Source organism: Sphingomonas adhaesiva (assembly GCF_036946125.1).
Classification (GTDB): domain Bacteria; phylum Pseudomonadota; class Alphaproteobacteria; order Sphingomonadales; family Sphingomonadaceae; genus Sphingomonas; species Sphingomonas adhaesiva_A.
On sequence record NZ_JAQIJT010000002.1, the window covers coordinates 54,063 to 109,889 of the forward strand.

Here is a 55,827-nt window from a genome sequence, read left to right on the forward strand (position 1 = left end):
AATGGCATCTCCATGGCGGGGCGTCGACCGATCCGCAGGTGGTCGCTTGCTGGTAGCCGCCTTCCTTGCGCTCCTCAGCGGCCTGCTCCGGCGCCTCGTCGCCGTCGGCTACCTCATCCTGAGGCAGGGCATCGTCCTCCAGCGAGTCCTCGGGTCCCTGGTTGCCCTCCGGCAGCTCATTGACGTCGGCCTCGAAGCCGGGCTCTTCCTCGCGCGATGTGTCGGTCATCGTCCTTCTCCTTGTCCGACCACAACGTACGGCGCGGCAGGAGGGGCCCATCTTAACTTGGATCACTACGCTCATCGGCAATAACGCGCGGGCGCATAACGGACCGGCCACATACGGGCATTTCTGGTGGAGAGCGGAATGGCCGCTTTCGAGCAGTAATTTCGGAGAAGCGGACGTTCGTTCAGCCGGCGGGGCAGGGGCCTCTGACGCCCGTCGGTGGTGGGAAGCGGCCTGGCCGCCTTCAGGCGCCAATCATGAGGAGTGGACGCTAGTTCGGGCAGGGGGGCAGGGCTCAGACGCCCGTGCATGGTGGAGAGCTGCTCATCCGCTTTTGGCCGTCTGGTTGCAATAAGCGAAGATCCGTTCCCGCAGCTTTTGCAAGGGTTTGAACCGCCGCCGGCGGGTGATCGGAACATTTTCAACGATTGTCATACAAGGAGTCGCGTTGCCGCCAGCTGCTCCCGTTAAACCGACCGTGGCACAAGGGTAGCTCCATATAGCGTTCTTGCACAACTCGTCCGCGTTATGTGACCGCATGCCATAGGAGAGAAACTTAACTTGTGTCTTCAGTTCAATGGTATATTTCTGCACGCCGCTTCGCTACAAACTGTGTCGAATCGGGATGCAGCTGGAGCGCGGACATGGCTTGGAAGAGGGACAGGGCGGAGGAGCGGATCAGGGGCTTCGTGCGCAACACGCCAAGAATCCGGGTTGAGCGGTTGGAGGAGGAGTACCTGCCGCGTCGCGCTAAGGAGAGGCAGTTCCGCGAGACCATGGGGGTGCGAGCTGCGGAGAGCCCGGCGCTATATGACCTGCCCGACGGCGCAGCGGTCGTCGTGCCCGATGCTGTCCACGTCTACGTGCGCGCGATAAGCTACGACGACGTGCGCGTTGAGAACGGTCAGGAGACCGAGGCCAGCCACAAGCGCGCGCTAGCGTTCCTCAACCTACTCTATGTATCCGGCGACCGTGCGGTGCAGGCGATCGGCGCGCAGCGCGTCGACTTCCACGGCGCGCGGATGCACGCGGTGGTCACCGAACCCACCGGCCAGGCGTCGCTCGGCGCGCGCCTATCACGCGCGCTGGCGATCGCGCGCGACATGACCGACCTTGCGCGCGCGATCGATCGCACCCTGCCCGACGGATCGCGCTTCCCGCTGCGGTTCAGGATCGGTGTCGACGCAGGGACCTGCATCGCGATCAACAGCGGTCGCAGCGATGACCGCGAGCCGGTCTTTATCGGCCCCGCGGCCAACCACGCCGCCAAGCTGGCGGACGGCGACCGCGAGGGGATCTACCTCTCCGACCGCCTGCGGCGGATGCTCGGCCTCCAAACCGCCGGATCGCTCGACCTTGAGCGCGCGCAGGAGGTGCCCGCTTACTTGGTCGCCGCGGCGGCCGAGCGCTTCCGCGCGTCGGGATCGGCCGCACGCCTCGAAGAGTTCCTGCGCGACCAGCGGGGAGGCGAGGTCACGCCGCTCTCCCCATCGGCGTTCACCTTTCACCGCCACACGCCGCCGCTGTCCGGGATCGACTACGCCGCCCTCTCACCCAGCCGCAGCGTCCGCATGCCGCTGGCCTCGGTGTTCGCGGACCTCGACCGCTACACCGCATACGTCGACCACTGCATGGCGACGGGCTGCCTGCCCGACGCGGTGAGGCTGCTCCATGTCCTGCGCTCCGAGTTTAACGCCGTGCTCCAGCGCGACTTCGGCGGCCGAAAGGTCCGGTTCATCGGCGACTGCATCCACGGGCTGCTCGCCGTGGGTACGTCCTTCGAAACCGACGAGCAGGCGACCATCGAGCTCGCCACCCAGTGCGCGGGGGCGTTGCGGTCGTCGTTTGAACTCTGCCAGCGCATCGTTGAGCACGCTGACCGCCTCGGGTTGGCAATCGGCTTCGAGTACGGATGGACGCCGGTCACGCGCATCGGCATCCGCGGCGAGCGCTCGGTCCGCACCGCCTCGAGCCTCGCCTCGCGCGGCTCCGAGCGTTGCCAGCGGCAGTGCGGCGGCGACGAGACGATGATCGGAGAGGCGGCCTACGACCGAGCCCCGGTCCCCGTCCGGAAACTGTTCGGTCCCTCGCGGATCGCGTCGGGCCTGACCTACGACGACGTCGCCACGGCAGGCACGCCTGTTGCGCCGAAGGTCGCCGCGGCGGCCGCGCCCGCCATCCTCTCCTCGCCTGCCGCTGCCGCGCCGCTGTCCCGCGCCTACGGCTGCTGAGCGTGGTCGGGGCGGTGACACCTCCCTGGGTCCAGACGGTCGGCGACGACGGGGCCGCGCTCCGCGTCATCGCGACCGCGCCGCTGCCGTCGGGCGACCTCGACGCGCCGATCGATCTGACGATCCGCCGCGTCCCGGGGGGCGTCACCGTCGGCGAGACGGTCGTCGGCACGCGGCTCCCTGAACGCTGCCCCGAGCTGCACGTCGTTGATGGCGGCACGTTCTGCCTCGGCATCGAGGAGGACACGCTCGACGATCCGAACGAGGCGGAGCGGTTCTGGAACCGGCTCGGCGACTACCTGCGCAACCAGCGGTACGCCGAGCGCCACCGGCGCTGGCCCGCCGGGCGCTGGCTGTCGCACGGCGCCGCGGCGGCCGGGTCGCAGCTCGAGGCCGAGCGGATCGCCGCGGAGTGCGGGTGGGCGGAAGAGTATGCGGACGCGATCGAGAACGGCCGGGGCTGGCTCGCGGAGGAACTGCCCCGGCCGGCGAAGCACGGCGGCCTGGTCAACGCGCGCACGCCCTGCCCGCGCGGCTGCCGGCGCCGTGACGGCGCGCCGGTCCTGCGCCGCAGCTGCTCGCAGCGCGCCGCGCTGGAGAGGCTGGTGCTGGCCGAACGCGAGCGGCGCGCCGCGGGCGACCGCTTCATCGAGTCGCTGAGGCGGGACGGCCTGGCGTGCTGCGGACGAGTCGACGGCTGCCCGCTGGCGGCCTGAGGAGAGGGAAATGGAAGAATCGGACATTGTCAAGCGTTTCGAGGACAGGGGCGACCTGGTGTCGGCGATCCTGCGACAGCGGGTGGTACAGAACGACGAGGCGGTCGCCCAGGCGCTCGCGGACGTCGGCAGGCTGCGCGGCTTCGAAGCGGGCGACACGATCATCGCCCAGCAGCGATACGACAGGACCGCCTACCTGCTCCTGGCGGGCAAGGTCGGCATCACCGTCAACGGCTGCCCGTTCCCATATGGCCGCGAGGCGAACGACATGATCGGCGAGATGTCGGCGATCAACCCCGAGCTGCCGCGCACCGCGACGATCCACGCGACCGAGCCGGTCGCTGCGCTAGAGGTCGGGCACCGCGACCTGCTCCGCATCGGCTCGGAGAGCCGCGAGATGTGGCGGCTGATGGCGGTCGAGCTCACCCGCAAGATCGAGCAGCGCAACCAGTTCGTCGACGCGACGAACAAGGAGCCCAGGATCTTCATGATTTCGTCGACCGAGGGGCTGCCGATCGCGGAAGCGATCAGGGACGGCCTGGCCGCCGCCGGGCTCACCGACGCGGTCCTCTGGAGCGACGAGGAGATCTTCCCGCCGGGGGCCTATCCGCTGGAGAACCTCAAGCGCGAGGTCGCGCTTGCCGACTACGGCATCGCGCTTGCCCATCCGGACGACCTGCGGCGGTCGCGCGGGCGCGACGCGGTGGTGCCGCGAGACAACGTCGTGTTCGAGCTCGGCTGGTTCATGTCCATCCTCGACCGGCACCGCACGATCCTGCTAGTGCCGGAGGATGCCGAGGTGGAGATGCCGTCGGACTTCAAGGGCCTGACGCCGATCGGATATCGGCAGGCGCGGGGCCGCAAGGGTCTGGAGACCGCCGTCGCGCCCGTCGTCGAGCGGCTGCGCCGGCACATCGCGCGACGCGGCGTGCGCTCGAAGCTGCAACCGGGTTCCTGAGATCGAAATCGGCGCTGGACGGCACGCGAACTCAAGGACTAGGTTAAGCCCGAGGTGAGGCGATGGGCGCGCACATACCCCTGACGGGATTCTCGGCCGCGCGCTTCTCCGGCCCCTGCTGGGTCGTGGTCATGGACGACGACCTGTGGGACCGGTTCCGCACGTTGGTACCCGCCGCCGCCAACGAGCGCCTAACCGTCAAGCTGGAGCATCTGGCCCAACGTGGCGAGGCCGACATGCCGCGGCCGAGGCTCCGGTGGGACCAGGCCAGCGTCGAGCCCGGCGGGGCGGTGGCCTCGCTCGAGGCGCGCGGCACCGTGATCCGGGGCACCGTATCGACGATCGAGGGACGGCGGCACCTGTTCGTGCGTTCGATCGCGGTCGACCCGGCCGAGGAGCGACCGGCCACGCCCCGGCGCCGCGGGAAGCCGCCCGACGAGCGGCAGGGAAGACTGAAGCTACGTGACGAGGACTAAGAAACTGACAAAGAGAACGGAGAGCGACATGGCGGAGAACATTTCCGACCCGGCCCGCGAGGAGCGGCTCGCCGAGGAGCGGCTGCTATACATGGCGCAGACCACGATCCAGCGGCAGCTCAACCGGCAGGGCCTGAAATACCGGGACCTCGCCCGCAAGCTCGAGGTCAGCGAGGCGCGGGTGAGCCAGCTGCTGGGCGACGACGCGCTGAACCTGACGATCAGGACGCTCGCGCGAGTCTTTCACAGGCTGGGCGAGGAGGTCGTTCTGATGCCCCGCCGCGAGCTCGACGAGATGCTCGACCAGGTGGTGGTCGACACGGAGCAGCCCGCTTGGACCTTCGCCGCACGTGGCGAGGAGATATACGCGGGCCAAGAGGCCACCGAGATCGTGGTCGAGCCCGGCGTGAGACGCGGCCGGACGCAGGACTGGATAGACTGGGCCGCCGCCGAGGACGCCGCGGACAGGCTGAGGAACGCGGCTTGATGCCACGCGACGCCAACGCGGTCGACGCCGCCACCTACAACGCGCTGGTCGGCCGAGCCACGCTGACCAACATCAGGCTGACCGACGCGAAGTTCGACATCAAGCCGGAGGCGCTGACGACCCAGCCCGACGCATGGCGCAAAGACGTGAGAGCGGAGCCGGTGGAGGTGTTCGCGGATGCCGAGACCGGCCGACTCTACGGGTCGTTCCTCTTCGAGCTCACATGCCGGCATCGCCGCAAGCGCGTGATGTCCTGCAGCGCGCGCTACTTGGTCAGCTACCGCGTGCACGGCGGGTGCGAGCCCGAGATCGGCGAACTGTTCGTAGAGCGGGTCGGCAAGGTGGTCGTCTATCCCTACTTTCGGGCGACCGTCGCGCAGCTCGCCGCGCAGTCCGCGGTGCAGATGCCGCCGCTGCCCATCATCAGCCTCGCGCCGCGAAGCGTGAAGTCAGCCGCCGAGCTGTCGGACACGCACCTGGTGAAGGGGATGAAGGAGACCTAGCCCTCGACGCGCGCACCAAAGCGCGTCGGCCGGTTCGGCAGTCATGGCGCATCGATCAGACCGAGGGCCAGCGGAAAAGCCGTCATGCATCCGGATCGACGTCCCAGTGCATCGGCCCGCAGCAGGCCGATGGACGTACGACGGGCTTTCCGGTAGCCAATAGGCACGGGGGCAGGCGCATTGGACGGTTCGGGCGAATCAGTCATCGGGTCGGGAGGCGGTTGGCGCCTTGATACCCCGGCTTCGCCCGCCAAGCCGCTTCCTGCGCAAGCGAGGGTCGCCGCCAAGGGCATCCTGCCGGGCGCCCCCGGGCGCGTCACGGTCCCGGACCCCGCCGAAAGTCCCTGGCGCGGCATCGGCCTGCTCAACCTCTTCAGCGGCGGCAACCTAGTCCGCATCGGGACTGGCTTCCTGTGCCAGCCCGACGTCCTCCTCACCGCGCGGCACAACCTGCTGCCAGCGAACTACGATGCCGCAGGGATCTGGCTCGGCTACGACCGCATCCTGAACCCCGACGTGCAGCCGAGGCTCATCCGCGCTTGGGCGACGCACAGCACGCTCGACCTTGCCGTGCTGATCCTGTCCTCGGCTTCCCCGGGCACCTTCAGGCTGGGCGGCGCCGTCCCGGGCGACGACGCGGTCGTCACCCTCGCCGGATATGCGATGCCCTATCCCGACAATGGCGCGCGCTGCACGTACTCCGACGGCAAGGTGGTGGCGTCGAGCGCGACAAGGCTCTCCTACGTCATCAGCACCCGCGAGGGCGACAGCGGCGGCCCCGTGTTCGTCGAGTCCGGATCGACCCCGCGCGCAATCTGCGTCCACACGACCTCGGCGGCAGCGGGGGATCCGGGAAACTCCGGCCAGCCGCTTACGCCACAGGTCGTAAGCGACATTGAGACGATGATAGAATGGGCGCGCGCCCAGATCGGAGCCCAGACGTGAAGCGGACCGCCCACCTGTCGGCACTCGCCGCGACCCTCCTGGGCGGATGCGCCTCCGGCCTGCCCGGACTGCGGCCGCTGAGCTACGCGACACCGGGCGAGGCGCACGTCTTCGCCACCGGCGACCGCTGCGCACACGAGCCATCTGGCAACGAGGCGGCAGGCCTGGTCGCCGCGGCGCTCACCGGCGCGGCGTCGCAGTTGCTCAAGAACTTCGGGACAGCGCTGAGCGAAGGGGCGAAGGGCGGAGCGCTACCCGCCAGCACCGCGGCCGCGAACCTTGAGCTCGCGCCCGGAACCGTCCCGCGCTGCCTCGTCGTGATCCGCGGCGCCTTCCAGCCCGGCGGGCTGGCGGTGCCGATCGACCTCGTGCGCTGGCTCGGCCTCGAGCCCGGGGGCGAGGCGGCGAAGCGGCTCAGCTCCCTCGGCATCCCCGCCGTCTACCGGATCGACCACTACGTCGAGATCAAGGTGATGTCGTCCGCGAGCAGCAAGGCGCTCACCTTCGCGCCGACCCACGTGCGTCTGGTCCGATCTATAGACGGCGCGTCCCGCGGCGAGCGCGACATGTCGATCGCAGTCAAGTTTGGCCGCGTCGGAGCCGACGCGACGGGGAGCGCCGTTGTCGTGGCGGATCGGCGGATCGGCGCTCCGGGCTTCACCTGGCAGGCGATCAACCGGCGCTACCTCATCGAGGCGCCCTGGTTCGCCTCCTTCCACGCCGCGCCCTCGCCGGCAGGCACCGCCGCCGCGGCAGCGCCCGCGCCGCAGCCGGCAAGGCAGGGCGCGGCCGGGCCTAGGCCCGGCGGCGTGGTCGGAGGTGGCGGCGCGGGCCCGGGCGGCCAGATCGCAGGTCCGCCCGTCGGCACGCCCGCGGGCGGGATCGTCAGCATGAGCGAGCAGGGTGCCGGTTCGGTCCCCACGACAGTGACGGTCACCATCGTCGAGACCCGGCCGACCAACGAGGCGCTGGCGTTCGTGGCGGCGGTGTTCGGCGGCCTCCAGCCCAAGATCGAGGAGAAGCTCAAGACCGTCATCGACGACGACGCCCGCCGCACCGCCGACGTCGCGGAGGCCACCGGCCAGCTCGACCTCGAGGCGGCCTACGCCGCGGCGCTCGGGACCGCGCAGGCGGCGGTGGTCTCCTACTGCGAAGCGGCAAGCGGCGACGCGACGCCGGCGGGACGGACCGACCGCATCACCAAGTCGCAGGCGGCGCGCTCCGCCCAGATCAAGGCCAACGCGGCCGCGATCAAGGCCGACTCGCCGCAGCCTTATCCGGCTCTCGCCAAAATCTCCGCAGGGCTCCCCGCGCAGGCGAACCCCGCCGCATGCGCTGCGAATTGAAGGCATCGGCCCCCCGGCCGGACCCGATGCCCGGCCCCGTCCGTTGCGGAGCGATGCAGCGTCGACGGGTTGTGAAATGCGGGTAGGGGTAACCGGACACCAGGACCGCGAGGGCGCAGACTGGGCCTGGACGGGCGAGGCCATCCGCCGGGCGCTTTCCCATCTCCCTTCACCGATCGAGGGCTGGTCGTCGCTCGCCGTCGGAGCCGACCAGCTGTTCGCCCGGACGGTGCTCGAGCTCGGGGGGACCATCGTGACGGTCGTGCCCGGCGCCTGGTACGACGGGTGCTTCGAGGGCGACGGCCTGCGCGCCTACCATGAGCTGCTCGCCCGCGGGACTTACCGCACGCTCGAGGGCCTGCACGGCGAGGACGCGTTCCTGCAGGCGGGTCTGAAGGTCGCCGGTGAGTCCGAGATGCTAATCGCCGTGTGGGACGGAGAGCCGGCCAGAGGCAAGGGTGGGACCGCGGACGTCGTCGCGCACGCGGTCAGAACCGGCAAGCGCGTGCTTCGGATCGACCCGGTGGCGCGGCGCGTCGAGAAGATCGGGCCAGGCGCCGGCTGACCGGGCCGGTCCCGCGCCCGCCGTCAGTCCAGCTTCCTGGCGCGTGCGCGCTCCCAGTAGAAGCGGCCGAGCGGCGTGAGCCCGCACGTCCTGCGCTCCATCGCAGCCCAGTACATGTGTTCGGTGCCGTGCGGCTCGACCAGCCGCGCGCCGCGGAAGCGCTGCAGGTCCGCGAACACCGCCTCCTTCGCCTCGTCGTTCGGCTCCGCCGTCGGCTCGTATTCGGGCCCGAGCTGGATGACATGGTCCGGCTCCGGGAAGTAATCGAGAAGGCGGCGCAGCTTGTCCGGCGACACCGCAGCCTCGGCGCGCCTGATAGTGACCAGTTTGGACACGTTCGCCATGAACTGGGGGCGCTGCTCGAACAGCGTGAACACCTGATCGACATAGGCGTAGATGGACGCGACCGTTACGGCGCCGAGCACGTCCGCGGCGCCGCCGTCCAGCGCATCGCAGACCCGCTTGGTGAAGACGCCTCGCCCGCCCGCCTCCGGGGACGGCTCCACGTCCCGAGACGACGCAAGCACCGACACGCCTTTGGCGAGCGGGAGCTGCAGGCCGGTCGCGAACAGGGCGTCCACGGCGCCGGCGTTGCAGCAGTCCAGGATTATGACCCGCTCGCGCGCCGTCGACCCGTTGGCCTTCGCGATGATCTCCGACATCGCGATGCCCTCGTCGCCGAAGTCACCCTCCTGGCTGACGAGGAAGGAGCCGTCCGCCGTCACCGCGCCGTGACCGGCAAAGTAGAAAAGCGCCACCTCGAGGTCGCGCATCTCGAACAGCTCGCGAACGATCTTCCGAAGCGCCGCGCGCGTAAGCCGTCCGTCGGAGGAGAGGTGCAGTCGGCTCGCGAAGTTGGCACTGCGGTCGGCGTGCTCAAGCAGCCGGTCGTGCATCGCGCTCGCGTCGTTCTCGCAGCCCGAAAGCCGCTTGACTCTCTCATAGGCGTCGATCCCGACGCAGGCGGCGGCCCTGGTCACGCGGCGGCTTCCGGGCCCGTCGCGTCGACCCGCGCCTCGATGCCCTCGGGGCGGTAGTCGGCCAGCGCGGCCATGCGGTCGCGGGCGGACTGGTCGACGACGGCCCCGGGCGGCACTCGCCGACGCTCGCCGAGCGGAAAGTACAGTCCCCAGCCCCGTTCGCCCATCTCGCGCCGACGCCTCGACTTGGGCACGACCTCCAACAGCCACCAGACGCCGCGCAGCGACCGGTGGATCGGTCCCGCGGGATCGGGCGCGACGTAACGGTAGCGGCCCTCGTCCTGATGCATGCCCCGGCCGAGGCGGTCGAGCAGGTGCCCATCGATGAGCAGGCCGTGAGCCCGCGCCTCCTCGGCCATCCAGAGCAACGGCCCCTTCGACAGGGCGCTTTCAGGCTCAGGGTAGCCGCCGCCGATGTCGGAATGGACCCCGGGGAACCACCGCTGCGCGACGTCCTGGGGAACGCCGTCCGCCCCGGACCCGAAGGGGTCCTCCACGTAGCGCTGCGGCTCGACCCAGCGGTTCAGCCGGAACATCCGCCGACGCTCGTCGATCGCCATTGCGTGGCGGAACGCGCGCACGCTCGGGTTGCGCCGCGTGTAGGGCAAGGTGCGCAGGCTTGGCAGGTACATGCGGTCGCGGCGCGGTACGATCATCGAGGCGACGGTGTCCCAGACGCCGACGAAGTGGATCCGGACGGGCCGTCCGCCGAGGATGCGACTAAAGTCCCAGGCGACGTGCAGGTCGTTCCTCTCAGCAGAATGCTTATAGGCGTTCAGCGCCTGCTCGGCGAGGCCGACCTGATCCGGCGGCAGCAGGCCGACCATGTGGATCAGCCCGGCGAGCGCGCGCACGGTGTAGGCGCCGCGGCTGAAGCCGAAGAGGAAGATCCTATCCCCGGGCTGGTAGGAGAGGCAGAGGAAGCGGTAGGCGTCGAGGATGTTGTCATCGAGTCCGGCGCCGGTGACCAAGCCGAACACGGCGGCCGACCGCTGCTTGAGCCGCGACCAGGCGCTGTCGCGGGCGATGGTGCCGACGCCGGGATCGTAGAACACTCGCTGCCGCTCGTCGCGCACCGTCACGCGGAACAGCTTCAGGACGTTCGAGAGGTCGCCCTCCACGTGGTTCCCCGTCCCGTCGCACATCGCGACTAGGTTCCTCGCCGCCGGTCCCTCGCCGTCAACCATCCCGTCACCCCCGATCTGCCACCACACTATTGCGCGCCGCGCGACTTGGCGAGCCGCGCGTCGCGCGGCCCCAACCGTTTCAGGCGACCGCCGCCCCGCCAAGTCGTGGCCACCGCGCCAACAGGTCTACGGCCGCACCCGCCGTCGCGCCTTCAGGACGACCCCGGTCCCCGGGCGGGTCGGCAGACCCGAATCAGTCGGCATCGCGTCTATCGGCCGCTAAGGTGGGGCGATGGCCACTAACAGAAAGTCGCCCACCGGCCCGATTCGCAAGCCCCGCTCGGTCGCCATCCTGATCGCCAACGCGCACTACGCGTACGAGACGGACCTCGAGTGCTGCCTGGAGGACCTCGCCGCGATGCGCGCGCTGGTCGCCGCGGCCGGTCGCCACGGCAAGGTGCACGCGATCAGCGACGCCGACGCTAACTCGATGCGGGACACGATCCGGAAGGCACTGCCGCCCGGCGTTCCCACCGACGAGATCCTCTTCTACTTCTCCGGGCACGGCGCCTCGATCGGGGATGAGTTCTACTTCGCCGGGACGACCTTCGACGCCGGAAGCCCGAATACCACGGGGCTGTCGCAAGGCGACCTGCACGACATGCTGCGAGCGGCGGAGCCCAACCTGCTCGTCAAGGTGATCGACGCCTGCGCGTCCGGCACGCAGCTCATAAAGGCCGAGCGGCAGCCGCCACCGCTACCGAAGGGGTTCCGCAACGTGGTGCAGCTGGCCTCCTGCCTGGAGGGCCAGAACTCGTTCGGCGGCGAACCGCTGAGCGCCTTCACCCAGGCGCTCTGCGAGGCGGCCCTCCACCGGACCGAGGGGCCCGTGTACTACAACGACGTCATCAACGCCCTGCGCGACGACTTCCTCGACGACGAGAGGCAGACGCCGTTCTTCATCGCCCAGGGCACGGCTCGGGAGCTTCTCGTCGACGACGCCGCGAGGCTGGCGCCGTTCCGCGCGCTGTTCGCCGACCGTTGGATGGCCGGGGACGTCGAGCCCGACGGCGACGGCGACGGCGAGGGCGACGACGTCGCCGATGCCGACCAGCCCGTGGCCGACCGGTCGCTGTCCGAGCTGCTGGCCGAGGCGGAGGCGCGCGTAGCGGGCCCGGCCGAGGCGAAGCAGGCGATCGACCGGCTGTTCGACGGGATGGCCGGGCGGCTTTCGGAAGACGACTTCGACGAAATGTTCGAGATCAAGAAGGCCGAGCACTCATACTACGCCGAAGGCACGATCCGGGAGTTCATGATCCGCTGCCTGTCGCGCGAGCCGCGGCCCGACAACTTCGTCATCGCGGACGTGACCAGGAAGCAGCGCAAGCCGACCGCGCTCGAGCGCGCGATGGGCTACGCAATGATGGCGATGGACACCGAATGGGTGGACCACTTCACGCTGGAGCTGAACTGCAAGCTGGAGCGCGCGCAGCTGCGCATCGACCTCGTGCCGAAGTTCCGGGCGCTCGAGCGGCTGACCCTGGTGCTGAGCATCGCCCCGAGCCTGGAGCGCCTGTACGCGTTCGCCATGGTCACCCGGCACCCCCGGAGCGACTGGAACAGCTTCGACGACGAAGGCACCGAGATCTTCCGGAAATGGTATCGGCTCGGCTGGAACGAGGAAAGCGCCTTCATCGTCGACGCGGCGACCGAGGCCTTGGAGGCCGCCGTCCAGGAGCACTTGGAGACGGTGACCAAGCGGCTGGAGAGGGAGTGACCCGACCTAGGGCAGCAGCGGCACGGTGACCGACCCGCCCTCGTCGGCGAACTCGCAGCTGAAGGGATGACCGGCCTCGGTCGCGGACCGTGTCTCCCAGGCGGTCGTCCTCGGCTTGCGGTAGTTGAACCACAGCCGGACGCCGTCCTTCCGGCTGGCGACGATCCTCGCGACCGCCACGTCGTCGGGGTGCCCGAACTTTGAGCCGTCGGTCGAGATCAGGAAGTCGCGGCAATCGACGGCGGCCAGGAGTGCCGAGGTGACGTTCGCCTGGCTGCCGTGGTGCGGAACCTTCATCAGGTCGAGCCTGACCCTGGCGCCACCGTCCAGCCGCTTCAGGCTGGCCGTCAGGAGGTCGGGATGCGCGTCGGCCCCGAGCAGGATGCGCTTTCCGCCGAATTCGGCGAGAAGCGCGATGCTCGTGCCGTTCGCCGGCGCCGTGTCGTCCTTCGTCCACGTGGCGGCGAGGGTCTCGACGTCCATCTCCCCGCCCATGTGCTCGAAGCCGACGGGCGTGGGCGCCTCGTCGCTACGTCCCTCGCCGGGCACGATGCCCGCCTTGCTGCACTCGCGTTCCCAGACCGGAATCATCTTCCTCAGCTTGGCCGCGTCGGGCGACAGGACCGTCATCTCCAGACCGCCCGCCAGCGGCGGCAGGCGCATGGGTGCGCCGTCCGGCGCCACCCGGATCGCGCCACCGTCCACGACGCGGTTCCACGACAGGAGCGCGATGAGCGCCGTCAAATCCTCGCCCTGCGCCGCGCCCAACTCCTCGACGTCGCTCAAGTGCCGGTAACCGTTGAACCAGACGTCGGCGATCTCGACCTTGGCCCTGACCGCCTTCAGGAAATCGAGCGTCCCCTCGATGTGGTCTGCATCGACGTGGGTCACGACCAGCGCCTCGATCCGGGCGATCCCCTGGCCGACCAAGTGCGCGGCGAGCGCCTTGCCGGTGGAGGAGCGACCCGCGTCGATGACGACGTGGCGCAGGTCGTGCTCGGATCCACCGTAGCTGAGCAGAAGTGCGTCGCCTTCCCGCGCTGGCATCGCCTCCAGACGGAACACGCTCATGCGCCGCCCTCGAGGTTGAACGTCGTGAACACCTCGGTCACGTCGACCGTCGCGGCGACGCGCGACACCAGCGGGTGCGCCGCCGCCAGCATACCGTCGTCCGGGAACTGGAGCATCGCCTGCAGCAGCCAGTCGAAACCTTGGCGGTAGAACGGGATGCCGCGGCAGAGCGCGTCCCGGACGATCGCGGCCACGGGCGCGACGTCCCCCTCGGTGCGGGCCGTCAGCAGCCTCAGACGGGCGTCGAGGATCGCGCCGTCGGGCACCATCGGGAACCAGCGACGGAGGTTGCCGACCCAGGGATGCCAGGGTGCCTCGCTCGCGGGGACGGCGACCCCCACGAGAGCGTAGGCCGCGGCGCAGGCGCCCAGCGGGCACGCGCGCTTGTCTTGGAGCATGCCCACGGCGTCGCCACCGCCATACGGTCTGAGCCCCTCGTCGGCCGAGACCAGTTCCGCCGCCGTCACCACGTCGCCGTGCGACAGGTAGGAGAGCAGTCCCGAGTAGGACGGTTCGGTCACGACAACGCGGCTTGCCGTACCCGGGGATCCAACGACCGAAAGCGCGGCTCCAGGCTCAAGTTCGTGCTCGCGCCACGGCACGGGCAGGACGTGGAGGCGGCGCCCTCCGGCGACCGTCGCGAGCGCGAACGTCCGGGCGCCGTCGACGCCCTTAACCGTCCAGAGGTGGCCGCCGTCGATGCCGGTCCCGGCCGGCGACGGTTGTGCGGCCTCGCCAGCCGACCACAGGGCGTCCGGCTCGCGGCGCGAACCGAGGGCGTCGGCCAGCGCGGCCCAAGACGCCAGGATGGCCTCGTCGCTTTCGACCGGACGCGCTGGAACGGTTCGGACCTGGACCTGCGCCACGGACTTGGTCTCCGGCGCCCGCGCGCGCACCCGTCCCATGATCCCGCCGCCGCCGAAGCGGGTTCCGCCGATGCCGCCGACAATGTCGCGGAAGACAGCCGAGCCCCGGCCGAGGACGGCCGGGAGGCCAATGCCCTTGGCGATGGGGTCGGGGGCGGCGGACCGCGAGGGGAAGTAGGCCGCCCGGTCGCCACTCGCGGTGCGCACGCCGATGTCGAAGTCGGCGGTGGCGACGACACCGTCGATCACCTCGATCTCGCGGGTGAGGACGCGCCCGGCTGGGGTGAGCACGCGCACCTCCCAGAGGCCGGGCGCCACGTCGTCGAGGCGCTTCGGCTCGCCCGCCGAGACGGACACGGTCCGGCGGTGCCGGTCCTCGCGCGACCCCATGGGCTCGATCTCGGCGACCATGCCGGGCGAAGCGCCCTCGGCACCGCCGGGCAGTGCTATTCCGATGCTAAGCGACGCCATCGCGCGGGAACTCCACTTGCCGATACGGCGGGTTGAGCGTCTTAGGACGGCTGGTCATCACGGTGCCGTCGTCGTAGGTCACCGACCAGCTATAGCTCATCCCTGCCTGCTGGTCGCTGCGAAACCTGCCGGCCTCCCAGCTGCAGACCGCGCTCTTCTCCCAGGGATGCGGCCACACGCTTGGAGGCCCGCCCTCGGGTTCCACGCTGACCTGCCGGATGCGCCCGGGCGGGACCCCGTCGTCGTCCTCGTCCGCCTGCCGCAGGAAGAAGGGCACCTTTGGCGCGTGCTTCGGCCAGTGGAAGCCGAAGGACGTCTGGTCTCCGCCGACGGGCGTCTGCAGCCCGTAGTGCTCGGGCAGCGCCAGACGGGTCGACAGGTCCCCCAGAACCCTCTGGATCTTGGTCGTCTCCACGCGCCAGGGCCCGTCGTCGTCGTCGGCAGCCATGCCGTCGAGGGCGCGCAGCAGGAACGCGGTGAAGAGGCTGACGTCACCTGGGCGGCCGTAGGCCGGCCGGCCGCTGGTGGTCGCGTAGTAGGTCGCGTTGGCCAGACCGGGGGTGTAGGGCGCGCGGGCGGAGAAGACCGGGTCAAGCGGCGACGTGTATTCCTTGAGAAGACGCCCCGACGCGACCCGGCATGCGTCCACGAAGAACACCTGGCGCGTGGCCCGGTTCTTCAGCATGCCCTCGCGCAGGCCCTCCAGCCAGAAGGCGTCGTTGTACGGCAGCTCGTCGTTCGAGGCGAAGTCGGCCGCGAGCAGCATCAGCTTCGGGTTTGCCAGGACGCCATGGCCGCAGAAGTAGAAGATCAGCGCGTTGCCGTCGGCGAGGTTGCCCCGATCGCGCCAGCGCGTCAGCGCGGCGGTGATGAGCGCCTTGACCGACCTCTCCACGTCGAAGCTGACACCATCGGAGCGAACGAACGGCTCAGGCACCCGCTCAGAGACGAGCAGCTCCACGGTGTCGAGCGGCGCTTGCGGATCGTGGTGGTGGTCGATCAGCCAAGTCGCGAAAGCCCGCGCCGACCGCGGCGGGGACTCGAGCTGGCCCATCCCTTCAGCGAGCTCCGGATCGCCCGCCTTGTCGCCGCCGGGCAGCCAGGGATACGCGCCGACGCCGATCACGATCGCGTGCGTCGAACGGAGCTCGCCCCGCTCCCGGTCCAGCACGAGCGTCACCGCCCCATCCCCCGTGCAATCGCCATGGCGCATTTCAAGCATGGCGCCACCCGGCGGTCAACGCCGGGATGCCGCCGAAACGGGACGAAGCGGGTCGCCACCCCCCGAACGGGAGTTTGACAAGCGATTCCCGCGTGCCCTAGGCTTCCGCGCAGCGGAAAGGCGGGCCACGCGGAATGCGCCCACCCGACGCAACGAAGCGCTTACCCTAGTCGTAGACCCATCTTGAATACATATGGCCGAAAACGCCCCCGGGCGACACCAGGCCGATTCCCCTCGCGGGGGCGCCGAGGACCGAGAGACATGACGAAGAAGACTTCCGCACCTCCACCCGAGTTCGACGCCAAGGCGTTCGGCAAGGCGTTCGACGTGTGGGTCGCGAAGAAGGGCAACCGTCAGAAGCTGACGGCGGCCATGCAGCCCGCCCTGCGCGAGGCGCGCCTCGTCCGCCAGTCGCTCGAGGTCAAGCCCGAGAAGATGGCCGAGGCCGTCACCTTCTGACCGACCCCGCCGCGGCGCAGGTGGGGGCACCGCCGCGCATGATCACCGTTAGGGACTTTGACGAGACGACGCTGAAGGCGCTTCTCGTAGCGGCGAGTCACAACCTGAGCGAGGAGGGCGGCAACCCGTTCGTCGCCGACAAGCGCCAGGTCGAGTTCCTGCTGCGATACCTTTCCCGCCTCGAGACGACCCGCATCGTCGTCGAGCCGCGGTACGTCGACAAGGACTTCCTAGAGGACTTCGCCGCCTACCACGTCCGCAGCTTCCATGCATACGAGAGGCTCTGCACCCGGCTGCACTTCTTCGCGGGCGAGGTGGACGAGCCGCGCCTGCACGCCGCGATGCTCGACCCGGTGGCGGCGAAGGCGTTGAACCTGGACTACCGCGGCTTCGTGGTCGTCCGGCCGCTGCCCGACACGATCATCGGCCGCACCTGCCTGCGGACCTTCAACCAGAAGCCGGGCGTCAAGCGCGTCTACCCGACGCTCTACACGCAGCACGTGAACCTCTTCGGCATCGAACTGGACGTCGAGACGGTGGCCTTCCAGGAGCAGGACCGCGACGTCGCCGCGTGCGCCACCAGCGCGCTCTGGTCGGTCCTGCAGAAGACCGGTCGCCTCTTCCAGCACGCGATCCCCTCGCCCGTGCAGATCACTGGCACCGCAGCGGCCACGGGCGGATACGACGAGCGGATGCTCCCGGCGATCGCCGGCCTGACGATCCGGCAGATCGCCGACGCGCTGCGCTTCGTCGGGCTCGAGCCCCACCTCCTGCCGCTGGAGGTGCACGCCGAGGAGACCGCGCTGCACTTCGAGGGCGGAGGCGGGACGGCGGCGGCAGCGGCTGCCGCGGCCCAGGCGGACGCGGAGCGCCGCCGCCGGCAAGCCGAGGACGAGATCGCCCGCAGCCGGATGAAGCTCCTGCTGGCCACGGCGGCCTACCTCAGCGCGGGCATCCCCTGCATGCTGCTGGTGCGCGTCACCGAGACGTTCGACGGCGAGCTCGACCGGATCGCCAACCACGCCGTCGCCCTGACGGGATACCGGATCGGCGGCGGGGAGGCACAGGACTACGGCGCGACCGGCCTGCGCTTCCGGGCGAGCCGAATCGACCGGCTATTCGTGCACGACGACCATGTCGGCCCGTTCGCGGCGATGGACCTGAAGCCGAAGGGCATGCTGGAGATCGTCTGGCCGAACGGCGGATCGACGACGCCGCTCAGGGCCCGCAGCCACACGCTGGTGGTCCCGCTCAACCACAAGATCCGCATACCCTTCAGCGCCATCCTCGAGCTCGCGATCGCGATCGCCGGCCTGGCGGACAGCGCCCGCAAGACGGTGAAGGACTACGAACGGCTGGGCGGGCGACCGTTCGAGTGGGACATCGCCCTCTCCCCGCTGAAGGACCTGCGGGCGGCCATCGCGGCCGGGCCGCTATCGGAAGGCCGCCGCGTCGAGCTGCTCACCACACCGATGCCGCGCTACGCCTGGCGGATCGCTGCGGTCGAGGGCGAGCGCAGTCTGGTTGAGATCCTGCTCGACGCGACCGACCTCGTGCAGGGCGAGATGCTGATCGACGTCCTGGTCAACGACGAAGCGGCGGGCCAGATGCTCGGATCCCTCTTCGCGACGGCGAATGAGGAATTCGACATATCGCCCGCGCACCGGCGCATCCGGCTGGCCCTCTCGGATCTGGTGAACCGGCAGGAACCGCCCGAGAAGACGGCTGCGGCGGACTAGTCGCCCGCGTTGCGGCCCGGGGGATGTCGTTCTAGCATGAGGACATGCTCCGGGCGATCAAGTCGCGCGGGCGTAACGGGCAGGCAGGGGCGAAAGGGGGCCAAAGATGCCTAGGAAGTTCGTTATACTGAGCCGCACCCGCGGCGCCATCGAATCATTCGGCACCCGCGACCTCCAAGCCTTCGGCGCGGCACCGCCAGTCGTGCGCGAGCAGTCGCTCACCGACGCCGAGGCGGCGTCGATCGCCGCCGAACCGGAGGTCGAGCTGATCGTCCCGGCGATGCGCACACGCCTAATCGAGCCGTTGGCCGCGGACGCGGGCGCGGGCACCAGCGACTGGAGCCTGCAGGCGACCGGCGCCGCCACCTCGAAGTTCGACGGCCGCAGGGTCAAGGTGGCCGTCCTGGACACCGGGATCGACTCCGCCCACCCGGCTTTCGCCGACGTCGATATCCTCGAACGCGACTTCAGCGGGACCGGCGACGGCGACCGCAACGGCCACGGTACCCACTGCGCGGGAACGATCCTCGGACGAGATGTCGGACAGCGCATCGGCGTCGCGCGGGGCGTAAGCAAGCTTTTGGTCGGCAAGGTGCTGGGCGACGACGGCGGCGGCGACTCCAGCATGATATTCGAGGCGATGCAGTGGGCCATGATGGGCGGCGCCAACGTGATCTCGATGTCGCTCGGCTTCGACTTCCCCGGCATGGTGGCTGAGCAGGTCAAGGCGGGGTGGCCGGCCGAGCTCGCAACCTCGAACGCGCTGGAGGCCTACCGCGGCAACTTGCGCATGTTCGACGCGATCATGGCGACCAACGGCGCACTCGGGCCGTTCGGAGAGGGTGCCCTCGTCATCGCGGCCGCAGGCAATGAAAGCAAGCGAGATCAAAACCCCGCTTGGCGGATCGCGGCCTCCCTCCCGGCCGCCGCCAGCGACGTTATTCCCGTCGCCGCGGTCGGCCGATCCGGGAGCGGCCTGAAGGTGGCGGGCTTCTCGAACACCATGGCACTCGTAAGCGGTCCGGGTGTTGACGTCACGTCAGCTTGGCCGGGTGGCGGCCTCAACACCATCAGCGGGACGAGCATGGCCTGCCCGCACGTGGCTGGCCTCGCGGCGCTGTGGTGGCAGTCGATCGAGAAGGACGGCCGACGCGCCACGCCGCTCAACGTGAAGGCAGCGCTGATCCGCTCGGCGACCCACGAAGGGCTCGAAGGCCCGGACTTCGAGGTCGACTATGGTCAAGGGCTCGCAAAGGCCCCCTGAGGCTCGACCAAGCGGAACTGGCCCACGCGACGGACATAGGCTAAAATGGAAGTGGTGGCGCAGAACGCGAATGCCCGGTCGTGGTCGTGATCAAGCTTGGAGATTTCGGCGAAGTACGGCCCCTCTTGTTCCTTAGCTGAGAACCACTACTCACGTTAGCCGGGATGTCCGCGCGCCTTTTCGGCCTTCTGCTCCGCAAACCACGTGATTGGGATGTAGGAATAGTGCCGCGGCCAGATGAGTCATGGCCGCCACATCCCGCCTTTTATTGTGCGGCAGTTCGTCCAGAGGCCCATGCGTGAGGCGGCGTGTGACGCTGCTCACACTTGAGGCGTCGATCCTGCTCGCGATCATGATGGTGGGCGTCACTCAGGTCTGATCTACGTCGGACGCAATATCGCCACGCTTCCCTAACGTCGCTCGGCGTAGCCGCACACAACGCGTGATCCGGCGCTCGCGATCCGCTATTCAGCGGTGATGAAGATCTTCCTACTCGGCGGCGTTCACGAAGGTATACCGACCCAGGAGGTAGAAGCGGCGCGTGCGTCCATGCGAGCGCTGGGTGGTATCCTCGCGCGCACCGGCCATGGCGTTGCTCTCTGCAGCCCGTATCCCGGCTCAATCGACCACGACGCGCTTGAAGGAATTGCGGCATCGGGGCTCAGTTGCGAGATCGAGATGCACTATCCCGAGACACGGGAGAATCAGGCCGCTATCGGAGCGCTAGCACGTGAGCTCGGCGTAAAGATGCGCGAGGTCCAGCATCCCGCCGACCCGGACGGCGGGCCCCGCGAGCAGACGTATTCATGGCTGCTGGCGCAGCTCTCTGCTCTAGACGCCGCGGATCTGGTCGTCGCGGCAGGAGGGCGCCTGTCCGGCTCCGCGAGCATGCTGCTCCGCCTCGCCGAGGCGCGGCGGCGCCCGGTGCTGCCGCTCGGACATCTGGGCGGGGCGGCAGCGCAAAGCCTGGACCGGCTTCGGCACGAACTCGACGACCAGCTAGGAGAGCTAAGGTCCTGGCTGCGCTTCCCCGATCCGATCGAACACCTCAGTAAGGCTATCGATCAGATGGTCGGCGGACGCATGCGTCGCAGCGACGAAGAACCAACCAGCTTCTTCATCAGCTACTCGCGCCACCGCCAAGCGGAGGCGGATCTGGTCGAGACACTCCTCAGGCGCCGGGGCAGGACGGTGTTCCGCGATGACCAGGCGTTCGATCCAAGCGCCGAGCTGCACGACGAGATCGAGAATGCAATCCGCTCATCCGACGTGTTTGTGGCGCTGTGGTCGGCGGAATACGCCTGCAGTCCGTGGTGCCACGACGAGATGACTCTGGCGCTCGAGCTGCTCGGCGAGAGGCGCATCGACGTGTGGCTGCTCACCCTCGACGAGACCAGGATCGTCCCCCGGGCGGCGCGCGGCCTGATCAAGCAGCCCTGCGGGAGTCGGGAGGAGCTGGCGGCGACCATGCTCAAGCTGCTGGAGAAGGCGACAAGGCCTAACGCAGCCTGAATGAGAAGAGTCTCTGTCCAGCCCTCCGGACCGATGCTCAACTGCTGCCGGACTGATGCTCCTTGCGCTTTCTTTGCCCGTCGAGGAGCGCCTCGGCGGGACCGGTTCTTTCAAGGATGAGCTCGGCTCGAGGTAATCGCTTCCCACTCCGAAGAATGGTCCGCTCGGTACTCGCCAACCACCCGAACCGCACGCGCACGCACTTCAGGGGAGAATTTGTTCGTCGTCTCGCTCTTTCCGGTTGCTCCTACTCACAAGTTGAATCCTCCGCAAAACCCGGGGCGCTTCCGTGCGAAACTGATCGTAAGAGCGAGCAGCCCTGCGACGTCGAGGGTCCATCCAGCGATCAACGCGCTGGTCCAAATCGCCTTGGAAAGTGGCACCGCGCTTCCTACAAATGAGACAGAGGCTGCGAACAAGGCCGTGTGCGCAAGCGCTACAAAGCTGTCGCGAGCTGCTTCGTTCTGAGCGTGTGCTTGATCCAGAGCTTGCAGCTCATGTTTTGCGGCGTCTGGCGAGCGCAGATACATCGGATAACTGAAACCATAACGGAGGATATTTGATATGGCCGACAAAAAATTGCTCTTCATCGCGTTTGCCATTGAGGACGAACGCCAGCGTGACTTCCTTAAGGGTCAGTCGCTTCATCCCCGGCAGCCCTTCGAGTTTATAGATATGTCGGTGAAGGAGCCCTACGATAAGGACTGGAAGGATCGCGTCCGTACCCGAATCAAGCGATCCGATGGCGTGATCGTGTTGGTCAGCAAGAACTCGGCGGCGTCCACCGGCCAGAAGTGGGAAATTTCCTGCGCCAAGGAAGAGAAGAAGCCGATCCGCGGCATCTACGCCTACAAGGATGATCGTTCGTCGATAGATGGCGTGGCGACGGTCGCATGGAGCGACGCCAATATCACCAGCTTCATCGATTCACTCTGAGCTGGAGGCGACGGTGCGCAAGGCTCTAATCGTCGGCATCGACCATTACGAGAACATCAGCAACCTCAGCGGATGCGTCAACGATGCGCATTCTGTGAAGGCCATGTTGGAACGCCACGCCGATGGCACCGTCAACTTCGCAACACCCAAGCTCATGACCGGAACCGGCCCAAGCGATCCGGTCGATCGGGACGAGCTCAAGGCAGCCGTGCGCGAGCTTTACGCCGACGATGCAGACATTGCCCTGTTCTATTTCGCCGGGCACGGCTTCATCGAGGACACCGGCGGCTATCTCTGCACCAGCGATAGCCGCAGCGGCGACGACGGCGTTCCGCTTTCAGATATCATGACGCTCGCTGCAAAGTCCGCCGCGAAGAACAAGATCATCATCCTCGATAGCTGCCATAGCGGCGCGGCCGGGGAGCGCCCCACCCATCCAGCCGCCGAGATCCGCGACGGGATGACGATTCTGACCGCCTCGACCGCTGAGCAATACGCGATGGAGGTCGAAGGTGGCGGGGCCGGCGTGTTCACTAGCCTGTTCGTCGATGCGCTCGGTGGTGCGGCTGCCAATCTGCTGGGTGATGTTACCCCCGGCAGCGTTTACGCGCATATCGATCAGTCTCTTGGGCCGTGGAAGCAGCGTCCGGTGTTCAAGACGAACGTCAAGACCTTCGTATCGCTGCGCAAGGCGGCGCCACCGATCGCGCTGATTGATCTTCAGGCGATCGCCAAGCACTTCCCGACCGCAACCTACCAACTCCCCCTAGATCCGGCGTTCGAGCCCGAGCGTTCGGAGGAGCAGAAGAAGGATGCGTCCCTTCCGCCGCCTGACCCGGAGAAGACCGCCGTCTTCGCGGTCCTCCAGCGCTACGTTAAGGTAAACCTCGTCCGCCCCGTCGATGCCCCGCATATGTGGCACGCCGCGATGGGCAGCAAAGCGTGCGAGCTGACCGTGTTGGGACAGCATTATCGGAGTCTCGTTGAAAGCGGGCTGATCTAAAATGACCAAGCCCTTCGACGCAAATACTCGTAAAACCTTGGTCGATCGCCTCGCCGCAATCGAGCATGAGCGGTGGTCGCACTGGCAGCGTTACATGCACGGTAAGGCAGCTAGGCAGGACGATGGATCGCTGCTGATCCCCGCCGACCTTGTTGCGCGCTGGGAAAAGCAGATCGCAACCGACTATGCCGATCTTTCCGCCGATGAGCAGGAAAGCGACAGGGAGCAGGTCGAGCGTTACCTGCCTATTATCGAGGACGCTTTTCGTTCAGACGACGCGCCGGCATGACCTGGCGCATCATTCGTCTGGCATATCGCTGATCCTGTATTTTTCGCCGTTGTGAGCAATCCGCATCTCGACCTCGACAGCATCGCCGGGCGCTATATGACGTGACCCCAATCTATCATCCAGCTGCGACCAGAGACCGACCGGTGTTGTGACGGTCCCCCGGTTTCTCATCCGGGGATGATGCGAGCTTCCGGCCTGCATCCGCCGGGGTTAACCCCGGCGGATGCAGCATATTCGGCTGGCGTCAGCCAGCCAAGCGCCGTGTGAGGACGGCTCTCGTATAGTCCCGCCGCCAGGCCTCGATCTTGGCGCGAGCATCCGCCAGCGACAGGAACCAGTGGCTGTTCAGGCACTCGTCGCGAGCCGACCATCAAAGCTCTCGACGAAGGCGCTGTCGGTCGGCTTGCCCGGCCGCGAGAAATCAAGCGTGACGCCGTTCTCATACGCCCACCGGTCAAGCGCCTTCGAGATGAACTCACTGCCCTGGTCGACGCGGATCGATGCCGGATAACCCACCTCGGCGCACACCTGTTCGAGCACGTCTACGACATCCGGTGCGCGAAAGCTGAATCGCGGCACGATGGTCGGCGAGAACCGGCTGAAGGTGTCGACCACCGTCAGGATTCGCAGCTTCGGCCCTGTCGCGAGTTGGTCATGAACGAAGTCCATGGCCCATACCTCACTCGAACAAGACGCCGCGGAGCGGCCTTCTCTCAGCTTCGCCTATTCCGATGGCGAATACACCAACTATCCCGCCGGCCCTTGCCCGCTGGAGGTGCAGACCGCCGCCACGACACGGTGCAGCCTGACCGGCCGCCGCCTCGCCTCGTTGCCGCGCTTCGCGATCACCGCAGGGCTGGATTATCAGCGGCCCGTGGGTGACGGGGAGGTCTTCGTCCACGTCGAGATCGCTTCACGCAGCGGCTTCAACGGTGACCCCAGCCTGTCGCGCTTCACCTATGTCCGCGGCTATAACCTGACCAATGCTAACCTCGGCTACCGCTTCGCCGATGGGCTAGAGCTGATCGTCTGGGCACGCAACCTGCTCGACGCCGATTACATCCAGAACCTGACGATCCAGGCGGGCAATTCGGGCCTCATCGTCGGCACCCCTAGCGACCCGCGTACCATCCGGGGGGACGATCCGCTTCCGCATGTGATCCTTCTCAAGCAGATGAACAAACGGCGGAATTTGGGAAGCGGGGGGCGGGGCGCGAGCGTCTGAATGTGGGTCCTCCTTACCACAGGCGGCGAACGCCATCGCCCCTCCGGTTAAGCTGGAAGAACGATGGCCATAACTCACGCGGTCGCGCCACCATCGATGTTGAGCGTGGTGCCGGTGATGTAGCTCGCATCGGGGCCAGCGAGGAACGCGACCGCGCCGGCAATCTCCTCGACCTTGCCGTAGCGGCCGAGCGGGATCGCTTGCAGCACCTGCCCGGCGAATTCGCTGTCGGCAGGGTTCATATCGGTATCGATCGGCCCCGGCTGTACGGTGTTAACCAGTATGTTGCGCGACGCGAGGTCCTTGGCCCAGCCGCGCGCCAGTGCCGCCACTGCTGCCTTGGATGCACTGTAGACGGTGGTCGCAGGGAAGGCCATTTCGCCCGAGATGCTGCCGATCAGGATGATCCGCCCGCCATCGCGAAGATGCGGCAGGGCGGCGCGGATCCCGACGTGCAGGCCCTTCACGTTGACGCCGAATTGACGGTCGTACGTCTCGTCGGTGTCTTCGGTCACGGCGGCAAACTCGGCCACACCGGCATTGTGCACGAGTATGTCGATGCCACCCAGGGCGGCGGCGGCCTGTTCGACGCCCGCCCGCTGCGAGGCCGGGTCGGCGGCATCGGCCTGGAAGGCGAAGGCGGTGCCGCCCGCACTTTCAATCGCCGCCACGGTGGCGTCGGCCGCCGCCTTGTTGCCGGCATAGGTGATCACCACGGTGGCGCCATCGGCCGCCAGCCGCTTGGCGATGGGCGAGCCGATGCCGCGCGATCCGCCGGTGACGAGCGCGCTCTTGCCCTGAAACGACATATGTACTCTCCAAAAATGCTGGCCCGCGATCACGGCGTCGTGTGCTGTCGGCAGGCAGGAAATGGGATAATGCTTCAACAGTTCAATAATCCCGAACTATCAAATCTGCCATCGTGCCCTATATTTGTCGCATGCCTCGCTTCACCCATCCCCGGCTGGAGGACGTGCCGCTCGATCTGGCGCTCCACGCGTTGGCCGATCCCAATCGGCTAGGCATGGTGGCGCGGCTCGCCGCTACTGAGCGTTTGAGCTGCACCGACGCCGCGCCGTGCGAGTCCATCCCGAAAAGCACGTTGTCCAACCATCTCAAGCTGCTGCGCGCGGCGGGACTGATTGAAACCACGCAGGCCGGGCGCGAGATGATCAACACGCTGCGCCGCGCCGAATTCGACCAGCGGTTTCCCGGTCTGCTCGACGCAGTGCTCGCCAATCGGCCGGCCTGATTATAGGCTGATCGCGTCGAGTTCGGTCACCGCGTCCTCGGGCAGCGTCAGCGAGGCTGCGGCGACGTTTTCGTGGAGGTGCGCGACCGACGAGGTGCCGGGGATCAACAGGATGTTGGGCGAGCGCTGGAGCAGCCAGGCCAGCGCCACTTGCATCGGTGTCGCCTCCAGCCGTGCCGCCACGTCGGAGAGCGCCGCCGACTGGAGCGGGCTGAACCCGCCGAGCGGGAAGAACGGGACATAGGCGATGCCCTCCGCCGCCAGCCCGTCGATGAAGGCATCGTCGTCGCGGTGGGCGAGGTTGTACTGGTTCTGGACGCAGGCGATCTCGGCGATGTCACGGGCTTCCTCGAACTGTGTCGGCGTCACGTTGCTGAGGCCGATATGGCGCACCAGCCCCTGGCGTTGGAGATCCGCCACAGCCTTGAGCGGCGCGGCGAGCGATCCCTCGGCGGGGCCGTGGACATCGAACATCAGGCGCAGGTTGACGACGTCGAGCATCTCCAGCCCGAGGTTCGTCAGATTGTCCTCGACCGCGTGAACCAGTTCGTCCGGCTCGAACGCGGGCAGCCAGGATGCATCATCGCCACGCCGCGCACCGATCTTGGTCACGATCAGCAGGTCGTCGGGGTAGGGGGCCAGCGCTTCATGGATCAGCCGGTTGGTGACGTGCGGGCCGTAGAAGTCGCTGGTGTCGATATGGTCGACCCCGGCCTCGACGGCAGCGCGCAGGACGGCGAGCGCCGCATCATGGTCGCGCGGCGGGCCGAACACGCCGGGGCCGGCGAGTTGCATCGCGCCATAGCCGAGCCGCTTCACCGCGCGTCCGGCGAAGGAAAAGGTGCCTGCCTGGTCGATCGTCATCGTCATTCTCCTGTGCTGGCTGCGGGATACGGCTTGCGGATCATCGCGATAAGCCGGAGTGATCCGTACGGGCTGTCCGGAAAACCGAACGATGAAGGCTGACCTTGCCGATCTCAACGCCTTCCTGGCGGTCGCGCAAGCGCGCGGATTCCGCGATGCGGCGCGGGTCGCCGGTTCGAGCGCGTCGACGCTCAGCGAGGCAGTACGCCGACTGGAGGCGCGGCTGGGCGTCCGACTGCTCCATCGCACCACGCGCAGCGTCGTGCCGACCGAGGTCGGGACGCGGCTCCTCGAGCGACTGGCGCCGGCGCTGGGCGAGGTCGAGTCGGCGCTCGATGTCGTCAACCTGTTCCGAGACCGGCCGGCAGGTACGCTCAGGCTCAACGTGCCGGTCAGTGCGGCGCGGTTGGTGATGCCGGCGATCCTGCCCGGCTTCCTCGCCGCCTATCCCGACATCCAGGTCGAGATCGTCGCCGAGGACGGATTCGTCGACATGGTGGCATCGGGTTGCGACGCTGGCATCCGCTATGACGAACGGTTGGAGCAGGACATGATCGCGGTGCCGATCGGCCCACGTTTCCAGCGTTTCGCGACGGCGGCGTCTCCGGCCTATCTCGACGCACATGGGCGGCCCGGCCATCCGCGCGACCTACTGCATCATGCCTGTTTGCGTGGCCGGTTTACAAGCGGGGCGCTGACCAGCCCATGGGAGTTTGAGCGCTCGGGCGAGATCGTGCGGATCGAACCACAGGGGCCGCTGATCGCCAGCGTGGCTGGCGCGGCGGATTTGCTGGTTGATGTCGCGGTCGCGGGAGGTGGGATAGTCTCGCTATTCGAGGACTGGCTTCGGCCGGCGCTCGACCGCAGCGCACTTGAAGCGGTGCTGCCGGAATGGTGGCAGTCCTTCTCGGGCCCGTTCCTCTACTATTCTGGCCGCCGCCTTGTGCCCCCGCCGCTGCGCGCGTTTCTCGATTTCATTCACAGCTAGGGCGCTTCAGCGGGCCCTGACAATGCGTCGGGTAGCGGCGTACTCCGAAGAGTGAAAAATCAAGCGCGGGGGGGGGGGGGCGGCAATTGGCCTGCTCTCCAGCTGGATGAACGGCGGAAGTCGGCGAGCAAGTATTAGTCGCGGAATGGCGGGTTTTGGGTCTCAGCACGGCTAAGGTGAGCGGCTTTCGCTTCTGCGGCGTTGACGCTGAAGCAAGGAGAACGTTTAGTGACCGCCAAGGTCCTCACCGAAACGTGGAACGAGGCGCCGCGAGTGCGCTTGCTCGCCGATAGACGTGTGGTTCAAGATGGCCGCTACGTCCTCTGCTGGCTGCAGCAGGCACTGCGTGCCCGAGACAATCCAGTCGTGGACGCAGCAGTCCGTCTGGGAAATGCGCTAGGCCTACCCGTCCTGGTCTATCACGGCGTGCGGGAGGATTACCCTTACGCGTCTGATCGGCTGCACCGGTTCATCCTGGGTGCGAGTGTCGATCTCGCCGCCGGTTGTTGCGAGCGAGGGCTCGCGTGCGTGCAGCACGTCGACCGCGCCGAACGACGAGAAAAGGGGTTGGTCCATCGCCTCGCCGAAGAAGCTGCGGCGGTGGTGCTGGAAGATCACCCGACCTTTGTCGCGCGATGGCAAGCGGAGCGCGTCGCCGCGCGGGCTAAGGTGGCGGTATTCGCCGTCAACGCCGCCTGCCTGGTGCCGCCGGTGTTGATCGGCGACGATGTTCGCGGCCGATCCGGTTTCCTGCGGCGGCACGAGCCGGAGCGCAATGCCTGGTCGACGTGGAACGACGAGACATCCGACGTGGGGCCTTACACGGGTGACCTGCCGTTCACGCCCGACCTGCTCGAGAAGATCAATCTCGACGATCTGGTCGCTAGTCTCGACATCGACCATTCCCTACCGGTCAGCGAAATGCATCCGCCAGGCCGCGTCGCAGCGAGCGAGCGTCTCGCCCGATTGGTGACCGAGGTCCTGCCTGTCTACGCCGCATCCCGGAACGATGCCACACGGAGCGAGGGCGCCAGCGGCCTCTCGCCATACCTGCACTTCGGCGTACTCGGCCCACGCGAGATCATGGCGGCCGTGAACACCGCCTCGGCAGGCGGACAGCATAAGCGCAAGTTCGCAGACGAGCTGCTCGGCTGGCGAGAATGGTTCCACTATCAGGCCAGGCAGCTGGCGGCGCCGGAGCGATACGATCGCGTCGCTGACTGGGCCCGCCGCACGCTCGCCGACCACGCCGTCGATCCTCGCCCGGAGATGGAGACGCTCACTGCGATGTTGGCGGGCGAGACGAGCGATGAGACATGGAATGCGTGTCAGCGGCAGTTCCTCATCGATGGCTGGATGCACAACAACCTCCGCATGTACTGGGGCAAGCGGATCATCGCGATGACGGGCAGCCCAGAGGCCGCATGGGCCACCGCCTGCTACCTCAACGATCGGCTCAGCCTCGACGGTCGTGATCCCAGCACCTACGGCAACATCGCCGCCATGTTCGCCGGATCGCCGTCCGATCGAGAAAGACGAATCTACGGGCGTGTGGCCACCCGCAGCGACGGTTCCACGCGAAAGAGAGAGGGCGGCGACGCATGGCTCGCTGCGTCAGCGATCCGAGCAGCGCCAACGCCGGTTCTCGGAAACGTGCCGGTGGACCCGTATCTCACCGGTGCGCCGGCGATCTAGGCACTACGTCAAAGCGCGATCACCAGAGTCGATTTCAACGAACGACCGCTCTCGGGAAGCGGCCTTAAATCGTTGAATGTCCGGGTCTGGGTCCTCTTTGCCACCATCAGCTGATCACAGTGTCTCGTAGTACCGGTCGAGATCCAAGCCATAGTCACAGCGCCATGGTCGCTGTTGGTGCGGCCTGGAGCCGTTCGATGTCGGCACGGGGAGGCGCACCGAACAGTCGCCTGTATTCGCGGCTAAATTGCGATGGGCTCTCATAGCCGACGGCGAATCCTGCCGTGCTCGCCGTGGCGCCGCCTGCCAGCATCAGGCGTCTGGCCTCCTGCAACCGCAGCTGTTTCTGATACTCCAGCGGCGTCATACGGGTGATCGCCTTGAAATGTGCGTGGAGCGAGGAGGGGCTCATGCCGGCCTCGGCTGCGACGTCGTGGATGCGGATCGGCGCATCGAACTGGCGGCGGATGGCGGCGATCGCGCGGCTGACCTGATTAAGATGGCTGCCAGCGGTCGCGACGTGGCGAAGCATGGGTCCGTGCGGACCGGTGAGCAGACGGTAAAGAATTTCGCGCTCTATCAGCGGCGCCAGCGGGCGGATCGTATCGGGTCGGTCGAGCAGCCCAACTAGTCGGCATGCCGCATCAATCAGGTCGGGATCGCCGGGGTAGACTCCGAGCACCGGCAGATCGGTACGAGCTGCCCCGCCGCCCTCGCTTGCCATCAGATCGGCCAGCATCGCGGTATCGAGATCGATCTTGCAGCAGAGATAGGGTCGCTCGGGACTTGCCTCGAGCACATGACCGACGAGCGGCAAGTCGACCGAGACGAGGAGGTAATGCGCCGCATCGTAGACAAGGCTGTGCTCCCCGATCGACACGCGCTTCGAACCTTGGGCGATCAGGCAAAGCGAGGCTTCGTAGACGGCAGGCGTCGGGGTGCTCGGCGCGTCGGCCCGGATCAGCGACACACGCGACATCGCCGTGGTGCAAATACCTGTGTTGACGACGTGCCGATCGATGACGGCGGCGAGTTCGGCGATCCGATCCATGCCGATAACTCTTCCCCACTCGCCCGTCGGGAGCAAGGCTCAGGCCCGGATCCTGGAGGATCGTGCAAGCCATCAGGGCGATCGGTCTACCGCCTGAGACGGGCGATGGACCATCTGCGCCCGGTCACTGCAACGGAAGGACTGCATCATGGCAGGATATATCGACAAGGTCGTCCTCATCACCGGCGCGTCGAGCGGGATCGGCGAAGCTACTACGCGCGAACTGGCTGCGACCCGCGCGCGGCTATTCATCGGCGCGCGTCGCGCAGAGCGCCTGAAGGCACTGGCCGAGGAGTTGGGCGATGCCGTCTCCTGGTGCGAGCTCGACGTTACCGACGGCGCCCATTTCGACGCGTTCGTCGAGGCCGCCGCGGCCCGCTTCGGGCGTGTCGACGTATTGGTGAACAATGCGGGCGTGATGCCGCTATCGCCGCTCGCTGCGCTCAAGCGCGACGAGTGGAAGCGGATGGTCGACGTCAACATCCACGGCGTCCTCAATGGCATCGCCGCGGTCCTGCCGCGGTTCGTGGCGCAGCGGAGCGGCCATGTCGTCAATGTCGCCTCGGTCGCTGCGCACATGGTGATGCCGACCGCCGCGGTTTATTGCGCCACCAAGCATGCCGTGCGCGCCATTACCGAGGGGCTGCGGCAGGAGCATGACCAGGTCCGCTCAACTTTGATCTCGCCGGGCGTCGTCGCGACCGAGTTGGGTCATGACATCACCGATCCGGAGGTCGCTGCGGCACTGACTGGATGGCGGAAGAAGTCGCTGACACCGGACGCGATCGCACGCGCCGTTCGCTACGCCATCGAGCAGCCAGAGGGTGTCGACATCAACGAGGTGATCGTACGCCCAACCGCAGCGGACATGTGAATGCGGGGGCTCTGCCTCGCGATCAGGCCGTCGATCTACGCACAAGAAAAGCGAAGGGCCGCCCCGGAGGGACGGCCCTTCCATTGTCGGCCGGAGCCGGCGATTGTTCAGGCAAGAATCCGACCCGCAGAAGCGATCATGCGCTCACCTGTTGCCGATGCCGGCGTATGACAATGAGACATCTGACCACCTCCTTTCCGTTGTTGACGATCGATGGAAGATGGCCCTGCTGCCGGTGTATTCAAGGCCCACGTCGGGGCTGGCCCATCAGCAGCCCCATGCCACTGAGTGATCGATGTTGTCCCGCACGTAGAAAAGTAGATGATACTCGGTTCTGGGGGAGAGCGCAGGTTTACGTCTGCTTCCATTGCTCAATGGCGCTTCTGTAGTCCGCCTCCGCGGAGGCGCGTCTCTCCTCGAGTTCCTTCATTCTTCCCGCGTGCTCGCCTTCAAGCGCACGGCGGACCCGGCGAACTTCGGCTTCGCGCTCTTCCAGTTCGCGTCTCTGCTCCGCATAGGCGAGTTCGGCCACTCTCACTGCCTCCACGGCGGCATCAAGCTTCTTCCGGCTGGGCGGAGGAACGGGCCTGCGCTTGTTCTTTGCGGCAGGTGTCGCTGTGCGACGATCGGCATTCTTGCTACGCAATTTGGCTGGTTTTATTGGCGCCTCCGGTAACGCGGCGAGATGGTCAGCCATGGTGCCGCGAGCTTTACGAATGACCTCGCCGGGGCGGGACAGCGGCTCCTCCATGAGTTTGGGGTCCAGCACCTCTTCCGCCATGCCGCGAGTGAAGAGGTTTGCTGTCGCTCCCCACGCTGTGAGAGCAGCCTTCTGGCTGGGTGCTGCAACATAGGCATCGTGGAAACCAATTGACGTTCGAAAGACCTTGAGCTTGCGTGGCATCTGACGAAAACGCTCGTACGACCGAACGGTAGCAGGACCTCCATGCTCAAACTCAAGGCGAAGCGGATTGCTGTCCGCAACGCAGAATCTGCGATGGCTTTGGCCGGGATAACGGCCTCCGTCGTCGCACTGGACGACGAGGATCTGCTTGATCTCGCCGACATATTCGCTCGCGGATCCGATACGCCGCTGGGTTCGATCGCGAGGACCGAGATGGCGCGGCGGGGTATCTCACTTTGAGCTGACGGAGCGGCTGGTTCGCTCACTCGGCAACATCGTCTTCGTCTGCTCTTCCCACGAAACGGCAATGGCATCTGCGGGCATCAGCGCGGCGACGCTGAGCCCGGCATGCTGCCGCCCGGCGAGGATTGCCTCAACGACCGCAGGCGAGAGGAAGGCAAGCCGTACGATCCGGCACAGGTAGGATCGCGTCACACCTTCCTGCCGTGCAAGTTCGGTGACGCCGATACCGCCGCTTCTCAAAGTGTCCCACCAGCGCCGCGCCTGCACGATCAGTCGGATCAGACAAGCGTCTGGGGCGGGCAGGGCGGTGCTGCCATCATTGTGGACGAGCCGAACGGTGTGCCCGGATCGCGTGATACGCGCGGTAGAGGAGAGCGTGATCGTCGCTGGCGCGTCGTCCGGCAGTTGGGTGTCCAGGGCGGCTGCAATGCCAGTGGCGGAGCAAAGCACATCGACACCGTTATCCCGGATGACCACCTTCTCAACGAGCCGGATGAGCTCACCACCCTGGCGACGTTGCAGCGCGAGGGTGAGGGCCGCACAGCGCTCGCCAAGCGCGACCAGCCGATCCGGCGTGATGTCGAGCCACGCGGTGGCAGCCAGCGCCAGCGGGTCGGCAAGTAGCCGCACCAGTTCGCCTGCGACCAGTTGCTCGATCTCGCGTGCCGGGACACGCAGGCCAGTGTTGCTCTCGCCATGGTGAAGCGCGCGGCTGACGTAGTAGCGGTAGCGCGTGTTTCCCTTGGTCGCATGCACTGCGATTAACGGCTCGCCTGAAGCGTCGACGATCTTGCCTGCGAGCGGGCTCGGCTGCGAGGCGCGTTCGCGGGTGCGGCTGCCCTGGATGTGGCTGGCGAGCAGCTCCTGTGCCTGCCGAAAGGTGTCATCATCGATGATCGCGGCATGCTGGCCCGGATAGAGGAGCTCGCGATGCGCGATCTGCCCGGCGTAGATCGGGTTGCGCAGGATCTGATACAGCTGACCTCGCGTGAACCAGCCGCCGCCGAGCGGCTTGCCGCTGGTCGTGGTACGACGAGGCACTCTGATCCCGTCGCGCTCCAAGCCGATCGCCAGTTGCCGCACCACACCTACGTTGAGGTAGCGTTCAAATAGTTCGCGGACGAGATCGGCTTCCACCTCGACGATCGCGAGCGTACGGCCGTTGGGTTTATACCCCAATGGCGGCACACCACCCATCCACATGCCCCTGGCCTTGGAGGCGGCGATCTTGTCGCGGATGCGCTCGGCGGTGACCTCGCGCTCGAACTGCGCGAACGAGAGCAGCATGTTGAGCGTCAGCCGACCCATGCTGGTGGTGGTGTTGAACGACTGGGTGATGCTGACGAAGCTGGTGCCCGCCTTATCGAACGCCTCGACGAGTTTGGCGAAGTCGAGCAGCGAGCGGGTAAGGCGGTCGACCTTGTAGACGACGATGATGTCGATCTGAACCGCGCCGGGTTTGCCGGAGGCCCCAACTCCTGAGAGGAAGGGGCTATGACGAGCAAGACGACGAACAAGTTTTCTCCTGAGGTGCGCGCGCGTGCAGTGCGGATGGTGCTGGACCATGAGAAGGATCACGCGTCGCGTTGGGCCGCGGTGGTGTCGATCGCGGCGAAGATCGGGTGTGCGGGGCAGACGCTGCACGAGTGGGTAAAGAAGGCCGAGGTCGATAGCGGGATGCGCGCCGGGGTGCCGAGCGACGTCGTCGACCGAATGAAGGCACTGGAGCGGGAGAACCGCGAACTGCGCCAAGCCAACGAGATCCTGCGCAAGGCGTCGGCGTATTTTGCGATGGCGGAGCTCGACCGCCGAGCGAAGTGATGGTGTCGTTCATCGACGCGCATCGCGAGGTGTACGGGGTCGAGCCGATCTGCCGGGTCCTGCCGATCGCCCCATCCACCTACCATGCCCATGTAGCGAGCAGGATTGAGCCGACCAGAAGGTCGGCTCGGGCTCAGCGTGACGATGCGCTTGGGCCGGAGGTGCGCCGCGCGTTCGAGCAGAACTTTCGCGTCTACGGCGTGCGCAAGGTCTGGCGGCAGCTGCGGCGCGAAGGGTTCGACGTCGCCCGCTGCACCGTTGCCCGCCTGATGCGGGCGATGGGTCTGGCCGGCGTGATCCGCGGCAAGCCGGTCCGCACCACCGTCAGCGACCGGACGGCGCCATGCCCGCTAGACCGGGTCAACCGGCAGTTCCGTGCACCGGCGCCGAACATGCTCTGGGTGTCGGACTTCACCTACGTCGCGACTTGGGCGGGCTTTGTCTACGTCGCCTTCGTCATCGACACCTACGCTCGCCGGATCGTTGGCTGGCGCGCCAGCCGGAGCGCACATGCCGGCTTCGTCCTGGATGCGCTCGAGCAGGCGCTACATGACCGACGACCGATGCGGGGTGGCGGCCTCGTCCACCATTCCGACCGCGGCAGCCAGTACGTGTCCATCAAGTACACCGAGCGCCTGGCCGAAGCGGGCATCGAGCCGTCGGTCGGAAGCGTCGGCGACAGCTACGACAACGCTTTGGCGGAAACCATCAACGGCCTCTACAAGGCCGAGGTGATCCACCACCGCGGCCCTTGGCGCAGCTTCGAGGCGGTCGAGTACGCCACGCTGGAATGGGTGGACTGGTTCAATCATCGCCGGCTGCTCGAGCCTATCGGCAACATCCCGCCCGCCGAAGCCGAAGAGCAATACTATGCTGCCGCGGACATCATCCCTATGGCGGCGTGACTCACATCCAACGGCCTCCGGCAAACCCGGCGCGGTTCAATCCGGCCTGCCGCGACGTCCGCGAGCAGCCGCTGCAGCGCAGGGCGCTCCAGCGTGCCGCCCGAGATCCCGCCATCATCGTATGCCTCCTTGACCTCGGACCAGCCCTCTGAAGCCTGGCTCAGGATGTAGGCAGCGCATGCCTCGCGCTGCGCATCCAGGCTGTTGAAGCTCTGCTCCAGCCCCTCATCCGACGATTTGCGGGTGTAGATGGCGCAGCGGACCGTCTTCATGCCGCCACCTTCTTCTTCAGCCCGAAGAAGGCAGGCCCCGACCAGCGCGTGCCGGTAATCGCGCGTGCGACCTCCGACAGGCTCTTCCACTCGCGCTCATCCCAGCGGATGATACGATCCTCACCAACGGTCACGACATGCAGCCGTCCCTGCCATTCACGCACCAGCCGCATGCCGGCACTCGCGGGTGCCGTCTTCGTCGCACCGCGCGCGAGCTGGTCGAGCGTGCGCACCGTCTCGCGCGACAGCCCACCCAGGCGCCGCGCCTGCACCTCCCAGCCGAGCGCCAGCCGCAGCAGCTTTGGGCTGACGTTTGGCACGGGATCACCACACAGCTTCACCCAGGTTTCGCGCAACTCGGCCGGAGACAGCGTCGCCAGCCTGGCGAGCTCGTCAGCGACCTCGATCATGCCGCACCCGCGATGCGGTAGGTCGTTACGCCGTCATGCTTGAACCGCTCGATCTGATGACCTTTGTGGCGCAGTCCCGTCAGCGCAGCGCGCGTGGTATGTGGCAGCCAGCCGGTGGCGGCGATGATATCGGCGAGCGTGGCACCGTCATCGCGCTGAAGCAGCGAGAGCACGGTGTTGGTCTTGGTTGCGCGCGGTGCGGGTGCGGGAGGCGGAGGTGCCACCCCCCCTCCGACGAGATCCTCATCTGCACCGCTGGACACGCCGATCGCCGCCAGCCCGGCTGCGGTGGCAAAGACGCCATAGCGGATGTCGCCATCAGTGCGGGCGGTGTGGCCGGCGTCTACAACTGCACGCTCTTCGGCGAGGCCGCGCTTGGCCAGCGCGACGATGGAGCGAGCAGCGCCGGCGGCAGAGCTGAGGGTGGAGGGGAGCGGGTATAGGCTGCCGGCTTCATTGCGGGCGGCATGCGCCAGCAGGAGCGTCTGCGTGTCGGTGAGCGTCATGGGTGATCCTTCGTGACGCAGCGCGGCACCAGCGCCGCCTGCACCACCCACAGCCCCGGCGATCGCTGTCGCCCGGGTGCCGCACTCCTTTAAAGGCGGTACGGGTCGAGCAGCGTGTCGCTCCAGTGCGAGGCTAAGTCCAGCGGTTCATCCCAATTGCGGAAGATTGTTCGTGCCGGATGTTCCAGCATCTCATTCATCGATAAACGGCGACGCAGACGAATTCCGCAGAGAACAACAAAAGCGTTTATTATTGCATAGCTGACGACATCAGCTGCCAGGCTGGAGGTAGGGATAGGACGAAAAAAGCCGCCTCTGCCATCCGCGCGGATCATGTTCTAACGAATTACTCTCGTCTACGATCATCGTGGCTCTGCCCGGCAATTCGTACTGCGGCCAGCCGGGATCGCCAGCGCGAGCAAACGAAACGAAGATATCCTGAACTGCTCGCGACACCCCCCGAGTGACATTGTCGTCGCCGGTGCCAGCTGAGCGCGCACTCAACGTCCCGAACAGGAGCGGAACGTCGATGCAGTGGAATGCGCCCCGTCTCGGGTCCGCTCGGGAGGCGAAGTCAATCTGATAGAGCCAGGTCGGCGCGCTCGCCCGTACGCGCGCTTCTGCCACTTCAAGTTGGGGTCGCCAGCTTCGTCCTGCCGTGGTCGCCAGAAAATACACGTCGGCCGGGCTCGCGGCAGGAAGGTGTCTGCGATACTCGGCAATGATCCATTCGGGCGCAGCGTCGACGGGAAGCTCGGGGGCTGTGCGTTCACCGACATTGGCCCATGTCATCGTTTGTACAAATGCGCTTTCTGGGTCGCTGAAACTGCGCGTCTCGTCGTGCGCGCTACCGCTAAGCAGCGGAATACCCACCGAAGATGGTGGAGCATCGGGCCAGAATGGATGCCGCGGCAAGGGGCCACGATCAAGCACCGGTCCCATGTAAATGGGCCCGCCGGCAATCGGATCATCCATGTCCAATGCCTCAATTAGTCGCTCGACAGGCATGTGGGCGAGCGTCGACAGATCGCTAACCGGCACTTCTAGTCTCGTGCAATATGCTCTAGCGCGCCGGGTGGCGTGCAGCGGGCCTGAGGCCGTGACCTGCTGCCCGCTCATGGTCGCCGCCCGTTGGAAAAGGCCTGTCGCTGCAGGCATCGCCATCAACGTGGTGACTTTGCCGCCCCCGCCGGAATCGCCGAAGACCGTGACGCAGCCCGCGTCACCGCCGAAGGCGGCGATGTTGGCTCGGATCCACTGCAGGGCGACGATCAGGTCCAATTGTCCTGCGTTTCCACTGTTCGGGAAGCGCGGATCGAGCCGCGCGAGATACAAATAGCCGAGTGCGTTGAGGCGATGATTGATCGTGACCACCAAGACGCCGCGCGACGCCAGGTGTCGCCCATCGCACACCGCATCGTTTCCGCTGCCGAAGGCGTACCCGCCGCCGTGAATGTAGACCATGACGGGCAGCTTCGCGCCAAACCTCGGATCGGGCGTCCAAACGTTGAGCGACAGGCAATCCTCCGCCTGTAGTCCGCGGGCGGTTCGCTGCGGGCAGACAGCACCGTAGGTCGTGGCGCGGACCAAATCCCGGGCTGGAGGAGCTGCCACGGGCGCCTGGAATCGAGCGGCGCGCCCGTAGCGAATTCCAAGGAACCGGCTAACGCCACTGTCATCGCGCTCTCCGACGAACCGCCCGGCGGCGCACGTCACGGTGATGCCTCTCGTGCGACCCCATGCGGCGCCGGCGGTCAGACCGATGGCGCCCGTCAGCACCGCGCGGCGCGTGGTGTCGCTCATTCGGCAGGCGTGGCATGAGAGGACGCCCGCGCCGCGGCCGTCGCCTCCGCCAGCAGGACGTTGACCAGTCGCAGGCGGATGGTGCTGCGCGACCAGACCACGCCGATGCGGCGACCGATCTGCGGCGTGGGCAGCGGTAGGCGGACGATGTCGATGCCTTCCGGCCATGGCGGGGACCAGTCGGGGACGATGGAGACACCAAGCCCGCGATCGACCATCACCGCGATGGCGTTGAGCGCGTTCAGTTCGAAGCGTTCGTGCGGCCGTATGCCGGCGTGGCGCAGATATTCGTCGGCGTGGCGCCCGCCCCACTGATTGCGATCGTAGCGGATCAGGGGCTCGTTTGCGAGCAGATCGTGCGCGTCGCGATGCGCCAGCCGCGCCGGTGCCAGGACGATCAGCGGCTCCTCGCGCAACATAAGCCAATCGCAGGTTTTGGGCAGCAGGTACGGCGCCTCCAGCACGAAGGCGGCGTCGAGATTGCCGCTTTCCACCTGACCGTAGAGCTGCGCGGAATTGCCCGAGGCGATGTGGACGGTGATGTCAGGGAAACGGGCGCTGACCTGCACCAGGATCTGCGGCAGCATTCCCATCAGCGGAGTGGTGCACGCGCCCAAATGGAGTTCGCCGCTCAACGCATCGTCGTTCGCGATGCTCCTCAGGTCGGCGGCATCGCGCAGCAGCTGACGCACGTGCGAGAGCACGCGGCCGCCCTGTTCGGTCATCCGCATCGTCCGGCCGACGCGGACGATCAGCGGCACGCCCAGCTCGCGTTCGAGCGCTTGGAGTTGCTGCGCGATGGCGGATGGGCTGATGTTGAGGACGCGGGCGGCGGCGGCCATCGATCCCTGATCGACGACGGTGACGAACGTCCTCAGGAAGTGGATGTCGATGCGACGCGCTCCGGTTCGAGATCCGCCCGGCCCTTGCGCCCGCCGCCGGTGAAGATGGTGAGCCCGTCAATCTGCGCGCGCGACGGCGGCGGGAAGAGCAGGCTGGCGATATAGCCGATTATGATCGACGCGACGATCGCGATGGCGAGATAGAAGTACGGGTGCACCAGCGCGAAGATCCACGCCACGAGCGTCAGCACCGAGGCGCCGGCGATGCCGATCGCGGTTCCCTGCCAGTTGGCGCGCGTGGTAAACATGCCCAGCGTGTAGGCCCCGGCGCAGCTGCCGCCGAGCAGCCCGAACAGTTCAATGGTCAGGTCGAGCAGCGAATGCACGTCGAGCCGCGACAGCACGATCGCGATCGCGACGCCCACGACGCCGGTAAGCACCGTCATCCATTCGGCGAAGCGCACCGCCTGCTTCTGGGTCGGCGGCGTGCGGCGCAGCTTCTCATAAAAATCGACCGACAGCAGGGTGGCGACCGAATTGATTGTGCCCGACAGCGTGCCCATCGCGGCGGCGAATAGGCCGGCGATGATGATGCCGGTGACGCCGTGCGGCAGTTCGGTGCCGATGAAACTGGGGAAGACCGCATCCACCGGCAGCATCGGATCGAGGCGACCGGGGTTGGCGCGGTAATAAGCGAAGAGCGTAGTACCGATGACGTAGAACAGCAGGCCCGCGGGCAGCAGCACCGCGGCGAAGAACCACACTGATCGGCTGGCTTCCTTCTCCGACGGGGTGGAGAGCACTCGCTGCATCAGCACCTGATCCTTGGGGAAGGTGAGGATGGTGTCGAAGGTGTAGAGGATTATGAACCCCCAGAGGGTCGGCGTGGTGAAGTCGAAGCTGACGTTCACGAACTTCGTCTTGTCGAATTGCATCGCGGTGTCGTAGATCTGCGTGAAGCCGATCGCGTGGACGATGAACCCGATCGTGAACAGCGCGCCTGCCATCAGCACGACGACCTGGAACACGTCGGTCCAGATCACCGCCTTCATGCCGCCCAGTGCGGTATAGACGATCGTGCAGATGCCGATGACGAGGATGCACAGGACGATATTGGTGCCTGTAATCGTTCCGATCGCGAGCGCGGGAAGGAAGAGGACCACGCCCATGCGCCCGCCGACGTGCATCAGGATGGCAAGCGCCGACGAGATCATCCGGATGACGGGGTGAAACCGGGTTTCCAGATAGCTGAAGACCGAAACCAGATTGAGACGTCGAAACAGCGGAATGACCCAAAAGGCGACCGCGATCAGCGCGGCCACCGTCACGATCTTCGACATCAGATACTGCCAGTCGGTGTCGAACGCCTTGGCGGGGACCGCCAGGTAGCTGATCGAGCTCGTATTGGTGGCGAACATGCTGATGCCCGCGGCCCAGAAGGGGATGGCGCGGCTGCCCAGGAAGAACTCGCTGGTCGATCCCATCCGCGATCGCCGCCAGAAGTGGAAGCCGATCGTGAGCATCGCGGCGAGGTAGGTGCCGATGATGGTCCAGTCGAGCCAGCCGAGCGGACGCCGCTTCAGCTCCAGCGTCGCCGTGGAGGCGGTGAGGCGGCCGTTCGTCTCGGTGACGGCGATGATCCCGTCGGTGACGGGAGCGACCGCGCTGCCATCTGGTAGGGCGTAACCCAGCGACGCCCATGCGTCCGTGATGACGCTGTAGCTGTACCAGCCCGTCCCGGTGGCGGTGCGGACGAGAGCCAGAAGATAGGCCTGTCCGATGGCGCGCGCGGAACCCGCGACGATCGGTCCGGGAGCGGCGGCGCGCGCCACCCAGCCCTGCTTGGCGGTCCAGCGCCATTGCCGGTCGGCCAGCGCGACGAACAGCGCGGTCTCGCGCGCCGCCAGCGCGATCGGCGCGCCGCCGTCGGGCCATGGCGGCAGCGCGCGCCAGCCGGCGCCATTAGGCGCCATACGAAAGAGGTGGGATGCGCCGCGCGCATCGCGACCAGCGACCACCAGACCCTCGGGTGCCCAGGCCGCCTGCTCGTCGGTCAGGACAACCGGGAGCGGGGGCAGCCCCCGCGTCGTCAGGGTCGAACCGTTGCGTGAGAGGAGGGCGATACCGTCTTTCGTCAGCAGCGCGGCCCGGCTGCCGTCACTGACGCCTACTCGAACGCCGGCCAGCCCGGTCGTGGCGAGCACGTCCCAGCCGCTGCGATCCGTGCGCAGGATCGCCGCCATGCCACCACGGATCGCGACAGGCCGCGCGTCGAGCGTGACCAGCACCGGCGTTCCCACACCCGGCAGGGCGGGGGCGGGGATCGCCTGCCGTCGTACCGTCGTCGCGGCCGTGTCCGCGGTGACGGGAAGGGACCATGCGAAAGCGAGCAACATGAGACAAAGGGCGGTGATCCGGCGCATCGTCAGCGCTCCCCGCGGTTGGCGCGGGCGAGCAGCGCTTCCGCCTCCGCGACGATGGGACGGTCGACCATCGCGCCTTCAAACGCGAACGCACCATGTCCTGCCGCTGCCGCATCACGCGCGGCGGCCACGAGCCGTCTCGCGCGTTCGAGCGCCTGCGCCTCCACCCCGAAGACGGCGTTCGCCAGCGCAACCTGCCGGGGGTGGATACAGCTCTTGCCGACAAAGCCCAGGCTGCGCGCCAGCTGGGCTTCGGCGATGAACCCCTCGCTATCGGCGATGTCGGGCCAAGCGCCGTCGGAGGCGAAGCATCCGGCTTCCCCGGCGGCAAGCCGGATCGACCATAGCGCCGTCTGGACATGCTCCCGCACACGGCGGGTGATGCCGAGGGTCGCGAAGAGGTCGTTCAGTCCGACCTGCAATCCGACGACCGCCTGGTGCGCGGCGCCGATGTCGGCTGCCCTGGCAAGCGCGTTCGGCGTCTCGATGTTGACCAGCAGGGACGGCACGCGGCCCATTGCTCTGGCGATACGCGCGGCTGCGGTACGGAGCATGTCCGCGTCGTTGATCTTGGGCAGGTTCAGCATGTCCACGCGCGCCGCCGCCAGCGCCGCCAGGTCCGCGTCGAATGCGGTGGACGAGGGATCGTTGACCCGCACGATGATGGTCTTCGTACTCATGCGCACCGCATCGCTCGCCAGATATTCGGCCAAACGGGCACGCGCCGCCGCCTTGCCATCCTGTGGCACCGCGTCTTCCAGATCGAACGACAGCGCGTCCGCATCGCCGCCGAGCGCCTTGTCGAAAAAGTCGGGACGCCCCCCGGGCACGAACAGCTTGCTGCGCAAAGATCCTCCCCGCCCCGTCGGATCGATCGACCGAAGCGCAGGAAAACTATCTTGTACGTCTGACGGGGCGCAAGGGAGATAGTAACACCACGTAAAAACTGCGGTGTGAACGCAGCCTCAGGCGTCTTATCCGCTTCGACGCACGCGGTAGAAGGCCTTCAACAAAAGAGATAGGAACGGGAGGGGATCGATGGGGATGTTGCTTCGTGCGCCGCTGGGCGTGCTGATGGTTTCGGCAGCGTGGACTGGCGCCTGGGCGCAGCAGCCGGGTCCGCAGCCGGCGCCGCGCACCGCCGCGCAGGATGCCGCGATCGAGCCGGGCGATGACAATAATAGCGGTGCCGACGTGATCGTCACCGGCAACCGCATCCCCAAGGCGGTCGACAAGATCCCGGGCGCGATCACGCTCATCACGCCGGCCGAGGTGCAGCGCTCGCTGACCATCACCGAGGATAACACCGCGGTGCTGGCCAAGACGGTGCCGGGCTATTCCGAGTCAAATCAGACGCTGAACACGCTTGGCGAGACGCTACGCGGGCGCACAGCGCTCTACCTCTTCGACGGCATCCCGCAGTCGACGCCGTTGCGCGACGGCAGCCGCAACGCGACCTTCACCGACATGGCGACCGTCGAGCGGATCGAGGTGATCGGCGGCGCGTCCGCATCCGAGGGGATCGGCGCGGCAGGCGGCGTCATCAACTATATCACAAAGCGCGCAACCGAGCCGGGTATGCACCTGAACGTCGGGGGACGCCTGGGCGGGCAGTTCCGCGACGACAGCACGGTGTGGAAGGTGCAGGGCGACCTGTCGTACAAGGGCGACGATCTGGATGTCTTCGCGGCCGCGGCCTATGTCGACCGCGGCGCAACGTATGATGCGCGCGGGCGTCGTATCGGTCTCAGCGCGTCGAGTTCGCTGGCGGATTCGACGCAGAAGAACGTCTTCCTGAAGGCCGGCACCGACCTGGGCAGCGGCGACGTGCAGCGGCTGGAGGTGACGGGCAGCTACTTCAAGCTCGCGAGCAAGGGCAATTATCACTATGTCGCCGGCAATCGCGCACTTGGTCTGCCGGACACGTCGGAGCCGGGGCCGTTGCTGGTCAACGGGCAGGACGTAACCCGGGAGGAGTTCAACGAATTCCTGCAGAGCGCGATCAACTATCGCCATAGCGACCTGTTCGGAGGTACGCTCGTGGCGACCGCTTACTGGGCGCGTCAGTCGATGCGCTACCCCGGTGAGAACGGCACCGATCGGCAGGACCCGCTGATTGCGCCGCTGGGCACGCTGGTTGACCAGTCGGAGGTATTCTCAAAGAAGTACGGCGTCCGCACCTCCTATTCGCGGCCCAATTTCCTGATCGAGGGGCTGGAACTGCGCTTCGGGATCGATGTGGTCCACGACCAGACCGAGCAGCGGCTGGCGCTGACCAACCGCGTCTGGGTGCCGCCGATGAACTACACAAGCTTCGGACCCTATACCCAGCTGTCGTGGGACATCGGCCCCGTGACGCTGACGGGCGGCTGGCGCCACGAGGACGGTCGCGTGAAGGTCGACGATTATACCACGACCTACTTTCGTAACCGCGTCTTCGTCAGCGGCGGTACGCTGAAGTACAAGAACGACCTGTTCAACGGTGGCGCGATCTGGCGCATCGGCGGCGGCTTCTCGGCCTTCGCGTCGTACAGCGAGGGCTTCACCCTGCCCAACGTCGGCATCCCGCTGCGCAACATCAATCAGCCGGGCCAGTCGGTGCAGGGCATCTTGGACCTGCAGGCGGTGGTGTTCGAGAACAAGGAGGCAGGGGTCAACTGGCGCGGCAGCTGGGGCAGCTTCGGCGCGTCCTACTATCGCTCCTACTCGCGACTGGGCTCGACGCTGAGCGTCGATCCGACGACGCTCGACTTCGTGCTCAACCGGCGCCCGGTGCGCATCACCGGCGTGGATGCCACCGCGGAGATCCGCCCGACCAGCACGCTGCGCGTCAACGCGGTCTACAGCCACGTCAACGGCAAGACGAGCCGCGCGAACAACGTCGTCGAGCCGCTCGACGTCACGCTCGGCATCGTCAACATCGCGCCCGACAAGCTGAACACGACCATTACCTGGTCGCCGATCGAGGCCGCGTCGCTGTCGCTCGGGATGGACAAGACGTTCACGCGCACGATCAACGAAGGCACCGCACTGCGCGAGCGGACCACGGGCCGGACGCTGTTCGACCTAACCGCGCGCTACCGCGTCGACGGCGTCGGCACGGTGTCGCTGGGGGCGGAGAACCTGCTCAACAAGTACTATTTCCTCGCCTTCTCGCAGATCGACTTCTTCCAGAACTATTTCGCTGGACGTGGTCGCACCGTGTCGCTGACGCTGCGCAGCAACTTCTGACCGGCGCGCGACAGGGGACGGGGGACGGCATGAGGGGATCGACGGCGAAGCGCGTGCTGGTGGCGGGGTCGGCCAATGCCGACCTGGTGGTACGTGCGCCGCACATCCCGGCCCCCGGCGAGACGGTGCTGGGCGGTGACCTCGCCACCGTTCCGGGTGGCAAGGGCGCCAACCAGGCGGTCGCCGCGGCGCGCGCGGGCGGTGCCGACGCGGCGATGCTGGTCGCACTGGGGGATGACGCCGCGGGCGAGATGCTTGAGGGCTCGCTGCGCGGCGCGGGCGTGGCGCTGCACGTCGTGCGCAGTGACCGGGCGACGGGCGCGGCACTGATTACCGTCTCCGATCAAGGGGAAAACGCGATCACCGTCGCGCCGGGCGCCAATATGGACCTGCGCCCGGAGCATCTGCCCGACCTCGTCGACGTGGCGTGGCTGGTGCTGCAACTCGAAATCCCGATAGAGGCGGTGGGCGCCTACGCCCGTGCGGCACGCGCGGCGGGGGTAAAGGTGATGCTGAACGTCGCCCCCGCGCAGCCGGTGCCCGCTGACCTGCTTGCGTCGGTCGACCTGCTGGTCGCCAACGAGGAGGAGCTGGCGGTGTTGGTCGGCGCAGGCTCGATCGGCGATCGTCTGGCGGCGCTGGGTACGCCGATGGCGGTCGTGACGCTAGGCGCCCGCGGTTGCTGTGCGTGGACGGGAGAGAGCTACGTGCTTCAGCCCGCGTTTGCGGTGTCTGCGATGGACACGACGGCGGCGGGGGATACCTTCTGCGGGGCGCTGGCCGCGGCGTTGACGCGTGGCGAGCCGGTGCCGGCGGCGTTGCGCTTCGCCAGCGCGGCGGCGGCGCTGGCTACCACACGAGCGGGCGCGCAATCGAGCGTGCCGACGCGGGAGCGGGTCGACGCGCTGCTGGCAATTGCCGGGCACGATCCTTCCGCTGCCGCGGCGCTGGCGGACCATTGCGGCGTCGCGTCGCACCCCCAATTGACGATCGGCTTTACATGACTTCCTCCCCGCACCGCACCACCACCGACGTGAAGTTCAGCCACGCGCTGACGGGTCCGTACCTGCCGACGCCCGGCAAGGCGCCGGGCTGGCCGTTCCAGGAAATGGGGCGCTGGACGATCGACGTCGCCGGGGCCGCGGACGCGTGGCTGACGGGGTTGCGCGAGTGGCGGCGCGAGCATCGGCTGCGGATCGGGCTCGACGACAGTCTGTACCGGCGCGAGGATCTGGCCTGGTCGCAGCGCAACTTCGTCCATGCGCTGGTGATGGTCGAGGACCTGTTCTTCTTCGACCCCGATACTGGACGCTACACCGTCGACCGCTATCTCGACGATCTGGAGGCGCGGTTCGGCGGCGTCGACAGCGTGCTGCTGTGGTACATCTACCCCAATATTGGCGTGGACGATCGCGGTCAGTTCGACCTGGTCCATGACCTGCCCGGCGATCTGGATGGGCTGCGGCAGGTGGTGGACGACTTCCACGAGCGCGGGGTGAAGGTGTTCCTGCCGACGATGCCGTGGGATCACGGTACGCGTGAGGGAGACGCGCCGGACTGGGAGCGGATGGCGGACATCGTTGCCGCCACGGGCGCGGACGGGATCAACGGTGACACCTATTCCGGCGTCCCGCGCGCGTTCCACGTCGCGTGCGAGGCGCGCGGGCGCGCGGTGGTGCTGCAACCGGAATCCACCGCACAAGCCGGCGATCACATTCTCAGCTGGAACCTGCAAAGCTGGACGAAGCGCGTCCCCAACGAATCGATCCCCACGGTGCTGAAGCTGAAGTGGGTCGAGCCGCGCCACATCGTCCAGATTGAGAACCGCTGGAGCCGCGAGCGCTGGAGCGACCTGCAGCACGCCTTCTTCAACGGCATCGGCTATGTCGCGTGGGAGAATGTGTTCGGCTTCGTCAACATGTTGACGCAGCGCGATGCCGCGACGCTGCGTCGGGTGGCGATGATTCAGAGGCAATTCGCCGCGCTGATGACGACCGACGACTGGGTGCCCTATGCACCGACGTTGCAGGCAGGCGTCTTCGCCAGTCGCTTCCCATCGCGCGACATGACGCTGTGGGCGCTTATCAACCGCCAGGAATATGCGCTGGATGGCGATTTGATCGAAGTGCCGCATGTCGAGGGTGCGCGCTATCTCGACGTCTGGAACGGGTGCGAGGTGACGCCGCGGATAGCGCGCGACCAGGCCGTCTTCGATGGCGCGATGGATGCCCGCGGTTTCGCCGCCCTCGTGCAGGTGATGCCGGGCGCCGACGTCGAAGGACTGGCCGCGTTCCTTCGCGAGATGGCGGCCCACGCCGGCTCGCTAGCCGACCTCCCGGCGACATGGGCGCCCGCGGTGCAGGCGGTCGAGCCGGTCGCCGCGACGCGCGCCTATTGCACTTCGCCAGAGGGTATGATCGCGATCCCCGCGACGACCTTCGACTTCGCGGTACACGGCGTGGTGATCGAGGGCTATGCCGCGGAGGGCGTCGACGTCCAATATCCTTGGGAGCCGTCGCCGCGGCGCTTCCACCGCCACCGGGTCGACATCGCCGCCTTCGCGATCGACCGCTTTCCGGTGACCAATGCCGACTACAAGGCGTTCGTCGATGCGACCGGCTATGCTCCGGCGGATCGGCACAACTTCCTGCGTCACTGGCATGACGGCTCGCCCGTACCGGGAAGCGGGCGCCAGCCGGTGGTGTGGGTCGGGGTCGAGGACGCGCGCGCTTATGCCGAATGGGCGGGCAAGCGCCTGCCGCGCGAATGGGAGTGGCAATATGCCGCGCAGGGCGACGACGGCCGCCGCTATCCCTGGGGCGATGCCTGGGACGAGCAGGCCGCGCCTGCGCCCTCGCTGGCGCGCGACATGCCCGCGCTGTCGGATGTCGATTCGCATCCGGCGGGCGCCAGCCCCTTCGGCGTGATGGCGATGACGGGGCACGTCTGGCAATGGACCGACGTCTATCGCGACCGCCACGTCCGCGCGGCGGTGGTGCGCGGGGGCAGCCCGTACCAGCCGCACAGCTCGCACTGGTACTTTCCGCAGGGCTATGCGCTCGACCAGCATGGCAAGTACCTGTTGATGGCGCCGTCGAAGGATCGTTCGGGTGGGATCGGGTTCCGCTGTGTCGTCGACCTCTGAGCGGGCTATGACCTTCGCGCGGCCGGGTGCGGTGACGCTGGGCGGGGTGCTGGGCGAAGCGGTGACGGCGAACCGGCGCGGGCGGCTGTCGACGTTCATCACGGGGCCGGACAGCCCGGCAATCGCGATCTTCGACCCCGCGACCGCGGCCGCGAACGAGGGCGGCGACTGGTACGGCGAACATGCCGGCAAGTGGCTGTTCGCGGCGGCGCGCGCCGCCGCCCGCGCCGGTGATGCTGCGTTGCTGGCGACGGTGCGGCGCGTCGCCGATCACCTGCTATCGTTGCAGGATGCCGACGGCTATCTCGGCAACTATCCCCCGCCCCGCCGCTTCATGGTGAAGCAGCCGCCCAAGCCGTTCACGTGGAATGGCGAGCCGGCGTGGCGGACGTGGGACGCATGGACCCACGCCTATCTGATCCTGGGGTTGATCGAGGCATCGCGCGCGACCGGGGACGATCGCTACCTGTCGGCGGCCTGCGCGATCGGCGACTTGTTCGCCGGGGTGCTGGGCGGGGGCATCGTGCGGATCACCGATCTGGGCAACCACTTCGGCCTGTCCGCCACCGTGCTGATCGATCCGGCGTGCGAGCTGTTTTTCGCGACCGGCGACACGCGTTACCGCGACCTAGCGCTGCTGGTGCTGGATCAGGCCGAGGCGGATCCGCACAGCGCCTTCCTGACCGCGGCGTTGGACGGCGCCGATCCGTCCACGATCGCGACCGGCAAAGCGTATCAGCTGCTGTGGAACTTGGTCGGCCTTGCCAAGTTGCACCGTGCGACCGGCGAGCCGCACCTGCTGAAGGCGGCGCTGGCGCAGTGGCAGCGCGTGCGCGGCGAGCACCTGACGCTCGGCGGCGGACCGTGGGGCGGGGTCGCGCATCGCTCGCGGGAGGTCTTCAATGCCGCGGGCGCGTTCAGCCCCTATGGCTATGTCGAGACCTGTTCGACGATGGCGTGGATCCAGCTCAATCGCGAACTGCTCGCGGCACTGGGCGACGCGCGCTTCGCGCAGGAGATCGAGCGCGCGGCCTATAACGACCTGCTTGGTGCGCAGGCCGCGGATGGCGAAGATTGGTGCTACTACAGCTTTCCCAACGGAAAGCGCGTCCACACCACCTATTGGCGGTGCTGCAAGTCTAGCGGGGCGATCGCGATCGAGGAACTGCCCGAACTCGCCTACGGCATCACCGCTGACGGCGCGGTCGCCATCAATCTGCTGGTTTCGTCGACAGCCAAGCTCGACGTGCCGGGGTTCGGCGCCGTGACAATTATGCAGACCTCCGACTATCCCTTTGATGGTGTGATCCGGATAGCGATTGAGGCCGGTCAGAAAGCACTGCCGCTCGCCATCCGCATCCCCGACTGGGCCGAGGGCGCGACGCTGGACGGTCTGTCGGCTCCGCTGGCCGCCGGTGCGTACGCCCGCGTGGAAGCAAGACAACAGCTGACGTTGCGGCTGCCGATGGTGCCGCGATTGCACGCCGCAACGCTGCGCAACGTGCAGGAATCGTTGGCGCCCGACGGCGCGCCGGTGGCGCAGGAGGTGATGTGCCACGACTATGTGGCGGTGACGCGCGGTCCCCTCGTCTACGCCAGCGACCTGGTCGACGGCTTCAAGGTAGAGGAGACGGTGCGGTTGCCCGCCGATGCGGTCGCGGTCGCCGCGGACGATGCGCTTTCGCTCGTTCCGATGGATCGCGCGCCGATACCGCTGCAACCCTATTACCGCGCCGGTGGGCGCCACGATGGCGCATGGCGGCTAACATGGTTTCGCCTCGCGCCGAAGGACAGACGATGAGCGCGTTCGACGCAGTGAAGCGCACTGGCGGGGCAGGTCCGCTCGCGGGGATCAAGGTGCTCGACCTCAGCGCATATATCGCGGGTCCCTATGGGTGCACGCTCCTTGCCGATCAGGGGGCGGCCGTCATCAAGGTGGAGCCGCCCGCGGGCGACAATTTGCGCAACTATCCCTCGACATTGGAAGGAGAGAATCGCGCGTTCCTGGGCGTCAACCGCTCTAAGCAGGGGGTGGTGCTCGACCTGAAGCGCGACGACGATCGCGCCGTTCTGCTGGCGTTGGCGGACGAGGCGGACGTGCTGGTCCACAACTTCCGTCCCGGAGTCGCCGAGCGGCTGGGCATCGACCATGCGACGCTCTCGGCCGCCAACCCCCGGCTCATCTATTGCGCCGTCACCGGCTATGGCGAGCAGGGGCCGATGGCGGGCAAGGCGGGATACGATCAGGTGCTCCAGGCCATGACGGGGATGTCGCGGCTGCAGGGCAAGGCCAGCGGTCCGCCCGAGCTGACCTACGGTTCGCCGGTCGATTACTATGCCGCGGCGCTGGTAGCGGGCGGAGTCGCCTCCGCTTTGTACGAGCGTGAGCGCAGCGGGCAGGGCCAGTATGTAGGCGTGTCGCTGCTGCGCAGTGCGCTGACGATGCAGTCAGCGCGCATGATCCGGGGACCCGGCGAGCGCCACGACATCTCGCGCGATATGCGGTCGGGCGGCATAACGGGACTGCATCCGACGGCTGAGGGGTGGCTCTACTTGTCAGCGAACACGGCCCACTTCTGGCGCGCGCTATGTGACCGCGTCGGGCTGCCGGAACTAGCCGACGATCCGCGCTATGATACTGTCAGGAAACGGGCCGATCGAGCCGGCGAACTCGTGCCGCGACTACGTGAAATGTTGTTGGCGCGCACCGCCGAAGAATGGGAGGATTTGCTCGCTGACTCGGTACCGTGTTCCGTAGCCCGCGGGATCGAGGAAATGTTCGACCATCCCCAAGTTGTGGCCGAGGGGCTGATGGTTGACATTCCTCATCCGACGCTTGGCCATTATCGTGGCGTAACTCGACCGCTAACCTTCTCGCGCACGCCGGTGCCTGATCCGTATTCAGCGCCGCTCCTGGATCAGGATGGGCCCAATCTCCGTAAGCTGCTGCGTCACTAGAGCGGCTTCCAATATTTGCGGCCGGGCTACGAGGCTTCCACGTAGTGCTTTGTAAGATCCAAGTGCGCCTGATCGATTAAGCAAATCCTAGGCCGCCCGCGTCCGCTCGCCGGCCAAACCGATGGCGGCTGGACGAACAGCTACCCATGGGTTAAATCGGTCGACTTAGAGGCGCGGGAGGTGGCGGTGCGTGGTAGCGCGACTGGATACCAGCGGTGAGACTTGCATCCGGCGTTACAGCGGCTCGCCTCTGATCGCGAATGAGGAGGCGGCATGACCTACGATCTGATCGTGGTGGGTGGCGGGATTGGCGGGTCGGCGCTGGCGGCGGTGATGGCCCGTACGGGCAAGTCCGTGTTGCTGCTGGAAAAGTCGACGGTCTATGAGGATCGCGTCCGCGGCGAATGGATCGCACCTTGGGGCGTGGCGGAAGCGAAGCGTCTTGGGCTCTATGACAGGCTGCTCGCGGCGGGCGGCCATCACCTCACCAGCCATGTCACATACGACGAAACGCGCGATCCCGCCGCGGCGGAGGCGGGCGCGCTGCCGCTTGGCATGTTCGCGGAGGGGGTCGCGGGACCTTTGTGCATCCGCCACCCGGTGCATTGCCAGACGCTATTCGACGCTGCGGTCGCGATGGGCGCGACCGCGCTGCGCGATGTGACGGTCGGGGAGATCGTCCTCGGCGACGCGCCGTCCGTCACCTACGTGCATGACGGCGCTGAGCAGATAGCCCGCGCGCCACTGATTGTCGGTGCAGAGGGGCGGCAATCGTTGGTGCGGCGTGCTGCGGGGCTGACGCTGCATCAGGACAGGCCGCATCATTGGTTTGCCGGCCTGCTCGTAGACGACGTGGCGGAGATCGACCCGCTGCGCCAGACGATCGGCACCGAGGGTGATTTTGCCTTTTTGACCTTTCCGCAGGGTAATGGGCGTGTACGCGTTTACGGGGGTTGGAGCCTGTCCGACAAAGCGCGCTTCGCTGGCACTGAAGGCCCGCGGCGTTTCCTTGATGCCTTCCGGTTGCCGAGCGCCCCGCAAAATGAAGCGATCGCGAACGGCAGCCCGGCGGGACCGCTTTTTGCGTATTACAACAATTGCAGCGTGGCCGAGCGCCCTCATGCGCCGGGCGCAGTATTGATCGGTGACGCGGCGGGGTGGAATGATCCGATCCTCGGGCTTGGCTTGTCAATAACGTATCGTGACGTGCGGATTGTGTCGGGCATCCTCAAGACCGAAGGCGGGCGGCCCGACTTCCGGCCATATGCCGTGGAGCGTGCAGAGCGAATGCGGCGGCTGCGCGCCGCTGCGGAACTGCAGGCGGGGCTCGACATGGAGTTCGGCGAGCCGGCGCGTGAGCGTCGCCGCCGCTATCATGAAGAGTGCGCGGAGGATCCCGCTTTGGGGATGCACGGCGTCGCCGTGCTGGCAGGGCCCGAAACGGTGCCGCCCGACGTCTTTACTGCGGAGCATCGCGCACGCGTTTTGGGAGCTTGAACCATGCCGGATGCGAGTGACATCGAACGCTACAATGCCGAGTGGCTGGCGGCGTGGACCGCGAAGGATGTACCTGCCTTGTTGGCCTTCTATGCCGAAGACTGCGTCTACCGTGATCCGCAGACCGCCGCGGGGCTCCGGGGCCACGACCAGCTTCGCGCTTACCTGACGGGGTTGTTCGCCGCGACGCCCGCCATGACCTATACGCCGGACGAGATATGGTCGACGCGCGACGGCTACACCGGGCGGTGGTATTGCGATGTCGAGGGCGGAGGGCGGCTGCGTGGATTCGATCTCGTCGTGCTCGATTGCAACCGCATCACATTAAACGAGGTCTACGTACACGATCTCAAACCTGGCTGAAAACCGCGCGGCGCCGCGGATGGTCGGAAAAGCCGGCCGGTGCGTTTCGCATTATCGTTGGAGCCGGCATCTGGGTCGACGACCCAGCTAAGGTGCGCGCGCAAACACCACAGCGTCCGGGTTGTCGATCAAGTCTCGGATCGCTCCGACATCACCCTGATCAACCACGCCATAGACCGGCGTCGCCGCCTGTCTGGGATCGGTGATGCGCAACTGATCGGTCGCGTAGCGGTTGATCGTTTCCACCACCTGCGCCAATGGCTCGCCGCGAAAAACAAGCTTTCCACGCGTCCACGCGGTGATCGACGCGGGGTCGGCCGCTGCGGACTGGCTGATGAAGCCGATGGACTGCCCTGCGCGCGTGGCGGTTCCGAAGGCGACCTGCTCACCCTTCGATGCCATCTTGACGATCGGTTCGGCCGACTTGCCCCCGGTAGAAGGCAGCGCAATTTCAACGACGCCCTCGACAACAGCGACCGACGCATCCTCCTGCCGCAGCGTGACGTCGAAAGCGGTGCCAACCGCGCGCACCTCGCCATGCGCGGTCGCGACAACGAACGGGCGCTGGCGATCGTGCGCCACCTCGAACAACGCCTCGCCCTGCAGCAGGCGTAGGTCGCGTCGTCCCGCGCTCAGCCGCACGGCGACCCGGCTGTCCGCCGCCAGCGTCACGGTCGATCCGTCGGCGAGGTGAATGACGCGCCGCTCGGCATGACCCGCTGCATATTCGGTCGCAGGCAACAATGCCGCGGAATGCGACAGCCACCATCCGCTTGCTCCGCCCACGCTAGCCACGATCGCCGCGGCGGCGGCATACGCAGTCCAACGCCGCGTCGCGGCGGGCGGTTTCTCGACTTGTGGCAGAGCGGGCCGCTCCTGCCCGCCCAGCCATGACCAGAACGCCTCCGCTTCGGCGCGATCGTCGGGGTGGATTTCGTCGTCGCGCCCATCGAGGAAGGCGTCGAACACCACTTCCGCACGCTCGGCGAGCGGCAGTGGCGGTGTCGCGGGCGGGGTGGGGCGGCGGCTCATGCGCCACGATCCATCAGATGACCCAGCCGGCGATAAAGATGCAAGGTCGCCGTGGTCAGGTGCTTTTGAACCATGCGCGGGCTGATCCCCAGCTCGCGTGCGATCTCCCCGGTGTGGCGCTCGTCGAAGCGGCGCAGCACGAACACCTCGCGCACCCGCGGCGATAGTTCCGCCAGGGCCGCGGTGAGCGCAGCGCGGACGTCGGCGGCGCGTCGTCGCTCCTCCTGATCGGGATAGACGGCGGGATGATGCTCCTCGGCCAGTGGAACAGTCGGCATCGCGCGGCGATGGCGATCGGCGATCAAGTTAGCGGCGATGCGAAACAGATAGGCTTGCGGTGCCTCCAGCGTACGCTGCTGCGCGCTGGTCATCAGCCGCGCGCAGGCCTCTTGCACCAAGTCTTCGACCTCATGGGGGTCGCGCACCCGGCGCGCGACAAAGGCGCGCAGCGCGGCGCGATAGCTCGCGAATGCCTCTTCGTCCCACGCCTCCGGGGGGATCGCGGTCGCGTCGGTCGCGTGCTGCTGTGTCATGCCCCTGCCATCCCGCCAGTGATGACGCGAACCGGGGTGCAATGCGAACGTGGAATACCGCGCGCGCAAAAAAATAACGGCGGTCAGGTTCGCGAACGGCCATTCCTTGCGTCATCACATGAAACGACAGGCGCAGGGACCTGTCGCGGTCGGGGGACCAGATGAACAGGAATGCCTACTCACTGCTGGCGTCGGCGTGTGCGCTTGCGCTGGCGACGCCCGCGTTTGCTTCTGCCGGGGAGGGCGCGGTCGCCATCGACGTCACCGCGGCCCGGCTCGACGCCGCGCTGCTCCAGGTAGCGCAGCAAACCGGCGTGCAGCTGGTCTTCACCGATCCCGCGATCGGCAGCCGCCCCGCGCCGCGGCTGTCCGGGCGCTTCACTGCGGGCGCGGCGCTCGACCGCCTGCTCGCGCATAGCGGTTATACGTGGCGCTTCACCGGCCCCAACCGTGTCCGGGTGGTGCCGCAGGAGGTGGCGGGGCCGCAGTCCGGTGCGCTTCGCCCCGCCGCGCTGATGCAGGCTGCGCCGTCGCAAGCGCCGGAGGAAGGCCGCACCGCCCCCTCTACAGCCGCGGTCGAGGCCGCCGTCGATGGCGACCCGGCGGACGAAGCACCACCCAGTGACATCGTCGTCGTCGGCAGCCAGATCAAAGGCGCGAAGACCACCGCCGCGCTGCCGGTGACGGTCGTCGACGAACAGCAGATCCGCAACACCGGCGCGGTCACTGGCGACGAATTGTTCCGCTCGATCCCGCAACTGGGTGACGTAACTTTCAACAGCTCATACCTGCCCAACAGTTCGAACGCGGCGCGCGGCGACGTCGGCTCGGTCAACCTGCGCAACCTAGGTGTCGGCAACACGCTGGTGCTGCTCAACGGGCGGCGCGTGGTGAACCACCCGACCAGTCGCGCCGACGACAACCTCGTCCCGGTTCTGACATACAACACCAACGCCATTCCCGTCTTCGGGCTGGAGCGGCTGGAGGTGCTGCGCGACGGTGCGGCGGCGATCTATGGCTCGGACGCGGTCGCGGGGGTCGTCAACACGGTCCTGCGCACCGACTACACCGGCATCCAGATTGAGGGGCAGACGGGCTACCCCGAGGGCACCAGCACGACGGAGAGCAACGTCAACCTGCTTCTGGGCAAGGATCTGGGTGGCGGACGCGGCAACGTGACGCTCTTCGCCAGCTATGCAACACGCTCTGCGCTGCGCAGTTCGGAGCAGGATTACACCGCCTCGGACGACAAGCGACCGCTGTTCGTCGGCACCCGGTTCGAGGGCGCGAGCGCGCTCGACGGGCGCGCTTCCATCACGCCCTGGGGCTCGTTCCAGACGGTCGGCAATGTCCAGGTACGCCAGGGCAGCACCGTCCTCACCAACGCCTCTGGCCAGTTCCACATCCAGCCGTCGACCAACAGCGGCTGCCAGACGAATGCCACCACAGGGCTGAAGAACGGCCTGTGCATAGATGACGGCACCAACACCGCCGCTGCCGACCGCAACCTGCGCTTCGATCCGCGCGTCGCCTACGACACCTACATCCAGCCCAGGGTCGAGCGGATCAACCTGTTCCTCAACGGCCATTACGAGCTGGGCGACAACCTGGAGCTGTTTGGCGAGGCGGGCTATTATTCCGCTACGACCGACAGCATCCAGTCGTCGTCGGGCACGCTCAGCTCGCTGCCGATCGTGATTCCGGCCAGCAACTATTACAATCCGTTTGGTCCCACCGTGCTGAACGGCGCGGCGAACCCCAATCGCCTGCCCGGGATCAATGCGCCCGCGTCAGGGCTGGCAGTGACGCTGTCGAGCTACA

Annotated in this window: 55 protein-coding genes, 1 pseudogene and 1 other annotated feature (3 of these 57 only partly in view); of the genes and pseudogenes, 32 read left to right on the forward strand and 24 right to left on the reverse strand. The window is 67.1% G+C overall.

What is annotated here, in order from left to right:
- Positions 1-2: a 2-nt sliver of an HAD family hydrolase gene (locus tag PGN23_RS06775; RefSeq protein ID WP_335302144.1), read on the reverse strand. The gene continues 670 nt to the left of window position 1, outside the view; a 2-nt sliver of its 672-nt coding sequence is all that appears in the window; the start codon is cut by the window's left edge — 2 of its three bases fall inside, at positions 1-2; its stop codon lies off the left edge, out of view.
- Positions 1-229: the 5' portion of a hypothetical protein gene (locus tag PGN23_RS06780; RefSeq protein WP_335302145.1), read on the reverse strand. Its footprint begins 2 nt before the window's first position; 229 of the gene's 231 nt are visible here — the first part of the coding sequence; the start codon lies at positions 227-229; only part of the stop codon is in view: it crosses the left edge, with 1 base visible at position 1. Before PGN23_RS06780 ends, PGN23_RS06775 begins: the two co-directional genes overlap by 4 nt.
- 321 nt (positions 230-550) lie before the next feature.
- On the reverse strand, positions 551-820 hold the full coding sequence (locus PGN23_RS06785) for a hypothetical protein (protein ID WP_335302146.1): 270 nt from the start codon (positions 818-820) through the stop codon (positions 551-553).
- Positions 821-915: 95 nt separating this feature from the next.
- Here PGN23_RS06785 and PGN23_RS06790 point away from each other — a divergent pair, with 95 nt between their 5' ends.
- The 9 genes from PGN23_RS06790 (at position 916) to PGN23_RS06830 (ending at position 8,453) form a co-directional block, all read left to right on the forward strand.
- Positions 916-2,457, forward strand: a complete 1,542-nt coding sequence (locus PGN23_RS06790) for a hypothetical protein (protein WP_335302147.1) — start codon at positions 916-918, stop codon at positions 2,455-2,457.
- Between the two features lie 14 nt (positions 2,458-2,471).
- A complete protein-coding gene (locus tag PGN23_RS06795; protein ID WP_335302148.1) occupies positions 2,472-3,173 on the forward strand; it encodes an E2 domain-containing protein in 702 nt (233 codons plus the stop codon).
- 10 nt (positions 3,174-3,183) lie between these two features.
- Positions 3,184-4,131, forward strand: coding sequence for a TIR domain-containing protein (locus PGN23_RS06800; protein ID WP_335302149.1), 948 nt, complete (start codon positions 3,184-3,186; stop codon positions 4,129-4,131).
- A gap of 131 nt (positions 4,132-4,262) precedes the next feature.
- Positions 4,263-4,607 carry a hypothetical protein gene (locus PGN23_RS06805; RefSeq protein WP_335302150.1) on the forward strand — a complete coding sequence of 115 codons (345 nt, stop codon included), beginning with the start codon at positions 4,263-4,265 and terminating at the stop codon, positions 4,605-4,607.
- A 28-nt stretch (positions 4,608-4,635) separates the two neighbouring features.
- Positions 4,636-5,094 carry an XRE family transcriptional regulator gene (locus PGN23_RS06810; RefSeq protein WP_335302151.1) on the forward strand — a complete coding sequence of 153 codons (459 nt, stop codon included), beginning with the start codon at positions 4,636-4,638 and terminating at the stop codon, positions 5,092-5,094.
- Positions 5,094-5,597, forward strand: a complete 504-nt coding sequence (locus PGN23_RS06815) for a hypothetical protein (protein WP_335302152.1) — start codon at positions 5,094-5,096, stop codon at positions 5,595-5,597. The genes PGN23_RS06810 and PGN23_RS06815 overlap by 1 nt, the downstream gene beginning before the upstream one ends.
- Positions 5,598-5,777: 180 nt before the next feature.
- Positions 5,778-6,542: a trypsin-like serine peptidase gene (locus tag PGN23_RS06820; RefSeq protein WP_335302153.1), complete on the forward strand. Its 765-nt coding sequence runs from the start codon at positions 5,778-5,780 to the stop codon at positions 6,540-6,542.
- On the forward strand, positions 6,539-7,888 hold the full coding sequence (locus tag PGN23_RS06825; RefSeq protein ID WP_335302154.1) for a hypothetical protein: 1,350 nt from the start codon (positions 6,539-6,541) through the stop codon (positions 7,886-7,888). Before PGN23_RS06820 ends, PGN23_RS06825 begins: the two co-directional genes overlap by 4 nt.
- 76 nt (positions 7,889-7,964) lie before the next feature.
- On the forward strand, positions 7,965-8,453 hold the full coding sequence (locus PGN23_RS06830; RefSeq protein ID WP_335302155.1) for a hypothetical protein: 489 nt from the start codon (positions 7,965-7,967) through the stop codon (positions 8,451-8,453).
- A gap of 23 nt (positions 8,454-8,476) precedes the next feature.
- On the opposite strand, the gene PGN23_RS06835 is transcribed toward PGN23_RS06830, so the two are convergent.
- Both PGN23_RS06835 and PGN23_RS06840 read right to left on the reverse strand, forming a co-directional pair.
- On the reverse strand, positions 8,477-9,433 hold the full coding sequence (locus tag PGN23_RS06835) for a caspase family protein (RefSeq protein WP_335302156.1): 957 nt from the start codon (positions 9,431-9,433) through the stop codon (positions 8,477-8,479).
- Positions 9,430-10,620, reverse strand: a complete 1,191-nt coding sequence (locus PGN23_RS06840; RefSeq protein ID WP_335302157.1) for a DUF2235 domain-containing protein — start codon at positions 10,618-10,620, stop codon at positions 9,430-9,432. The genes PGN23_RS06835 and PGN23_RS06840 overlap by 4 nt, the downstream gene beginning before the upstream one ends.
- A gap of 232 nt (positions 10,621-10,852) precedes the next feature.
- Here PGN23_RS06840 and PGN23_RS06845 point away from each other — a divergent pair, with 232 nt between their 5' ends.
- Positions 10,853-12,337, forward strand: a complete 1,485-nt coding sequence (locus PGN23_RS06845; protein WP_335302158.1) for a caspase family protein — start codon at positions 10,853-10,855, stop codon at positions 12,335-12,337.
- A gap of 6 nt (positions 12,338-12,343) precedes the next feature.
- Here the strand turns inward: PGN23_RS06845 and PGN23_RS06850 are convergent, their stop codons facing one another.
- From PGN23_RS06850 to PGN23_RS06860, 3 genes are read right to left on the reverse strand one after another with little or no spacing between them, the layout of a single operon-like run.
- On the reverse strand, positions 12,344-13,408 hold the full coding sequence (locus PGN23_RS06850) for a ComEC/Rec2 family competence protein (protein ID WP_335302159.1): 1,065 nt from the start codon (positions 13,406-13,408) through the stop codon (positions 12,344-12,346).
- Positions 13,405-14,685 carry a hypothetical protein gene (locus PGN23_RS06855; protein ID WP_335302160.1) on the reverse strand — a complete coding sequence of 427 codons (1,281 nt, stop codon included), beginning with the start codon at positions 14,683-14,685 and terminating at the stop codon, positions 13,405-13,407. The genes PGN23_RS06850 and PGN23_RS06855 overlap by 4 nt, the downstream gene beginning before the upstream one ends.
- Positions 14,686-14,731: 46 nt before the next feature.
- Positions 14,732-15,925 (reverse strand): caspase family protein, encoded by a 1,194-nt coding sequence (locus tag PGN23_RS06860; RefSeq protein WP_335302161.1) that lies wholly within the window; start codon positions 15,923-15,925, stop codon positions 14,732-14,734.
- A gap of 303 nt (positions 15,926-16,228) precedes the next feature.
- Here PGN23_RS06860 and PGN23_RS06865 point away from each other — a divergent pair, with 303 nt between their 5' ends.
- The 4 genes from PGN23_RS06865 to PGN23_RS06880 all read left to right on the forward strand — a co-directional run bounded on the left by PGN23_RS06865 (position 16,229) and on the right by PGN23_RS06880 (position 20,941).
- A complete protein-coding gene (locus tag PGN23_RS06865) occupies positions 16,229-16,426 on the forward strand; it encodes a hypothetical protein (protein ID WP_335302162.1) in 198 nt (65 codons plus the stop codon).
- Positions 16,427-16,464: 38 nt separating this feature from the next.
- Entirely contained in the window at positions 16,465-18,165 is a 1,701-nt protein-coding gene (locus PGN23_RS06870) for a hypothetical protein (RefSeq protein ID WP_335302163.1), read from the forward strand.
- Between the two features lie 106 nt (positions 18,166-18,271).
- Complete coding sequence (locus tag PGN23_RS06875) at positions 18,272-19,429, forward strand: S8 family peptidase (protein WP_335302164.1); 1,158 nt, start codon at positions 18,272-18,274, stop codon at positions 19,427-19,429.
- Positions 19,430-19,906: 477 nt separating this feature from the next.
- Positions 19,907-20,941 carry a toll/interleukin-1 receptor domain-containing protein gene (locus PGN23_RS06880; RefSeq protein ID WP_335302165.1) on the forward strand — a complete coding sequence of 345 codons (1,035 nt, stop codon included), beginning with the start codon at positions 19,907-19,909 and terminating at the stop codon, positions 20,939-20,941.
- Between the two features lie 251 nt (positions 20,942-21,192).
- Here the strand turns inward: PGN23_RS06880 and PGN23_RS06885 are convergent, their stop codons facing one another.
- Entirely contained in the window at positions 21,193-21,531 is a 339-nt protein-coding gene (locus tag PGN23_RS06885) for a hypothetical protein (protein WP_335302166.1), read from the reverse strand.
- Here PGN23_RS06885 and PGN23_RS06890 point away from each other — a divergent pair.
- Genes PGN23_RS06890 through PGN23_RS06900 form a run of 3 tightly spaced genes read left to right on the forward strand, consistent with a single transcriptional unit; the run spans position 21,506 to position 23,169 of the window.
- On the forward strand, positions 21,506-21,877 hold the full coding sequence (locus PGN23_RS06890; RefSeq protein ID WP_335302167.1) for a TIR domain-containing protein: 372 nt from the start codon (positions 21,506-21,508) through the stop codon (positions 21,875-21,877). The two genes, PGN23_RS06885 and PGN23_RS06890, sit on opposite strands and share 26 nt — an antisense overlap.
- A gap of 13 nt (positions 21,878-21,890) precedes the next feature.
- The gene (locus tag PGN23_RS06895) at positions 21,891-22,880 is read left to right on the forward strand and encodes a caspase family protein (RefSeq protein WP_335302168.1); all 990 of its coding nucleotides are present in this window, start codon (positions 21,891-21,893) and stop codon (positions 22,878-22,880) included.
- Between the two features lies 1 nt (position 22,881).
- Positions 22,882-23,169: a hypothetical protein gene (locus PGN23_RS06900; protein WP_335302169.1), complete on the forward strand. Its 288-nt coding sequence runs from the start codon at positions 22,882-22,884 to the stop codon at positions 23,167-23,169.
- A gap of 167 nt (positions 23,170-23,336) precedes the next feature.
- Here the strand turns inward: PGN23_RS06900 and PGN23_RS06905 are convergent.
- Positions 23,337-23,892 (reverse strand): annotated as a pseudogene (locus PGN23_RS06905) (integrase core domain-containing protein); the annotation flags it as partial.
- Between PGN23_RS06905 and PGN23_RS06910 the strand changes: the two are divergent.
- Positions 23,837-24,394: a TonB-dependent receptor gene (locus PGN23_RS06910; protein WP_335302170.1), complete on the forward strand. Its 558-nt coding sequence runs from the start codon at positions 23,837-23,839 to the stop codon at positions 24,392-24,394. The pseudogene PGN23_RS06905 and the gene PGN23_RS06910 overlap by 56 nt on opposite strands.
- A gap of 74 nt (positions 24,395-24,468) precedes the next feature.
- On the opposite strand, the gene PGN23_RS06915 is transcribed toward PGN23_RS06910, so the two are convergent.
- Positions 24,469-25,203 carry an SDR family oxidoreductase gene (locus PGN23_RS06915; RefSeq protein WP_335304539.1) on the reverse strand — a complete coding sequence of 245 codons (735 nt, stop codon included), beginning with the start codon at positions 25,201-25,203 and terminating at the stop codon, positions 24,469-24,471.
- Positions 25,204-25,334: 131 nt separating this feature from the next.
- Here PGN23_RS06915 and PGN23_RS06920 point away from each other — a divergent pair, with 131 nt between their 5' ends.
- Positions 25,335-25,646 (forward strand): ArsR/SmtB family transcription factor, encoded by a 312-nt coding sequence (locus tag PGN23_RS06920; RefSeq protein ID WP_335302171.1) that lies wholly within the window; start codon positions 25,335-25,337, stop codon positions 25,644-25,646.
- On the opposite strand, the gene PGN23_RS06925 is transcribed toward PGN23_RS06920, so the two are convergent.
- A complete protein-coding gene (locus PGN23_RS06925; protein WP_335302172.1) occupies positions 25,647-26,510 on the reverse strand; it encodes an aldo/keto reductase family oxidoreductase in 864 nt (287 codons plus the stop codon).
- 91 nt (positions 26,511-26,601) lie between these two features.
- On the opposite strand from PGN23_RS06925, the gene PGN23_RS06930 reads away from it, so the two are divergent.
- Both PGN23_RS06930 and PGN23_RS06935 read left to right on the forward strand, forming a co-directional pair.
- Positions 26,602-27,498 (forward strand): LysR family transcriptional regulator, encoded by an 897-nt coding sequence (locus tag PGN23_RS06930; RefSeq protein WP_335304540.1) that lies wholly within the window; start codon positions 26,602-26,604, stop codon positions 27,496-27,498.
- A gap of 228 nt (positions 27,499-27,726) precedes the next feature.
- Positions 27,727-29,193, forward strand: a complete 1,467-nt coding sequence (locus tag PGN23_RS06935) for a deoxyribodipyrimidine photo-lyase (RefSeq protein WP_335302173.1) — start codon at positions 27,727-27,729, stop codon at positions 29,191-29,193.
- Between the two features lie 154 nt (positions 29,194-29,347).
- Here the strand turns inward: PGN23_RS06935 and PGN23_RS06940 are convergent, their stop codons facing one another.
- Positions 29,348-30,244 carry an AraC family transcriptional regulator gene (locus tag PGN23_RS06940; RefSeq protein ID WP_335302174.1) on the reverse strand — a complete coding sequence of 299 codons (897 nt, stop codon included), beginning with the start codon at positions 30,242-30,244 and terminating at the stop codon, positions 29,348-29,350.
- A gap of 148 nt (positions 30,245-30,392) precedes the next feature.
- Here PGN23_RS06940 and PGN23_RS06945 point away from each other — a divergent pair, with 148 nt between their 5' ends.
- Positions 30,393-31,118, forward strand: coding sequence for an SDR family oxidoreductase (locus tag PGN23_RS06945; protein WP_335302175.1), 726 nt, complete (start codon positions 30,393-30,395; stop codon positions 31,116-31,118).
- Between the two features lie 352 nt (positions 31,119-31,470).
- Here PGN23_RS06945 and PGN23_RS06950 read toward each other — a convergent pair whose 3' ends face one another.
- Positions 31,471-32,022: a hypothetical protein gene (locus PGN23_RS06950; RefSeq protein ID WP_335302176.1), complete on the reverse strand. Its 552-nt coding sequence runs from the start codon at positions 32,020-32,022 to the stop codon at positions 31,471-31,473.
- 42 nt (positions 32,023-32,064) lie between these two features.
- Between PGN23_RS06950 and PGN23_RS06955 the strand changes: the two genes are divergently transcribed.
- On the forward strand, positions 32,065-32,262 hold the full coding sequence (locus PGN23_RS06955) for a hypothetical protein (RefSeq protein ID WP_335302177.1): 198 nt from the start codon (positions 32,065-32,067) through the stop codon (positions 32,260-32,262).
- Here the strand turns inward: PGN23_RS06955 and PGN23_RS06960 are convergent.
- Complete coding sequence (locus PGN23_RS06960) at positions 32,254-33,831, reverse strand: recombinase family protein (protein WP_335302178.1); 1,578 nt, start codon at positions 33,829-33,831, stop codon at positions 32,254-32,256. The genes PGN23_RS06955 and PGN23_RS06960 overlap by 9 nt on opposite strands.
- Here PGN23_RS06960 and PGN23_RS06965 point away from each other — a divergent pair.
- Positions 33,760-34,991, forward strand: a protein-coding gene (locus tag PGN23_RS06965) for an IS3 family transposase (protein WP_335302179.1) whose coding sequence is annotated in 2 segments (ribosomal slippage) — positions 33,760-34,051 and positions 34,051-34,991 — 1,233 coding nt in all. Because the reading frame shifts where the segments join, the coding sequence is not laid out codon by codon here. The two genes, PGN23_RS06960 and PGN23_RS06965, sit on opposite strands and share 72 nt — an antisense overlap.
- Positions 34,044-34,160: a sequence feature (AL1L pseudoknot), on the forward strand. (Overlaps the previous gene by 117 nt.)
- Here PGN23_RS06965 and PGN23_RS06970 read toward each other — a convergent pair.
- From PGN23_RS06970 to PGN23_RS07000, 7 genes are all read right to left on the reverse strand, one after another.
- Positions 34,955-35,263, reverse strand: a complete 309-nt coding sequence (locus tag PGN23_RS06970; protein WP_335302180.1) for a recombinase family protein — start codon at positions 35,261-35,263, stop codon at positions 34,955-34,957. The genes PGN23_RS06965 and PGN23_RS06970 overlap by 37 nt on opposite strands.
- Complete coding sequence (locus PGN23_RS06975) at positions 35,260-35,673, reverse strand: DUF2924 domain-containing protein (RefSeq protein ID WP_335302181.1); 414 nt, start codon at positions 35,671-35,673, stop codon at positions 35,260-35,262. Before PGN23_RS06975 ends, PGN23_RS06970 begins: the two co-directional genes overlap by 4 nt.
- The gene (locus PGN23_RS06980; RefSeq protein ID WP_335302182.1) at positions 35,670-36,179 is read right to left on the reverse strand and encodes a DUF3489 domain-containing protein; all 510 of its coding nucleotides are present in this window, start codon (positions 36,177-36,179) and stop codon (positions 35,670-35,672) included. The genes PGN23_RS06975 and PGN23_RS06980 overlap by 4 nt, the downstream gene beginning before the upstream one ends.
- Positions 36,180-36,449: 270 nt before the next feature.
- Positions 36,450-37,982 (reverse strand): carboxylesterase/lipase family protein, encoded by a 1,533-nt coding sequence (locus tag PGN23_RS06985; protein WP_335302183.1) that lies wholly within the window; start codon positions 37,980-37,982, stop codon positions 36,450-36,452.
- The gene (locus tag PGN23_RS06990; protein ID WP_335302184.1) at positions 37,979-38,824 is read right to left on the reverse strand and encodes a LysR family transcriptional regulator; all 846 of its coding nucleotides are present in this window, start codon (positions 38,822-38,824) and stop codon (positions 37,979-37,981) included. Before PGN23_RS06990 ends, PGN23_RS06985 begins: the two co-directional genes overlap by 4 nt.
- A gap of 32 nt (positions 38,825-38,856) precedes the next feature.
- Entirely contained in the window at positions 38,857-41,220 is a 2,364-nt protein-coding gene (locus PGN23_RS06995; protein WP_335302185.1) for a sodium:solute symporter, read from the reverse strand.
- A 29-nt stretch (positions 41,221-41,249) separates the two neighbouring features.
- A complete protein-coding gene (locus PGN23_RS07000; protein ID WP_335302186.1) occupies positions 41,250-42,095 on the reverse strand; it encodes an HpcH/HpaI aldolase/citrate lyase family protein in 846 nt (281 codons plus the stop codon).
- A gap of 190 nt (positions 42,096-42,285) precedes the next feature.
- Here PGN23_RS07000 and PGN23_RS07005 point away from each other — a divergent pair, with 190 nt between their 5' ends.
- The 7 genes from PGN23_RS07005 to PGN23_RS07035 all read left to right on the forward strand — a co-directional run bounded on the left by PGN23_RS07005 (position 42,286) and on the right by PGN23_RS07035 (position 52,441).
- Positions 42,286-44,478, forward strand: a complete 2,193-nt coding sequence (locus PGN23_RS07005; RefSeq protein WP_335302187.1) for a TonB-dependent receptor — start codon at positions 42,286-42,288, stop codon at positions 44,476-44,478.
- Between the two features lie 29 nt (positions 44,479-44,507).
- Positions 44,508-45,482: a ribokinase gene (locus PGN23_RS07010; protein WP_335302188.1), complete on the forward strand. Its 975-nt coding sequence runs from the start codon at positions 44,508-44,510 to the stop codon at positions 45,480-45,482.
- Positions 45,479-47,623, forward strand: coding sequence for an SUMF1/EgtB/PvdO family nonheme iron enzyme (locus tag PGN23_RS07015; protein WP_335302189.1), 2,145 nt, complete (start codon positions 45,479-45,481; stop codon positions 47,621-47,623). The genes PGN23_RS07010 and PGN23_RS07015 overlap by 4 nt, the downstream gene beginning before the upstream one ends.
- Positions 47,624-47,630: 7 nt before the next feature.
- Positions 47,631-49,424 (forward strand): beta-L-arabinofuranosidase domain-containing protein, encoded by a 1,794-nt coding sequence (locus PGN23_RS07020; protein WP_335302190.1) that lies wholly within the window; start codon positions 47,631-47,633, stop codon positions 49,422-49,424.
- Positions 49,421-50,581, forward strand: coding sequence for a CaiB/BaiF CoA transferase family protein (locus PGN23_RS07025; RefSeq protein WP_335302191.1), 1,161 nt, complete (start codon positions 49,421-49,423; stop codon positions 50,579-50,581). The genes PGN23_RS07020 and PGN23_RS07025 overlap by 4 nt, the downstream gene beginning before the upstream one ends.
- A gap of 273 nt (positions 50,582-50,854) precedes the next feature.
- Positions 50,855-52,078: an FAD-dependent oxidoreductase gene (locus tag PGN23_RS07030; protein ID WP_335302192.1), complete on the forward strand. Its 1,224-nt coding sequence runs from the start codon at positions 50,855-50,857 to the stop codon at positions 52,076-52,078.
- 3 nt (positions 52,079-52,081) lie between these two features.
- Positions 52,082-52,441, forward strand: a complete 360-nt coding sequence (locus tag PGN23_RS07035; RefSeq protein ID WP_335302193.1) for a nuclear transport factor 2 family protein — start codon at positions 52,082-52,084, stop codon at positions 52,439-52,441.
- 87 nt (positions 52,442-52,528) lie between these two features.
- On the opposite strand, the gene PGN23_RS07040 is transcribed toward PGN23_RS07035, so the two are convergent.
- Positions 52,529-53,473, reverse strand: a complete 945-nt coding sequence (locus PGN23_RS07040; RefSeq protein ID WP_335302194.1) for a FecR family protein — start codon at positions 53,471-53,473, stop codon at positions 52,529-52,531.
- Positions 53,470-54,006, reverse strand: coding sequence for an RNA polymerase sigma factor (locus PGN23_RS07045; protein ID WP_335302195.1), 537 nt, complete (start codon positions 54,004-54,006; stop codon positions 53,470-53,472). The genes PGN23_RS07040 and PGN23_RS07045 overlap by 4 nt, the downstream gene beginning before the upstream one ends.
- Positions 54,007-54,167: 161 nt before the next feature.
- Here PGN23_RS07045 and PGN23_RS07050 point away from each other — a divergent pair, with 161 nt between their 5' ends.
- On the forward strand, positions 54,168-55,827 hold the 5' end (the start) of the coding sequence (locus PGN23_RS07050) for a TonB-dependent receptor (RefSeq protein ID WP_335302196.1). 1,751 nt of this gene lie beyond the right edge of the window; only the first 1,660 of its 3,411 coding nucleotides appear in the window; it begins with the start codon at positions 54,168-54,170; the stop codon falls past the right edge of the window.

Excerpts from the sequence above, each read along its gene's own strand:
- PGN23_RS06930 (WP_335304540.1), top strand. The coding sequence starts at position 26,602 with ATGAAGGCTGACCTTGCCGATCTCAACGCCTTCCTGGCGGTCGCGCAA.
- PGN23_RS06975 (WP_335302181.1), bottom strand. The coding sequence starts at position 35,673 with ATGATCGAGGTCGCTGACGAGCTCGCCAGGCTGGCGACGCTGTCTCCG.
- PGN23_RS06970 (WP_335302180.1), bottom strand. The coding sequence starts at position 35,263 with ATGAAGACGGTCCGCTGCGCCATCTACACCCGCAAATCGTCGGATGAG.
- PGN23_RS06915 (WP_335304539.1), bottom strand. The coding sequence starts at position 25,203 with ATGTCGTTTCAGGGCAAGAGCGCGCTCGTCACCGGCGGATCGCGCGGC.
- PGN23_RS06800 (WP_335302149.1), top strand. The coding sequence starts at position 3,184 with ATGGAAGAATCGGACATTGTCAAGCGTTTCGAGGACAGGGGCGACCTG.
- PGN23_RS07015 (WP_335302189.1), top strand. The coding sequence starts at position 45,479 with ATGACTTCCTCCCCGCACCGCACCACCACCGACGTGAAGTTCAGCCAC.
- PGN23_RS06990 (WP_335302184.1), bottom strand. The coding sequence starts at position 38,824 with ATGGCCGCCGCCGCCCGCGTCCTCAACATCAGCCCATCCGCCATCGCG.
- PGN23_RS06995 (WP_335302185.1), bottom strand. The coding sequence starts at position 41,220 with ATGTTGCTCGCTTTCGCATGGTCCCTTCCCGTCACCGCGGACACGGCC.
- PGN23_RS06805 (WP_335302150.1), top strand. The coding sequence starts at position 4,263 with ATGGACGACGACCTGTGGGACCGGTTCCGCACGTTGGTACCCGCCGCC.
- PGN23_RS06885 (WP_335302166.1), bottom strand. The coding sequence starts at position 21,531 with ATGAAGAGCAATTTTTTGTCGGCCATATCAAATATCCTCCGTTATGGT.
- PGN23_RS06960 (WP_335302178.1), bottom strand. The coding sequence starts at position 33,831 with ATGGTCCAGCACCATCCGCACTGCACGCGCGCGCACCTCAGGAGAAAA.
- PGN23_RS06810 (WP_335302151.1), top strand. The coding sequence starts at position 4,636 with ATGGCGGAGAACATTTCCGACCCGGCCCGCGAGGAGCGGCTCGCCGAG.
- PGN23_RS06925 (WP_335302172.1), bottom strand. The coding sequence starts at position 26,510 with ATGACGATCGACCAGGCAGGCACCTTTTCCTTCGCCGGACGCGCGGTG.
- PGN23_RS06875 (WP_335302164.1), top strand. The coding sequence starts at position 18,272 with ATGCCTAGGAAGTTCGTTATACTGAGCCGCACCCGCGGCGCCATCGAA.
- PGN23_RS06815 (WP_335302152.1), top strand. The coding sequence starts at position 5,094 with ATGCCACGCGACGCCAACGCGGTCGACGCCGCCACCTACAACGCGCTG.
- PGN23_RS06980 (WP_335302182.1), bottom strand. The coding sequence starts at position 36,179 with ATGACGCTCACCGACACGCAGACGCTCCTGCTGGCGCATGCCGCCCGC.
- PGN23_RS07010 (WP_335302188.1), top strand. The coding sequence starts at position 44,508 with ATGAGGGGATCGACGGCGAAGCGCGTGCTGGTGGCGGGGTCGGCCAAT.
- PGN23_RS06985 (WP_335302183.1), bottom strand. The coding sequence starts at position 37,982 with ATGAGCGACACCACGCGCCGCGCGGTGCTGACGGGCGCCATCGGTCTG.
- PGN23_RS07045 (WP_335302195.1), bottom strand. The coding sequence starts at position 54,006 with ATGACACAGCAGCACGCGACCGACGCGACCGCGATCCCCCCGGAGGCG.
- PGN23_RS06900 (WP_335302169.1), top strand. The coding sequence starts at position 22,882 with ATGACCAAGCCCTTCGACGCAAATACTCGTAAAACCTTGGTCGATCGC.
- PGN23_RS06830 (WP_335302155.1), top strand. The coding sequence starts at position 7,965 with ATGCGGGTAGGGGTAACCGGACACCAGGACCGCGAGGGCGCAGACTGG.
- PGN23_RS06890 (WP_335302167.1), top strand. The coding sequence starts at position 21,506 with ATGGCCGACAAAAAATTGCTCTTCATCGCGTTTGCCATTGAGGACGAA.
- PGN23_RS06880 (WP_335302165.1), top strand. The coding sequence starts at position 19,907 with ATGAAGATCTTCCTACTCGGCGGCGTTCACGAAGGTATACCGACCCAG.
- PGN23_RS07035 (WP_335302193.1), top strand. The coding sequence starts at position 52,082 with ATGCCGGATGCGAGTGACATCGAACGCTACAATGCCGAGTGGCTGGCG.
- PGN23_RS06855 (WP_335302160.1), bottom strand. The coding sequence starts at position 14,685 with ATGGTCGCCGAGATCGAGCCCATGGGGTCGCGCGAGGACCGGCACCGC.
- PGN23_RS07020 (WP_335302190.1), top strand. The coding sequence starts at position 47,631 with ATGACCTTCGCGCGGCCGGGTGCGGTGACGCTGGGCGGGGTGCTGGGC.
- PGN23_RS06950 (WP_335302176.1), bottom strand. The coding sequence starts at position 32,022 with ATGCCACGCAAGCTCAAGGTCTTTCGAACGTCAATTGGTTTCCACGAT.
- PGN23_RS06865 (WP_335302162.1), top strand. The coding sequence starts at position 16,229 with ATGACGAAGAAGACTTCCGCACCTCCACCCGAGTTCGACGCCAAGGCG.
- PGN23_RS06920 (WP_335302171.1), top strand. The coding sequence starts at position 25,335 with ATGCCTCGCTTCACCCATCCCCGGCTGGAGGACGTGCCGCTCGATCTG.
- PGN23_RS07040 (WP_335302194.1), bottom strand. The coding sequence starts at position 53,473 with ATGAGCCGCCGCCCCACCCCGCCCGCGACACCGCCACTGCCGCTCGCC.
- PGN23_RS06945 (WP_335302175.1), top strand. The coding sequence starts at position 30,393 with ATGGCAGGATATATCGACAAGGTCGTCCTCATCACCGGCGCGTCGAGC.
- PGN23_RS06870 (WP_335302163.1), top strand. The coding sequence starts at position 16,465 with ATGATCACCGTTAGGGACTTTGACGAGACGACGCTGAAGGCGCTTCTC.
- PGN23_RS07005 (WP_335302187.1), top strand. The coding sequence starts at position 42,286 with ATGGGGATGTTGCTTCGTGCGCCGCTGGGCGTGCTGATGGTTTCGGCA.
- PGN23_RS06955 (WP_335302177.1), top strand. The coding sequence starts at position 32,065 with ATGCTCAAACTCAAGGCGAAGCGGATTGCTGTCCGCAACGCAGAATCT.
- PGN23_RS06850 (WP_335302159.1), bottom strand. The coding sequence starts at position 13,408 with ATGAGCGTGTTCCGTCTGGAGGCGATGCCAGCGCGGGAAGGCGACGCA.
- PGN23_RS07030 (WP_335302192.1), top strand. The coding sequence starts at position 50,855 with ATGACCTACGATCTGATCGTGGTGGGTGGCGGGATTGGCGGGTCGGCG.
- PGN23_RS06845 (WP_335302158.1), top strand. The coding sequence starts at position 10,853 with ATGGCCACTAACAGAAAGTCGCCCACCGGCCCGATTCGCAAGCCCCGC.
- PGN23_RS06940 (WP_335302174.1), bottom strand. The coding sequence starts at position 30,244 with ATGGATCGGATCGCCGAACTCGCCGCCGTCATCGATCGGCACGTCGTC.
- PGN23_RS06910 (WP_335302170.1), top strand. The coding sequence starts at position 23,837 with ATGGCCCATACCTCACTCGAACAAGACGCCGCGGAGCGGCCTTCTCTC.
- PGN23_RS06840 (WP_335302157.1), bottom strand. The coding sequence starts at position 10,620 with ATGGTTGACGGCGAGGGACCGGCGGCGAGGAACCTAGTCGCGATGTGC.
- PGN23_RS07025 (WP_335302191.1), top strand. The coding sequence starts at position 49,421 with ATGAGCGCGTTCGACGCAGTGAAGCGCACTGGCGGGGCAGGTCCGCTC.